The organism is Streptomyces sp. NPDC050264 (assembly GCF_040655895.1).
Lineage (GTDB): Bacteria > Actinomycetota > Actinomycetes > Streptomycetales > Streptomycetaceae > Streptomyces.
Map to the genome: position 1 here is coordinate 425,563 of NZ_JBFAKV010000003.1, position 56,684 is coordinate 482,246.

At 69.9% G+C, this 56,684-nt stretch carries 51 protein-coding genes, 1 tRNA gene, 1 pseudogene and 1 riboswitch (2 of these 54 only partly in view); of the genes and pseudogenes, 23 read left to right on the forward strand and 30 right to left on the reverse strand.

The annotated features are described in order from the left end of the window. Window positions 1–13 carry the end of a 50S ribosomal protein L9 gene (rplI, locus tag AB0J02_RS07080; protein ID WP_363192540.1) on the forward strand. The gene continues 434 nt to the left of window position 1, outside the view, so only the last 13 of its 447 coding nucleotides appear in the window; the start codon falls outside the window, past its left edge; the stop codon is at window positions 11–13. 132 nt (window positions 14–145) lie between these two features. Here rplI and AB0J02_RS07085 read toward each other — a convergent pair whose 3' ends face one another. Beyond that, window positions 146–1,483 (reverse strand): MATE family efflux transporter, encoded by a 1,338-nt coding sequence (locus AB0J02_RS07085; protein ID WP_363192541.1) that lies wholly within the window; start codon window positions 1,481–1,483, stop codon window positions 146–148. 459 nt (window positions 1,484–1,942) lie between these two features. On the opposite strand from AB0J02_RS07085, the gene dnaB reads away from it, so the two are divergent. Both dnaB and AB0J02_RS07095 read left to right on the forward strand, forming a co-directional pair. After that, the gene (gene dnaB, locus AB0J02_RS07090; protein WP_363192542.1) at window positions 1,943–3,421 is read left to right on the forward strand and encodes a replicative DNA helicase; all 1,479 of its coding nucleotides are present in this window, start codon (window positions 1,943–1,945) and stop codon (window positions 3,419–3,421) included. Between the two features lie 85 nt (window positions 3,422–3,506). Then, the gene (locus AB0J02_RS07095) at window positions 3,507–4,886 is read left to right on the forward strand and encodes a serine hydrolase domain-containing protein (RefSeq protein WP_363192543.1); all 1,380 of its coding nucleotides are present in this window, start codon (window positions 3,507–3,509) and stop codon (window positions 4,884–4,886) included. A gap of 109 nt (window positions 4,887–4,995) precedes the next feature. On the opposite strand, the gene AB0J02_RS07100 is transcribed toward AB0J02_RS07095, so the two are convergent. Further along, window positions 4,996–5,448 carry a GNAT family N-acetyltransferase gene (locus tag AB0J02_RS07100; protein ID WP_363192544.1) on the reverse strand — a complete coding sequence of 151 codons (453 nt, stop codon included), beginning with the start codon at window positions 5,446–5,448 and terminating at the stop codon, window positions 4,996–4,998. 41 nt (window positions 5,449–5,489) lie between these two features. Continuing rightward, the gene (locus AB0J02_RS07105; protein ID WP_363192545.1) at window positions 5,490–5,948 is read right to left on the reverse strand and encodes a MarR family transcriptional regulator; all 459 of its coding nucleotides are present in this window, start codon (window positions 5,946–5,948) and stop codon (window positions 5,490–5,492) included. 141 nt (window positions 5,949–6,089) lie between these two features. Between AB0J02_RS07105 and AB0J02_RS07110 the strand changes: the two genes are divergently transcribed. Both AB0J02_RS07110 and AB0J02_RS07115 read left to right on the forward strand, forming a co-directional pair. After that, window positions 6,090–7,295, forward strand: coding sequence for an MFS transporter (locus AB0J02_RS07110; protein WP_363192546.1), 1,206 nt, complete (start codon window positions 6,090–6,092; stop codon window positions 7,293–7,295). A 107-nt stretch (window positions 7,296–7,402) separates the two neighbouring features. Further along, on the forward strand, window positions 7,403–7,825 hold the full coding sequence (locus AB0J02_RS07115) for a heme-binding protein (protein WP_363192547.1): 423 nt from the start codon (window positions 7,403–7,405) through the stop codon (window positions 7,823–7,825). Window positions 7,826–7,901: 76 nt separating this feature from the next. Here the strand turns inward: AB0J02_RS07115 and AB0J02_RS07120 are convergent, their stop codons facing one another. Then, window positions 7,902–8,768, reverse strand: a complete 867-nt coding sequence (locus tag AB0J02_RS07120; protein WP_363192548.1) for a GNAT family N-acetyltransferase — start codon at window positions 8,766–8,768, stop codon at window positions 7,902–7,904. A gap of 792 nt (window positions 8,769–9,560) precedes the next feature. Here AB0J02_RS07120 and AB0J02_RS07125 point away from each other — a divergent pair. Then, window positions 9,561–10,982, forward strand: coding sequence for a globin domain-containing protein (locus AB0J02_RS07125; protein ID WP_363192549.1), 1,422 nt, complete (start codon window positions 9,561–9,563; stop codon window positions 10,980–10,982). Window positions 10,983–11,003: 21 nt separating this feature from the next. Here AB0J02_RS07125 and AB0J02_RS07130 read toward each other — a convergent pair whose 3' ends face one another. The 4 genes from AB0J02_RS07130 to AB0J02_RS07145 form a co-directional block, all read right to left on the reverse strand. Then, a complete protein-coding gene (locus tag AB0J02_RS07130) occupies window positions 11,004–11,486 on the reverse strand; it encodes an NUDIX hydrolase (RefSeq protein ID WP_363192550.1) in 483 nt (160 codons plus the stop codon). A gap of 59 nt (window positions 11,487–11,545) precedes the next feature. Continuing rightward, entirely contained in the window at window positions 11,546–12,451 is a 906-nt protein-coding gene (locus AB0J02_RS07135) for a LysR family transcriptional regulator (protein WP_363192551.1), read from the reverse strand. Window positions 12,452–12,660: 209 nt separating this feature from the next. Then, complete coding sequence (locus tag AB0J02_RS07140) at window positions 12,661–13,155, reverse strand: low molecular weight protein-tyrosine-phosphatase (RefSeq protein ID WP_363192552.1); 495 nt, start codon at window positions 13,153–13,155, stop codon at window positions 12,661–12,663. Window positions 13,156–13,163: 8 nt separating this feature from the next. After that, window positions 13,164–13,541, reverse strand: coding sequence for a phage holin family protein (locus AB0J02_RS07145; RefSeq protein WP_363192553.1), 378 nt, complete (start codon window positions 13,539–13,541; stop codon window positions 13,164–13,166). 81 nt (window positions 13,542–13,622) lie between these two features. Between AB0J02_RS07145 and AB0J02_RS07150 the strand changes: the two genes are divergently transcribed. The 4 genes from AB0J02_RS07150 (at window position 13,623) to AB0J02_RS07165 (ending at window position 15,826) form a co-directional block, all read left to right on the forward strand. Beyond that, complete coding sequence (locus tag AB0J02_RS07150) at window positions 13,623–13,940, forward strand: cupin domain-containing protein (RefSeq protein ID WP_363192554.1); 318 nt, start codon at window positions 13,623–13,625, stop codon at window positions 13,938–13,940. A gap of 144 nt (window positions 13,941–14,084) precedes the next feature. Continuing rightward, entirely contained in the window at window positions 14,085–14,297 is a 213-nt protein-coding gene (locus tag AB0J02_RS07155; RefSeq protein WP_363192629.1) for a DUF5326 family protein, read from the forward strand. Window positions 14,298–14,481: 184 nt separating this feature from the next. Then, window positions 14,482–15,258, forward strand: coding sequence for a helix-turn-helix domain-containing protein (locus tag AB0J02_RS07160; protein WP_363192555.1), 777 nt, complete (start codon window positions 14,482–14,484; stop codon window positions 15,256–15,258). A gap of 100 nt (window positions 15,259–15,358) precedes the next feature. Next, on the forward strand, window positions 15,359–15,826 hold the full coding sequence (locus AB0J02_RS07165) for an SsgA family sporulation/cell division regulator (RefSeq protein ID WP_363192556.1): 468 nt from the start codon (window positions 15,359–15,361) through the stop codon (window positions 15,824–15,826). Window positions 15,827–15,895: 69 nt separating this feature from the next. Here the strand turns inward: AB0J02_RS07165 and AB0J02_RS07170 are convergent, their stop codons facing one another. Further along, complete coding sequence (locus tag AB0J02_RS07170) at window positions 15,896–17,269, reverse strand: YibE/F family protein (RefSeq protein WP_363192557.1); 1,374 nt, start codon at window positions 17,267–17,269, stop codon at window positions 15,896–15,898. 71 nt (window positions 17,270–17,340) lie between these two features. Then, window positions 17,341–17,505: riboswitch (TPP riboswitch) on the forward strand. On the opposite strand from AB0J02_RS07170, the gene thiC reads away from it, so the two are divergent. Then, a complete protein-coding gene (gene thiC / locus AB0J02_RS07175) occupies window positions 17,498–19,276 on the forward strand; it encodes a phosphomethylpyrimidine synthase ThiC (protein WP_363192558.1) in 1,779 nt (592 codons plus the stop codon). (Overlaps the previous riboswitch by 8 nt.) An 84-nt stretch (window positions 19,277–19,360) precedes the next feature. Here the strand turns inward: thiC and AB0J02_RS07180 are convergent, their stop codons facing one another. From AB0J02_RS07180 to AB0J02_RS07190, 3 genes are all read right to left on the reverse strand, one after another. Further along, window positions 19,361–20,239 carry a hypothetical protein gene (locus AB0J02_RS07180; RefSeq protein WP_363192559.1) on the reverse strand — a complete coding sequence of 293 codons (879 nt, stop codon included), beginning with the start codon at window positions 20,237–20,239 and terminating at the stop codon, window positions 19,361–19,363. Window positions 20,240–20,422: 183 nt separating this feature from the next. Further along, entirely contained in the window at window positions 20,423–21,508 is a 1,086-nt protein-coding gene (locus tag AB0J02_RS07185; RefSeq protein WP_363192560.1) for a metallophosphoesterase, read from the reverse strand. Window positions 21,509–21,709: 201 nt separating this feature from the next. Continuing rightward, window positions 21,710–22,822, reverse strand: a complete 1,113-nt coding sequence (locus tag AB0J02_RS07190; protein WP_363192561.1) for a LacI family DNA-binding transcriptional regulator — start codon at window positions 22,820–22,822, stop codon at window positions 21,710–21,712. A 380-nt stretch (window positions 22,823–23,202) separates the two neighbouring features. On the opposite strand from AB0J02_RS07190, the gene hisC reads away from it, so the two are divergent. The 6 genes from hisC to AB0J02_RS07220 all read left to right on the forward strand — a co-directional run bounded on the left by hisC (window position 23,203) and on the right by AB0J02_RS07220 (window position 33,609). Beyond that, window positions 23,203–24,288, forward strand: a complete 1,086-nt coding sequence (gene hisC, locus AB0J02_RS07195) for a histidinol-phosphate transaminase (protein ID WP_363192562.1) — start codon at window positions 23,203–23,205, stop codon at window positions 24,286–24,288. Between the two features lie 248 nt (window positions 24,289–24,536). After that, window positions 24,537–26,042, forward strand: a complete 1,506-nt coding sequence (locus AB0J02_RS07200) for a cytochrome ubiquinol oxidase subunit I (RefSeq protein ID WP_363192563.1) — start codon at window positions 24,537–24,539, stop codon at window positions 26,040–26,042. 21 nt (window positions 26,043–26,063) lie between these two features. Further along, a complete protein-coding gene (gene cydB, locus AB0J02_RS07205; protein ID WP_363192564.1) occupies window positions 26,064–27,071 on the forward strand; it encodes a cytochrome d ubiquinol oxidase subunit II in 1,008 nt (335 codons plus the stop codon). A gap of 52 nt (window positions 27,072–27,123) precedes the next feature. Beyond that, window positions 27,124–30,627 (forward strand): thiol reductant ABC exporter subunit CydD, encoded by a 3,504-nt coding sequence (cydD, locus tag AB0J02_RS07210; protein ID WP_363192565.1) that lies wholly within the window; start codon window positions 27,124–27,126, stop codon window positions 30,625–30,627. Window positions 30,628–30,709: 82 nt separating this feature from the next. Further along, a complete protein-coding gene (locus AB0J02_RS07215; RefSeq protein WP_363192566.1) occupies window positions 30,710–32,446 on the forward strand; it encodes a GAF domain-containing protein in 1,737 nt (578 codons plus the stop codon). Window positions 32,447–32,568: 122 nt separating this feature from the next. After that, window positions 32,569–33,609: a M23 family metallopeptidase gene (locus tag AB0J02_RS07220; RefSeq protein ID WP_363192567.1), complete on the forward strand. Its 1,041-nt coding sequence runs from the start codon at window positions 32,569–32,571 to the stop codon at window positions 33,607–33,609. Window positions 33,610–33,617: 8 nt separating this feature from the next. Here the strand turns inward: AB0J02_RS07220 and AB0J02_RS07225 are convergent, their stop codons facing one another. The 9 genes and pseudogenes from AB0J02_RS07225 to AB0J02_RS07265 form a co-directional block, all read right to left on the reverse strand. Continuing rightward, window positions 33,618–34,496 (reverse strand): Cof-type HAD-IIB family hydrolase, encoded by an 879-nt coding sequence (locus AB0J02_RS07225; RefSeq protein ID WP_363192568.1) that lies wholly within the window; start codon window positions 34,494–34,496, stop codon window positions 33,618–33,620. 107 nt (window positions 34,497–34,603) lie between these two features. Next, window positions 34,604–35,545 (reverse strand): LLM class flavin-dependent oxidoreductase, encoded by a 942-nt coding sequence (locus AB0J02_RS07230; RefSeq protein ID WP_363192569.1) that lies wholly within the window; start codon window positions 35,543–35,545, stop codon window positions 34,604–34,606. Window positions 35,546–35,655: 110 nt separating this feature from the next. Then, window positions 35,656–36,498 (reverse strand): bifunctional 5,10-methylenetetrahydrofolate dehydrogenase/5,10-methenyltetrahydrofolate cyclohydrolase, encoded by an 843-nt coding sequence (locus AB0J02_RS07235; protein WP_363192570.1) that lies wholly within the window; start codon window positions 36,496–36,498, stop codon window positions 35,656–35,658. Window positions 36,499–36,615: 117 nt separating this feature from the next. After that, the gene (locus AB0J02_RS07240) at window positions 36,616–37,236 is read right to left on the reverse strand and encodes a cyclodeaminase/cyclohydrolase family protein (protein WP_363192571.1); all 621 of its coding nucleotides are present in this window, start codon (window positions 37,234–37,236) and stop codon (window positions 36,616–36,618) included. A gap of 74 nt (window positions 37,237–37,310) precedes the next feature. After that, window positions 37,311–37,762, reverse strand: a pseudogene (locus AB0J02_RS07245) (hypothetical protein). Between the two features lie 68 nt (window positions 37,763–37,830). Beyond that, on the reverse strand, window positions 37,831–38,373 hold the full coding sequence (locus AB0J02_RS07250) for an RNA 2'-phosphotransferase (RefSeq protein ID WP_363192572.1): 543 nt from the start codon (window positions 38,371–38,373) through the stop codon (window positions 37,831–37,833). A 145-nt stretch (window positions 38,374–38,518) separates the two neighbouring features. Next, a complete protein-coding gene (locus tag AB0J02_RS07255; RefSeq protein WP_363192573.1) occupies window positions 38,519–39,454 on the reverse strand; it encodes a MerR family transcriptional regulator in 936 nt (311 codons plus the stop codon). Window positions 39,455–39,664: 210 nt separating this feature from the next. Next, a complete protein-coding gene (locus tag AB0J02_RS07260; protein WP_363192574.1) occupies window positions 39,665–41,446 on the reverse strand; it encodes an SDR family oxidoreductase in 1,782 nt (593 codons plus the stop codon). Further along, window positions 41,446–42,288 carry a M24 family metallopeptidase gene (locus tag AB0J02_RS07265; protein ID WP_363192575.1) on the reverse strand — a complete coding sequence of 281 codons (843 nt, stop codon included), beginning with the start codon at window positions 42,286–42,288 and terminating at the stop codon, window positions 41,446–41,448. The genes AB0J02_RS07260 and AB0J02_RS07265 overlap by 1 nt, the downstream gene beginning before the upstream one ends. A 277-nt stretch (window positions 42,289–42,565) precedes the next feature. On the opposite strand from AB0J02_RS07265, the gene AB0J02_RS07270 reads away from it, so the two are divergent. From AB0J02_RS07270 to AB0J02_RS07295, 6 genes are all read left to right on the forward strand, one after another. Continuing rightward, window positions 42,566–43,594 carry an ABC transporter ATP-binding protein gene (locus tag AB0J02_RS07270; RefSeq protein WP_363192630.1) on the forward strand — a complete coding sequence of 343 codons (1,029 nt, stop codon included), beginning with the start codon at window positions 42,566–42,568 and terminating at the stop codon, window positions 43,592–43,594. Then, the gene (locus AB0J02_RS07275; protein ID WP_363192576.1) at window positions 43,584–44,486 is read left to right on the forward strand and encodes an ABC transporter permease subunit; all 903 of its coding nucleotides are present in this window, start codon (window positions 43,584–43,586) and stop codon (window positions 44,484–44,486) included. The genes AB0J02_RS07270 and AB0J02_RS07275 overlap by 11 nt, the downstream gene beginning before the upstream one ends. Beyond that, window positions 44,483–45,394: an ABC transporter ATP-binding protein gene (locus tag AB0J02_RS07280; RefSeq protein ID WP_363192577.1), complete on the forward strand. Its 912-nt coding sequence runs from the start codon at window positions 44,483–44,485 to the stop codon at window positions 45,392–45,394. Before AB0J02_RS07275 ends, AB0J02_RS07280 begins: the two co-directional genes overlap by 4 nt. A gap of 9 nt (window positions 45,395–45,403) precedes the next feature. Beyond that, window positions 45,404–46,123: an ABC transporter permease gene (locus AB0J02_RS07285; protein WP_363192578.1), complete on the forward strand. Its 720-nt coding sequence runs from the start codon at window positions 45,404–45,406 to the stop codon at window positions 46,121–46,123. Between the two features lie 94 nt (window positions 46,124–46,217). Then, window positions 46,218–46,457: a hypothetical protein gene (locus AB0J02_RS07290; protein ID WP_363192579.1), complete on the forward strand. Its 240-nt coding sequence runs from the start codon at window positions 46,218–46,220 to the stop codon at window positions 46,455–46,457. A gap of 268 nt (window positions 46,458–46,725) precedes the next feature. After that, window positions 46,726–46,828: transfer RNA gene (locus tag AB0J02_RS07295), tRNA-OTHER, on the forward strand. A gap of 42 nt (window positions 46,829–46,870) precedes the next feature. Here AB0J02_RS07295 and AB0J02_RS07300 read toward each other — a convergent pair. The 9 genes from AB0J02_RS07300 to AB0J02_RS07340 all read right to left on the reverse strand — a co-directional run. Continuing rightward, window positions 46,871–47,692: an HAD family hydrolase gene (locus AB0J02_RS07300; RefSeq protein ID WP_363192580.1), complete on the reverse strand. Its 822-nt coding sequence runs from the start codon at window positions 47,690–47,692 to the stop codon at window positions 46,871–46,873. 24 nt (window positions 47,693–47,716) lie between these two features. Beyond that, complete coding sequence (serS, locus tag AB0J02_RS07305) at window positions 47,717–48,988, reverse strand: serine--tRNA ligase (RefSeq protein ID WP_363192581.1); 1,272 nt, start codon at window positions 48,986–48,988, stop codon at window positions 47,717–47,719. 763 nt (window positions 48,989–49,751) lie between these two features. Next, entirely contained in the window at window positions 49,752–50,684 is a 933-nt protein-coding gene (gene pheA, locus AB0J02_RS07310; protein ID WP_363192582.1) for a prephenate dehydratase, read from the reverse strand. A gap of 86 nt (window positions 50,685–50,770) precedes the next feature. Continuing rightward, entirely contained in the window at window positions 50,771–52,039 is a 1,269-nt protein-coding gene (gene efeB / locus AB0J02_RS07315) for an iron uptake transporter deferrochelatase/peroxidase subunit (protein WP_363192583.1), read from the reverse strand. A 6-nt stretch (window positions 52,040–52,045) separates the two neighbouring features. After that, a complete protein-coding gene (locus AB0J02_RS07320) occupies window positions 52,046–53,968 on the reverse strand; it encodes a copper resistance protein CopC (RefSeq protein WP_363192584.1) in 1,923 nt (640 codons plus the stop codon). A 16-nt stretch (window positions 53,969–53,984) separates the two neighbouring features. Further along, entirely contained in the window at window positions 53,985–54,458 is a 474-nt protein-coding gene (locus AB0J02_RS07325; RefSeq protein ID WP_363192585.1) for a copper chaperone PCu(A)C, read from the reverse strand. Further along, on the reverse strand, window positions 54,455–55,111 hold the full coding sequence (locus tag AB0J02_RS07330; RefSeq protein ID WP_363192631.1) for an SCO family protein: 657 nt from the start codon (window positions 55,109–55,111) through the stop codon (window positions 54,455–54,457). Before AB0J02_RS07330 ends, AB0J02_RS07325 begins: the two co-directional genes overlap by 4 nt. Before the next feature lie 138 nt (window positions 55,112–55,249). Next, a complete protein-coding gene (locus AB0J02_RS07335; protein ID WP_363192586.1) occupies window positions 55,250–55,993 on the reverse strand; it encodes a YcnI family protein in 744 nt (247 codons plus the stop codon). Window positions 55,994–56,182: 189 nt separating this feature from the next. Next, window positions 56,183–56,684, reverse strand: the 3' portion of a protein-coding gene (locus AB0J02_RS07340) for a hypothetical protein (RefSeq protein ID WP_363192587.1). The gene runs 302 nt beyond the window's last position; the window shows 502 of its 804 coding nt (coding positions 303–804); its start codon lies beyond the right edge, outside the window; it ends in the stop codon at window positions 56,183–56,185.

Consider the following 56,684-nt stretch of genomic DNA (forward strand, 5'->3'; position numbering starts at 1 on the left):
CGTCGCTGCCTGAGCCCTGCCCTGAGCAGAGCTGAAGCACATGTGGGGCCGCACCCTTTCGGGTGCGGCCCCACACGCTTGGGACCGTGGTCCGTCAGCTCGCCGTTTCACGGTGTGCGGTTTCACGTGAAACGGTGCCCTCTGTTCACCGCGTCGCGCCGGTGACAGCCCAGCGGCCGGAGCGATAGCGCAGCCAGAGCGTCACCATGCGGACCGCCATCATCAGTGTCATCGCTCCCCACACGGCGGTGAGCCCGCCGCCGAGGGCCGGTACCAGCAGGGCCACAGGAGTGAAGACCGCCAGGGTGATCAGCATGGCCCAGGCCAGGTACGGCCCGTCACCGGCGCCCATGAGGACGCCGTCGAGCACGAATACGATGCCGCAGATGGGCTGGGACAGTGCCACCACGATCAATGCGGGCAGGGCAGCGTCCTGGACAACCTGATCGCTCGTGAACAGCGGAACGAACAGGGGGCGTGCCACGACGACCAGCACGCCGAGAACCACACCTGCGGCGATGCCCCACTGCACCATGCGGCGACAGACATCGCGTGCGCCGGCGGCGTCGTCGGCGCCGAGATGACGACCGATGATGGCTTGACCGGCGATGGCGATGGCGTCGAGCGCGAAAGCGAGCAGGCTCCACAGGGACAGGATGATCTGGTGTGCTGCCACGTCCGCGTCGCCGAGCCGGGCCGCGACCGCCGTGGCGATCATCAGGATCGCGCGCAGCGACAACGTACGGACGAGCAGAGGCGCGCCGGTCTGGGCGCAGGCCCGGATGCCCGCAGCATCGGGACGCAGCGACGCGCCATGGCGTCGGGCACCCCGGACGACCACGATCAGGTAGACCGCGGCCATGCCCAGCTGAGCGATGACGGTGCCCCAGGCGGAGCCGGCGATGCCGAGGTCGGCGCCGTAGACGAGCCCGACGTTGAGTGCGGCGTTGGCGACGAAGCCGGCGACGGCCACGTACAACGGGGTCTTCGTGTTCTGCAGGCCGCGCAGGACGCCGGTGGCGGCCAGGACCACGAGCATGGCGGGGATGCCGAGCGCTGAGATACGGAGATATGTGACCGCGTAGGGCGTGGCCGTGTCGGAGGCGCCGAAGAGGCCGATCAGGGCCGGGGCCGTGGGCAGGACGATCGCGATGACAGCGGCGCCCAGGAGCAGGGCGAGCCAGATGCCGTCCATCCCCTGTTGGATCGCTGCCCGCAGATCGCCCGAGCCGACGCGGCGGGCGACGGCGGCCGTGGTCGCGTAGGCGAGGAAGACGAAGACGCTGACCGCGGTCGTGAGGAGGGCGGAGGCGACGGCGAGTCCCGCCAGTTGGGACGTGCCGAGATGGCCGACGATCGCGCTGTCGGCCATGAGGAAGAGGGGCTCAGCGACGAGCGCGCCGAAGGCGGGGACGGCGAGGGCGACGATCTCTCGGTCGTGCCGACGGCGGGCGACCTTGGGTGTCGCGGGAGCCTGTGTCATGAGCACCAATCTAATCTTCCACAGGTAAGAGATGCAACGGCATCGAGACCCTTACTTGTGAAGGGCTTGCGCGTGTCGTGAGGCTGGGTTTCCAGAGATCTTGGGCCGACTGGGGAAGTTTTTCTTCTGCACAGCCAGTGGATGGGGTTTTCGCAGGTCAGAGGCTGTGTATGCAAATGCCTGAGGGCTTGTTCACAGCACTGTCCACCGGGTCGTACACAGCTTTTCCTCAGTTACCCACAGCTTGGGGCCCGTCATCCACACCGCCTGTGGATAACCAGATTGGCTGACGGTGCCGACAGGCCTACCGTGGGGCGGCGCCCACCGTCTCATCCGGCCTCGGAAACCTCACGAAACCGACGCGTCAGAAGCGGAAACGGGCCCCTTATTTGTCAGTGTCGTGCCGTAGGAATGAGTGGCACGGCGAGGTCCGCTCGGCGGACGGGAGGAGGTGGCCCGGTGAGTATTTCCGAGCCCTTGGACGACCCCTGGGCCGACAGCGGTCCCAGCGACCGTCTGCCCCCCTCCCGGCAGAGCCGAAACGGTGGCCGCGGCCAGGGGGACCAGCACGAGCGAGGCCGGGAAGGCGGCGCCTGGGACGACGGCCCGGCCACCTTCGAGCGTGTACCGCCCCAGGACTTGGACGCCGAACAGTCCGTCCTCGGTGGCATGCTCCTGTCGAAGGACGCGATCGCCGACGTCGTCGAGGTCCTCAAGGGTGCCGACTTCTACAAGCCGGCCCACGAAACGATCTTTCAGGCGATCCTCGACATCTACGCCAAGGGTGAGCCGGCCGACCCGATCACCATCGCCGCGGAGCTGACCAAGCGCGGCGAGATCAACAAGGTCGGCGGCGCATCGTATCTGCACACCCTCGTCCAGACCGTCCCGACCGCGGCGAACGCGGAGTACTACGCGGAGATCGTCCACGAGCGCGCTGTGCTGCGGCGTCTCGTCGAGGCGGGCACACGGATCACGCAGATGGGATACGCGGCCGACGACGACGTCGACGAGATCGTCAACAGAGCGCAGGCCGAGATCTATGCGGTAACCGAGCAGCGCACCAGCGAGGACTACCTCCCGCTCGGCGACATCATGGAGGGCGCGCTCGACGAGATCGAGGCGATCGGCTCGCGCAGCGGCGAGATGACCGGGGTGCCGACCGGCTTCACGGACTTCGACTCCCTGACCAACGGTCTGCACCCGGGCCAGATGATCGTCATCGCGGCCCGTCCCGCCATGGGCAAGTCGACGCTCGCGCTGGACTTCGCGCGCGCGGCGTCCATCAAGCACAACCTGCCCAGCGTCATCTTCTCTCTCGAAATGGGGCGCAACGAGATCGCGATGCGTCTGCTGTCGGCGGAGGCGCGGGTGGCTCTGCACCACATGCGCTCCGGAACGATGACGGACGAGGACTGGACGCGGCTCGCGCGCCGGATGCCCGAGGTCTCGGCCGCGCCGCTCTACATCGACGACTCCCCGAACCTGTCGATGATGGAGATCCGCGCGAAGTGCCGTCGGCTGAAGCAGCGCAACGACATCAAACTCGTGATCATCGACTATCTGCAGCTGATGCAGGCCGGCGGATCGAAGCGGTCCGAGAGCCGTCAGCAGGAAGTTTCGGACATGTCCCGAAACCTCAAGCTGCTGGCCAAGGAGCTGGAGGTCCCGGTGATCGCGCTCTCCCAGCTGAACCGTGGTCCCGAGCAGCGCACGGACAAGAAGCCGATGGTGTCCGACCTGCGTGAGTCCGGTTCCATCGAGCAGGACGCCGACATGGTCATCCTGCTCCACCGTGAGGACGCGTACGAGAAGGAGTCACCGCGCGCGGGCGAGGCCGACATCATCGTCGGCAAGCACCGTAACGGTCCGACGGCCACGATCACGGTCGCCTTCCAGGGTCACTACTCGCGGTTCGTGGACATGGCGCAGACCTGATCAGGCCGCGTCGTGGAACCGGGGCCTGATCAGCCTCCGGTGAAATCGGCTCGACGCGGGTCAACAGCCGGGGTGGACTGGGCACATGACGACACCCCCAGAGCTATTGCCCGCCACACGCCGCGCTCTCCAGTACCGCATCGCCGTCGCACAGAGCGAGGGGCGTGCGCCGTCTCTCGTCGCCGCGGTCGCCCGGGACGGGAAGCTCGTATGGACGGGGTCACGCACCTCGGTGGACGGGCACGGGCCGGATGAGAACGTGCAGTACCGGATCGGTTCGATCACGAAGACCTTCACCGCCGTGCTCGTGCTGCGGTTGCGCGACGAGGGGCTGCTCGGCCTGGGTGACCCGTTGGAGAAGTATCTGCCCGGAACGGGGGCGGGAGAGGTCACCATCGCCGAACTCCTCGCGCACACCGGTGGGTTGGCGGCTGAGACGCCGGGAGAGTGGTGGGAGCGTTCGCCCGCCACGCTCCGTCCGACTCTCGCTGACGTCCTCGGAGAACAGCCTTTCCGGCATCCGGTCGGACGCCGCCATCACTACTCCAACCCCGGTTATACGCTGCTGGGCTCGCTGGTCGAGACGGTGCGTGGTGTCACCTGGGAGGAGGCCCTGCGCGGCGAGATCCTCGAGCCGCTCGGCCTGAGCCGTACCAGCGTCCAGCCGCAGGCGCCGCACGCCGGGGGCTGGGCCGTGCATCCGTACGCCGATGTGCTGCTGCCGGAGCCCAGCGAGGATCTCGGTCTGATGGCGCCTGCCGGCCAACTGTGGTCCACCACCCGGGATCTGGCGGTTTTCGCGGCCTTCTTGGTCGTGGGTGACGACCGCGTGCTGAGTGCGGAATCCGTACGGGAGATGCGGACACCGGCGGCGCCGACCCTGCCGGGCGACTGGGAGGAGTCGTACGGGCTCGGGATGCAGGTGCTGCGGAGGGACGGGCGGACGCTGGCGGGGCACACCGGTTCGCTGCCCGGGTTCGTCGCGGGGCTGTGGCTGAGTGAGGAGGACGGACTCGTGGCCGTCACGCTGGTCAACTGCACCTCAGGGGTGCCCGCCGCCACGGTGGCGGCCGACCTCCTGAAGATCGTCGCCGAGACGGAGCCCAGGACCCCCGCGCCCTGGCGGCCCTTGCCCGAAGTCGACCCAGCGGTCCTGGAGTTGGCGGGGCCCTGGTATTGGGGAACGCAGATCGTGGCCCTGCGGCTGGCGGCCGATGCGGGGGTGGAGCTGGGCCCGGTGGCCGGCGGGGGGCGGCGCTCCCGGTTCCGGCCGAACGGGGACGGCACGTGGACCGGCCTCGACGGCTACTACGCGGGGGAGGTGCTCCAGGCGGTACGGCGGCAGGACGGTTCCGTGAGCCATCTGGACCTCGGGTCCTTCGTCTTCACGCGGGAGCCGTACGGCGCGGATGCTCCGGTGCCGGGCGGGGTGGACCCGGAAGGGTGGCGGGGATTGCCGCAGTAGTCGGGGCCCGGCAGTGAGGGCGTTTCACGTGAAACAGCACGCTGCGGGTGTTTCACGTGAAACGGGCCCATGGCGCGCGGGTTGCGCCCTCCGTGCGTGACCCGGCCCGTCACAGCTGCAGTTTGAACCCCACATGCGATGCCACGAAGCCGAGCCGTTCGTAGAAGCGGTGAGCGTCGGTGCGGGTCGCGTCGGATGTCAGCTGCACCAACTGGCAGCCCTGACGCCCGGATTCCAGGACGGCCCACTCGATGAGCCGTGTCCCCAGGCCGCTGCCCCGCTCGTCGGTGTGGACGCGCACGCCCTCGATGATCGCGCGGGTGGATCCCTTCCGGGAGAGGCCCGGGATGACGGTGAGCTGAAGGGTGCCGATGACGCGGTCCTCGCGTGCGGCGACGACAAGGTGCTGGTTCGGGTCGGCGGACAGCCGGGCGAGGGCAGCGAGATACGGCGTGAGGTCCTCCGGCGACTCGCGCTGAGCACCCAGTGGATCGTCGGCCAGCATCGCGACGATCGCCGGGACGTCCTCGGCCACGGCCGGTCTGATCTCAAGATCTCCCATGGCCGCAGCCTAGACGGGACGTCCTGGGCCGACGTCTCGGGTCACGCGGGAACCCGTAGCCCCTCGACGGCCCGGACGAGAGGCGCGAGCTCGGGGTTCTCGGCCGCGGCGTCCAAGGCTTCGCGCAGGGCCGTCTCGTTCGTGGGGCGGGCTGCCGCGAGGAGTTCGAGGCCCGTCTCGGAGACGTTCGTGTAGATGCCGCGCCGGTCAGTGGGGCACAGGTAGCGCAGGAGCAGGCCGCGGTCCTCGAGGCGGGTCACCAGGCGGGTGGTGGCGCTCTGGCTGAGGACGACGGCGTCGGCGACCTGCTTCATCTGCAGATGGCCTCCCTCGCCGTCGTGCTGTCGGCTGAGGACGTCCAGCAGCGAGTACTCGCGCACGCTGAGGTCGTGCTCGGCCTGCAGGGCGCGCTCGATGTGGGCCTCGATCCTCCCGTGGAGCAGGGAGAGGGCGCACCAGCCCTGAGAGAGGGCGGTGAGTGCGGGGTCTGTCGCGGTCATGGCTTGTGAATCCTCCGTCCCGGAGCGTCTGGACACCAGGATAGTCGATGAGCGAAATTGCCCGCGCTTGCAATTAGCCAGCGTCTGCAATTATTGTGAGGTCTCGTAAAGCGCACCCGCAACAGTCTGGAAGGTGACCCCATGCCTCTCGCGCTTCTCGCCCTCGCGATCGGGGCCTTCGGGATCGGAACCACCGAATTCGTGATCATGGGACTGCTCCCAGAGGTCGCGGGTGACTTCGGCGTCTCCATCCCCACGGCCGGATTCCTGGTGACCGGATACGCCCTCGGCGTCATGTTCGGCGCCCCGCTCATGACCGTCCTGGGCACCCGCATCTCCCGCAAGCGCATGCTGATGCTGCTGATGGGCCTCTTCATCGTCGGCAATCTGCTCTCCGCCGTCGCGCCCGTCTTCGCCGTGATGCTGATCGGCCGTGTGGTCGCCTCGCTCGCTCACGGCGCCTTCTTCGGCATCGGCTCGGTCGTCGCGGCCGAGCTGGTCGCCCCGCAGAAGAAGGCCGGAGCGATCGCCATGATGTTCACCGGCCTGACCGTGGCCAACGTCGTCGGCGTCCCGCTCGGCACCCTCGTCGGCCAGTCCGTCGGCTGGCGCGTCACGTTCACGATCGTGGCCGCGCTCGGTGTCATCGGACTCGTCGGCATCGCCAAGCTCGTACCGGACCTGCCCAAGCCCGAGGGCGTGCACCTGCGCCATGAGCTGGCCGCGTTCAAGAACGTGCAGGTCCTGCTCGCCATGGCGATGACCGTGCTCGGCTTCGGCGGTGTCTTCGCGGCCATCACCTACATCGCGCCGATGATGACGCACGTCGCCGGTTTCGCCGACGGCTCGGTGACCTGGCTGCTGGTCCTCTTCGGACTCGGGATGGTCGGGGGCAACCTCGTCGGCGGCAGGTTCGCCGACCGCGCCCTGATGCCCATGCTCTACGTCTCCCTGGGCGCCCTGGCCCTCGTGCTCGGCCTGTTCACGGTCACCGCACACCACAAGATCCTGGCCGCGATCACCATCGCGCTGATCGGCGCGCTCGGTTTCGCGACCGTACCGCCGCTGCAGAAGAGGGTCCTCGACCAGGCCTCCGGCGCGCCCACGCTCGCCTCGGCCGTCAACATCGGTGCCTTCAACCTCGGCAACGCCCTCTCCGCCTGGCTCGGCGGCATGGTGATCTCCGCGGGCCTCGGTTACACCGCCCCGAACTGGGTCGGCGCGGTGCTCGCCGGGAGTGCCCTCGTCCTGGCCGTCGTCTCGGCCACGCTGGAGCGCCGCGCTCCCGCGCCGAGCCCGGTCGTCGCCGGTGCCGAGCAGCGGCACGCCGAGCCGGCCCACCACTGACCTGATCCCGCGCCCCGGCGGGGACGACGCAGTCCCCGCCCGTCGTCCCCTCGGCGAGAGACCCTCACCCAGCTCGACAAGCACCACCCCGCAAGGAGCACCCCCGCATGAGCACCAGCACCGCCGTCGCCCCGCTGACCACCCAGGACGCCGAGACCCTCGTCTCCGCCGCCCGGCAGGCGGCAGAAGCGGCCCAAGTCACCGTCAGCGTCACCGTCCTCGACGCCGGCGGCCACCTCCTGGCCTTCCGGCGTGACGACCGCGCCGTCCTCATCTCCGGCGAGACCAGCACCCGCAAGGCGTACACCGCCCTGCAGCTGAACGCGCCGACCGCCGACCTCGTCGACCTGGTCAAGCCCGACGGCCCCTTCCACAGCCTGCCCACTGCCCTCGACCGGCCCCTGCTGTTCATCGCGGGCGGGCTGCCGGTCCACCGCGACGGTCGCCTCATCGGTGCCGTCGGGGTCGGCGGCGGCGCGCCCGAGCAGGACCACGGCTTCGCCTCGACGGCCGTGGAGGCGCTCGCGTAACAAGCGTCACCCCATAAGGGCCCGCCCCGAGCGACCGCGTCTCAGCGGGCACGTGGGGGCGGGCCCGCCGCGTTCCTCAGCCGGCCGCGACCGTCAGCGGGGCGAAGCGGCGGGTCCAGTCACCGGGCAGGTCCGATGCGCCGTAGTTCATCACCGCGTTCAGAGAGATGCCCTGCAGGCCGCGGTCCTTGAGCCAGGACAACAGCTCCTCGTGGCGTACGTCGATGTCGGTCCGCAGCGGCCGGTCCGTGCCCGCAGCGAGGGAGGCGACAAGGGACTTCGCTGTGTCCGTGTCGCGGGCGATCAGCGGGCCGACGACATGGGTGTCCATATTGGGCCAGGCGGCGGCGTAGCCGATGAGTCCACCGCGGTCCTCGGCGACGCGCAACTGGTCCGCGAAGGCCGGAAGCCGTGCGATGACGTGTGTGCGGTCGGGGCCGAACACATCGACGTCCAGACGCAGGATCGCCGGCAGATCCTCAGCGGTGGCCGGGCGCGTGGCCACGGCGGGCGCCGGGCCACCGGCGATGAAGCGGCCACGCACCATCTCGGCCTGTCCGGTCACCTTGAAGCCGAGCTCCTCGTAGAGCGGCCGCCCGTACGGCGTCGCGTGCAGGGTCAGTGGAGTCGTGCCCGCCCGCTCGACGGCGTACCGCATCATGCGTCGGCCCACTCCCCGGCGCGCGTGCCGTTCGGCGACCAGGACCATGCCGATCGCGCCGAGTTCGGGCTGCTCTCTGGGCCCGTACTCGGTCACCACGAAAGCGGTGACGAGTCCGCCGTCGGGGTCGTCGATGCCGTAGCCGGTTCCGGCGGCGAGCAGCAGGCCCCATTTGTGTTCCTCGCGGGGCCAGCCCCGGTTCTCGGAGAGGTCGGCGCACGCGCGTACGTCGCGCGGGGTGAGACGGCGGATGGGCAGATCGGAGAGGGAAGGTGTCGACACGCAGGTCAGGCTGTCGGACGGAGCACCGTGACGTCCACCGCTTTGCGAGCAGTGGCCCGATACTTTCGAACGCCTTCGTGGCAGAGCCCGGCGCGGTGGCCGACGGAGCGGCGTTGAAGTTTCACGTGAAACACGGCGCCGGGAGGGCGGGGCCGTCCGTCAGAGCGTCTGACGTCAGGTGTACCCCCGGATACCGGCCACTGCGTTCAAGGGCGAGACCGAGGTTGTATCTCTTCGACCTCTCTTGACCTGGATCGGTCGTTCCTGTCCGGACGGTCTGCGGTGTCGTGGCGGCGCTTCCCGGCCGAGCTTGTATCGGTCGCGATCAATGCGAGCCGATGGCACGAATTGGGACGGCGTGGCCGGTAATTGAGGAATTACCGCGAGTCCGGGGACCGCTTAATCGGCGGTTAAGGCGGGAGGTGCTTGTGCCCCTCGCGGCTGCCGGTATGGTCGACCCGGTTCGCTCTCGGTGCCTTGAGGAGGCTGAGCGGTACGGGGAGGCGCGCGCAGGCCGTCGCAGCCTAACCGGACGGAGAGATCGAAGACCCGCGCTTTCCTCTTTGTGTTCCGGGCAATGGAACCTGAGGGCACGCTGTGGTGAGCGGACTGCGGCCAATGTCACATTCTTGCCTTACTCGTCCGTAGCGGCCTGGAATGCGGGGTTGAATGTGTGCCGCATTGGATGTCGCGGCAAACGGGGAGAAAGCGCTCAGCTTCCGACCAGTGGGAGACCCTGGCAGAGCACGGAAGTACGTAGACCGACCAGAGATGTTCGAGGCGAGGCACAGTATGGACGCTCCGACCACTACGTCGGCCGATTCCGGTTCGGGCGGGGGCGGTTGGTTCACGCCGCGCACCACCCCGGCGCCGCACCTGACCCCCGCCGGCCCCGACCGGGAGTCCGGCGACGGCCGTCGGGTATCCGCGATACGTCCCGTCGGCCGCCCCACGACGGCTCCGCCCGAGTCGGACGAGGGCCGAATACCCCAGCCACGCAAGGGCCGTGAGCCGGAGGCGCCCCAGAAGCCCTCCGCACCGCCGCAGGCCCGGCCGGCGGCTGCGGGAGGACCCGAGCCGCGCCCCGCCCCTGCGAATGCCTCGCCCGACGCGATCCTCGTGCGCCGCACGATGGACGAGATCGGAACCATCGCCGACAAGGTCACCTCGTACTTCTACGCGCTGCTCTTCGTCCGTCACCCGGAACTGCGCCCGCTCTTCCCCGCCGCGATGGACACCCAGCGCGACCGGCTCCTCAAGGCGCTGCTGACCGCCGCGGAGCATGTCGACAACAAGCTCGTCCTGGTTCCGTACCTGAAGAACCTGGGCCGCGGCCACCGCAAGTACGGCACGCAGCCCGAGCACTACCCGGCCGTGGGCGAAGCCCTCATCGCGGCGCTCACCAGGTATGCCACGGCCACCTGGGACGCCGAGACCGAAGCAGCCTGGGTCCGCACGTACACGACGATCTCCCAGGTCATGATCGACGCGGCGGCCGAGGACGAAATGAAGGCCCCCGCCTGGTGGCTTGCGGAGGTCGTCGCGCATGATCTGCGCACGCCCGACGTCGCGGTCGTCACCGTCCGGCCCGACCAGCCGTATCCCTTTCTGGCCGGTCAGTACACGACGCTCGAGACGCCATGGTGGCCGCGCGTCTGGCGGCACTACTCGTTCGCGGCGGCGCCCCGCTCCGACGGGCTGCTGTCGTTCCACGTGAAGGCGGTCCCGGCCGGCTGGGTCTCCAACGCCCTGGTGCACCGCGCCCGGCCCGGCGACGTGCTGCGGCTCGGCCCGCCCGCCGGCTCCATGACGGTCGACCACAGCACCGACAGCGGTCTGCTCTGCCTGGGCGGCGGCACCGGCATCGCGCCCATCAAGGCGCTCGTCGAGGACGTCGCGGAACACGGGCAGCGGCGGCCGGTCGAGGTGTTCTACGGCGCCCGCACCGACCACGACCTGTACGACATCGACACGATGCTGCGGCTCCAGCAGAGCCACCCCTGGCTCTCGGTCCGCCCGATCGTCGACCAGCAGGCCCACCTGCAACTTCCGGACGCCGTGCGGGAGTACGGCCCATGGAACGAGTACGACGCCTATCTGTCCGGGCCGCCCGGCATGATCCGCAACGGTGTCGACGCCCTGCGTGACATCGGTATCCCGGTGAGCCGCATCCGCCACGACTCGGTGGAGGAACTGGTCACCGCCGCGGACTGAACCCCGTACCAGGGTTGAGGTTCAGCCCAGATCGGGCGCGTGCATCGCCCGTACCCCCTCGATGTTGCCGTCGAGATAGTGGCGCAGGGACAGCGGCACCAAGTGGACCGAGGCGATGCCCACGCGCGTGAACGGCACGCGGACGACCTCGTACTCGCCGCACGGCTCCTCGATCTCGGGGCCGTGCCGCAGGTCAAGATCCATCGACTCCAGTCTGCAGACGAAGAAGTGCTGGACCTTCACGCCGGTCGCGCCGCCGTCCTCGCCGATGTGCTCGACGGTGTCCACGAAGCAGGGCACCACATCGGTGATCTTGGCGCCGAGTTCCTCGTGCACCTCGCGGTGCAGGGCGTCCACGACAGTCGTGTCCTCCGGCTCGACGCCGCCACCGGGGGTCAGCCAGTACGGATCGATGCCGGGCTTGGTCCTTTTGATCAGGATCAGGTCGTCGCCGTCGAGCAGGACGGCGCGTGCGGTGCGCTTGACCACGGGTCGGACGGTCATGGGAGGAATGTGGCCCGGCCGGTTCCACGTGAAACATTCCGCACCGGGTAAGTCCCCGCTCACGACCAGTCGACAGCAGCGCGCAGCAGCCACTCATGCGCCCGCGCGATGTGCGGCAGGACGAGTGTGCCGGTGCGAACGACGAGGAAGTACGTGCGCAGCGGCGGCACCGGCGGGTCGAGCAGGGCCACGACCTCGCCGCGCTCCAGAGCGGACGCGCACAGATACCGCGGCAGGACGGCGAGGCCCGCCCCCGTGACCACGCAGGCCAGCACCGCGCGTAGATCCGGAACGATGACCGTGCCGGAGACGGCGGGGCGGGAGTCGAAGACGGAGGACCAGTAGCGCGAGACGAGCGGCAGCGATTCATGGACTTCGACCACCGGAAACTTCTCGAGGGCGGGCGCCGCGTCCCGGTGCAGCTTGCCGGAGCCGATCCGGGCGGCCCAGCGAGGGGCGGCGACCAGCACGTGCTCCTCGTCGCAGAGCGGAGTCGCGGTGAGCAGGGCACCGCGCGGACGGGCCGTCGCGATGGCCAGATCATGATGTCCGGCGGCGAGCCCCTCCAAGGACTCCTCGGCCGTGCCGAAGGAGGCGCGTAAGGCGATGCTCTGATCGTCGTTCCTGGTCAGTGCCGTGAGGGCCGGCAGGGCTCGCTCCGCGGTGAACTCCGGGGGCCCTGCCAGATGCAGGGTGCGGACGGCCGACTCCTCGTCGAGCCCGGCCTCGGTGATCTCCACCAGGGCGTCGAGATGCGGGGCTGCCTTGTGCGCCAGTTCGTCGCCGATGGTCGTGGGCGTCACGCCGCGCGCCTGGCGCAGGAAGAGCGGGCGGCCCAACTGACGCTCCAGGGCACGGATCTGGGAGGTCACCGCCGGCTGTGAGAGTCCGAGCAGTGCGGCGGCGCGGGTGAACGACCCGGCGCGATGAACCGTCACAAAGGTGCGCAGTAAGGCGAGGTCCATGCGACGCCCCTCCCTTCCTGCCTCGGGTCGCGGGCAACTATAAATATGTCGATAGGCCTCTGTCGCTACGGTGATTGGACACTGACACAGAGTCAACTAGCCTTGTTTGCGCGGTTCTTCGCGCGCAGAACCGGGACGGTCCGAGCCACGAGGGGGGAGGCTCGGGCCGTTCGTTGTGCGTAGCCCGGTACTAGTCAGGGCGGTACCGGTCAGGCCGCCCGCCCCTCCACCGCGTCGCGCACGGCGTCGAGCAGGCCGTCGCTCGCCGCCTCGACCATCCGCAGACACTCCTCGAAGCCGTCCATGCCGCCGTAGTACGGGTCGGGGACGTCCTGGTCGGCTCCGTCGGCCGCGGGGTCGTAGGAACGCAGCAGGCGCACCTTCTCCGCGTCCTGCGGCGTCGGGGCCAGCCGGCGCAGGGTGCGCAGATGACCCGCGTCGAGCGCGAGGACCAGATCGAGGCGGTCGAACCAGCCGGGGTCGAACTGGCGGGCCGTGTGAGCGAAGGCGTAACCACCCTGCCGGAGGACGTCGGCGGTGCGCGGATCGGCGCCGTCGCCCACGTGCCAGCCGTCGGTTCCGGCGCTGTCGGTCTCGACGGCGCCGGACAGGCCGGCCTCCTCGACGCGGGCGCGGAACACCTGCTCGGCCATGGGTGAGCGGCAGATGTTGCCGGTGCAGACGAAGCAGACGCGGAAGGTCATGACGGGGCTCAGTCCTTGTCGGGAAGGACGACGTTCAGCGCCCAGGAGACGATCGAGATGATCAGGCCGCCGAGGACGGCGGTCCAGAACCCGTCGACGTGGAAGCTCAGGTCCAGCTTGTCGGCCAGCCAGGAGGTGAGCAGCAGCATCAGGGCGTTCACGATCAGCGTGATCAGGCCGAGGGTGAGGATGAAGAGCGGGAAGGTGAGGACCTTCACGACCGGCTTCACAAGGAAGTTGACCAGGCCGAAGATGAGCGCCACCAGGATCAGCGTGCCGACCTTCTTGCCGGTGCTGTCCCCGGTCAGCGTGATCTTGTCGATCAGCCAGACCGCGACGGCCAGGGCCCCTGCGTTGGCGATCGTCTTGACTAGGAAATTCATCATGTGTCTGATCGTGGCAGACGACACCGGTGACAATGTCGATGTCAGGTGTGGACAGCGTGGACAGCGAGGGTTTCGAGGGCGATGAAGGCATTCCGGCTGGACGAACTGGAGGCGGAGCGCGCCGCCAACGACGGCGCGTATCTGCAGTTCCTGCGTGAGCGGAACATGTCGGTCGGGCTGTACGCGCTGAACGCGGGGGAGCACGACCCGCAGCAGCCGCACCACCAGGACGAGGTCTATCTCGTGGTCAGCGGTCGCGCCTCGATCACCGTCGGCATGGAGACCACGCAGGTCGGCCGCGGCAGCGTGGTCTACGTACCGGCCGGTGTCGCCCACAAGTTCCACCACATCAGCGAGGACCTGCGGGTCATGGTCGTCTTCTCTCCCCCCGAGAGCTGACCCCGGACCCCGGGATTCCCTAAGGGTCGGGTCAGGGGAGGACAAGGGGCCGCGCGGCCCCGTCCGGGTCCCCGGCGTGTCAGCATCGAGTGCAGGAAGTCAGAAGAGTCCCGACGCGGGCCTCGGAGCGAAGGAGCGATGGCAGTGCGAGAAATATTCGCGGGCATGCCGTGGTGGGTGAAGTGGGTCGCGGTGCCGGTCATCGCCCTGGTCGTGTTCGGCGGGCTGATCGCCAGCGTCGTCGGATTCGTGATCGGTCTGCTCTTCAAGGTGCTGGTGTTCGCCGCGCTGGTGGGTGGACTCATCTACATCGTGCGGAAGTTCATGGCGGGCTCGTCCTCGCGCAGCGACTGGTGAGCCGCGGTGGGGTCGCCGGCGGGGGCTCCGGTGGTTGTGCGCCGCGACCGTTCGCACGACCGGGGGAAGTTTCCGGTCAGGGCCCGCGCCGAGCGGTGGCCAAGGGTTAAAGTCCGGATTCCGACGGCTTCACCCCCGTAAGCCCCGGGGACGCGGGGGGAACCACGCGTACCGGGAGTGAACCTTGGCCACGGCTGACCCCGCACCCGCAGCCCCGCAGACGCTCATCGGCTCCGTCCAGCGAGCCATGCGGCTGCTCGAGGCGGTCGCCACGCACGACGAGGGGGCTCCCGCCAAGCAACTCGCCCGGGAGGCCGGAGTCGCCCTCCCCACGGCGTATCACCTGCTGCGCACGCTCGCCCACGAGGGCTATCTCCGCAAGGAGAAGGGCGTCTTCATGTTCGGGGACGCGGCCGAGCGGTTGAGCAGCAGCGGAGCGCAGCAGAATCGTCGCGGCATGATCACCGACGCGCTGCGACACTGGCGGGACACCATCGGTGTTCCCGTCTACTTCGCGATCTACCGTGACGGCGAGATCGAGATCGTCGCCATCGCCGACACTCCGGCCAGTCCGGCCGTCGAGGAATGGGCGGATTTCCGCGAGACCGGCCACGCCCACGCGATCGGCCAGTGCCTCCTCTCCCAGCTGGGCGAAGAGGCGCGCAGGGATCATCTCGACCGCTATCCGGCCCGGTCCATCACCCCGTACTCGGTGCGTGACGACCGGACCCTGCTGCGCAAGCTGCGAACGGTCGGGCGGATGGAGCCCGTCATCGAGCGTCAGGAGTACGCGCTCGGCACGGTCTGCGCCGCGTTCCCGCTCACCATCGGTTCGGCCGCGGCGGCTCTGGCCATTTCTCTCCCTTCCCACCAGGCCGGGAAACTGCTGCCCGCGGTACGTCAACTTCAGGACGAGATCGGAAGCCTGGTAGGGACACTCGCCTTCTCTATCAGCATCTGAAAACTCACTCCTTGTGATCCTCCGTGTACGTTGAGCAAGATGCCAGCAGTGTCGGGAAGGTCGTTCCTGGCCAATCGACGGCAAGTTGACGGGGTAGGCGATGCGCGAGTCGGTACAAGCAGTTCAGGCAGAAATCATGATGAGCTTCCTCGTCTCCGAGGAGCTCTCGTTCCGCATCCCGGTGGAGCTCCGGTACGAGTCCGCGGATCCGTACGCGGTGCGGCTCACCTTCCATCTCCCCGGGGACGCGCCGGTGACCTGGGCGTTCGGCCGGGAGCTCCTCGTCGACGGGGTCAACGGCGCCACGGGTGACGGTGATGTGCGGATCTCCCCCGTCGAGCTCGCGGACGGTGGCGGGGCCGGTGAAATGCCGGGCGAGGTGCACATCCGGCTCCAGGTGGGCAGCGATCAGGCGCTGTTCCGGGCCGGGGTGGCGCCCCTCATCGCGTTCCTCGACCGCACGGACAAGCTCGTACCGCTCGGCCAGGAGCAGGCACTGGCCGACTACGAGGCCGAACTCGACGAGGCACTCGACCGGATCCTCGGCGAGGAGCAGAACGCCGGCTGACCGCCGGGCGGGCAGGGCAGTTGACGTAACGCTTCAGCAGCGCGGTGCACCCGAGCCGTTCCGCGCCGCTCAGCGTTTGCGTCGCCGCCCCCTGCCGCCACGCCCAGGCGCGGCCTGCGCGGGCTCGTGGGAGCCCGTCCGGTCCGCGGAGACCACCAGCGCGGCGAGAGCGGTGGTCACCGGCACCGAGGCCACCAGGCCGATCGAGCCGACCAGTGTGCGCACGATCTCCTCGGCCACCAACTCGCTGTTGGCCACGTCGGTCACGCTGCTCTGCGCGATCGAGAAGAGCAGCAGCAGGGGCAGCGCCGCGCCCGCGTACGCGAGCACCAGGGTGTTGACGACGGACGCGATGTGGTCGCGGCCGATCCGGATGCCCGCCCGGTACAGACCGCGCCAGCCCATCGTCGGATTGGCCGCGTGCAGCTCCCACACGGCCGACGTCTGCGTCACCGTCACGTCGTCCAGGACGCCGAGCGAGCCGATGATGACACCGGCGAGCAGCAGGCCGCTCATGTCGATGTGCGGGTACAGGCCGTGGATCAGCCCGGTGTTGTCGTCCGTGTTGCCGGTCAGTGCCGCCCAGCCGATGAACAGTGAGCCCAACAGGCCGATCAGCAGCAGCGATACGAGGGTGCCGAGCACGGCGACCGAGGTCCGGGCCGACAGGCCGTGACACATGTAGAGCGCGATCAGCATGATCGCGCTGGCTCCGACGACCGCCACCACCAAAGGGTTGGAGCCTTGCAGGATCGCCGGGAGGATGAAGAACGTCAGCACCATGAAGCTGACCGCGAGCGCGACCAGCGCCATGACGCCCCGCAGACGGCCGACCACGACCACGGCCACGGCGAAGATCCCGGCGAGCAGCGCCATGGGGAACTTCCGGTTCGCATCGGTGACCGAGTACTGCAGGTTCTCCGGGGCGTCGGGCGCGTAGGCGACGATCACCTGCTGGCCCTCGCGCAACTGCCGTGGCGAGTCCGGCTGGACGACCTCCTTGAACGTACGGCCCTTGTCCTTGCCGGTGTCGACCCGGATCGTCGCGTTCTCGCAGGTGCCGGTGGCCTGTTGCTGGGCGGAGGAGCCCTCGGCCGTGGAGGTGTCGCCGGTCGGGGTGTCACCCGAGGCGTTCACGGACTTGCAGTCGACCTTCTCGACCCGGGTGACCGTGGCCTGCTGGGTCTGACGGTCGAAGCCGACACCGGTGCGTTCGTGCGCGGGTGCGCCTCCGGGCCACAGCACCGCGAGACCGACGACGACCGCGACGGAGAACGGCACCAGGATCGCCGCGATGACCTTGCGCAGATGCTGGGAGACGGGCGCGGCGGGGCCGTGGTTGTGGGAATGGCCGTGTCCGTGGTCGCCGCTCCCTGCGCCCGACCGGCCCGGTCCGTGCGGTGGCTGGGGCGGCGGAGGCGGAGGCTGCTGCGTCGTGGTCACCGCCCGATCATCGCAAGAACGGCAGGGGCCCTCTGTTCAACGCGTCCGAAGGGACGCTAGCGTGGAGGCACCTTTGCAAACGCGGGAGCTCGGAGCACCGGGCTGAGAGGGCGCTGACCTTCGTCCCAGCGTGTTTCACGTGAAACAGCGTGGAGCACCGACGACGAATATCGCTGCGTCGACCGCCGAACCTGTTACCGGGTAATGCCGGCGTAGGGAGTAGGTCTCATGACCACAACGGACGCACGCACGCCTGCCTCCAGCAGCTCTGAGCCGGAGGCCGGGAAGTCCACCGGCTGGCACAAGGGGTATGTCCAGGGCTCGCGCCCCGACCTCCAGGTGCCGGTCCGCCAGGTGCACCTCACCAACGGCCAGGCCGTCACGCTGTACGACACCTCCGGCCCGTACACCGATCCGACCGTCGACACCGATGTCCGCAGGGGACTCGCGCCCCTCCGGGAGAACTGGATCATCGCCCGCGGCGACACCGAGGAGTACGCGGGCCGGCCCGCCCGCCCCGAGGACGACGGGATCAAGCACACCTCACCGCGCGGCGGACTGCGCAACCTCGACGCGGTCTTCCCGGGCCGCCCGCGCCAGCCGCGGCGCGGCAGGACCGGCGAGCCCGTGACCCAACTCGCGTACGCCAGGCGGGGGGAGATCACCCCGGAGATGGAGTACGTGGCCATCCGGGAGAACGTGGCCCCCGAGGTGGTACGCGAGGAGATCGCGGCGGGCCGCGCGGTCCTGCCCGCCAACGTGAACCACCCGGAGATCGAGCCGATGATCATCGGCAAGCGGTTCCTGGTGAAGGTGAACGCCAACATCGGCAACTCCGCGGTCACCTCGTCCATCGAGGAAGAGGTGGACAAGATGACATGGGCGACCCGCTGGGGCGCCGACACCGTCATGGACCTCTCCACCGGCCGCAACATCCACACCACGCGTGAATGGGTGCTGCGCAACTCCCCCGTGCCTATCGGTACCGTGCCGCTCTACCAGGCCCTCGAAAAGGTCGACGGCAAGGCCGAGGAGCTGACCTGGGAGATCTACAAGGACACGGTCATCGAGCAGGCCGAGCAGGGCGTCGACTACATGACGGTCCACGCCGGCGTCCGCCTCCCGTACGTCCCGCTGACCGCCGACCGCAAGACCGGCATTGTTTCGCGCGGCGGTTCGATCATGGCCGCGTGGTGTCTCGCGCACCACAAGGAGAGCTTCCTCTACGAGAACTTCGAGGAGCTGTGCTCCATCCTCGCGGCGTACGACGTCACGTACTCGCTCGGCGACGGCCTGCGCCCCGGCTCCATCGCGGACGCCAACGACGAGGCGCAGTTCGCGGAGCTCAGGACGCTCGGCGAACTCAACTCCATCGCCAAGCGGCACGGTGTGCAGACGATGATCGAGGGACCGGGCCATGTCCCGATGCACAAGATCAAGGAGAACATCGACCTTCAGCAGGAGATCTGCGAGGAGGCGCCGTTCTACACGCTCGGCCCGCTGACCACGGACATCGCCCCCGCGTACGACCACATCACGTCCGGGATCGGCGCCGCGATGATCGCCTGGTGGGGCACGGCGATGCTCTGCTACGTCACGCCCAAGGAGCACCTGGGCCTGCCCGACCGTGACGACGTGAAGACCGGTGTCATCACGTACAAGATCGCGGCCCATGCGGCGGACCTCGCCAAGGGGCATCCGGGCGCGCAGGACTGGGACGACGCGCTCTCCGACGCCCGCTTCGAGTTCCGCTGGGAGGACCAGTTCAACCTGGCTCTCGACCCGGACACGGCACGGGAGTTCCATGACGAGACGCTCCCCGCCGAACCGGCGAAGACCGCGCACTTCTGCTCGATGTGCGGCCCGAAGTTCTGCTCCATGAAGATCTCGCACGACATCCGGCGTGAGCACGGCTCGACGAAGGACGAGGTCGAGGCGGGCATGGAGCAGAAGTCGAAGGAGTTCGCCGAGGCGGGCAACCGCGTCTATCTGCCGCTCGCCGACTGACCGGCGTGCGCGCCTGACCGAGGGCTCGGGGCCCACGCGGTGCGCCCCGAGCCCTCGGTCACGGCCCCCTGCCCCGCCCGGGTGTCAGTCGGGCTGGTGCTCGGGGCCACCGAAGTCCGGGCTCGTGAAGTCCGGGCTGGAGAAGCCGGCGCGCTGTCCCGTGGCGGTACCTCCGCCGTCGGGACTGCTGAACCCCGGCCTGTTGTAGCCGAGGTGGGGCATGCGGCCGGTCGAGCCGCCGCCCCGGCCGCCGAGCGGCGCTCCGCCTCCCGGGGGGCCCGCCAGGGCGTCCCGCAGGAACGGCATGATGCCGCGCTCGAGGAGTACTTTGCCCCACGCGTCTCTGGCGCGCGCGACCTCCTCGTTGGCTTCGCCGTGGGCGCTTGCCTGGAGTGAGGTCGACCCGTTGCGCAGGGCCGTCAGGAGCAGGCACACCGCCGCGACGAGGATGCACGCCGCGGCGAGCGCGCCGAAGACCCATCCGACCGACAGCAGGGTGTCGGCGAAGTCCGGCGGTGGGTTGAGCATCTTCAGGATGAAGCCGACCAGCAGGAAGATCGCTGCCGCGGTCCCGGCGAGGACCGGGGCGAGCACGACGGCGACCGCGGCGACACCGGGCCCGGTGGTCTCCGCGACCTCGCCCACGGTGGCGGCGAAGCCCATCGAGCTGCCGCCGGAATCGGCCTGGCCGGCGCTGCCTCCTTCACGTGGCGGACGGACGGGCCGCGGGGCGTCACGCAGTTCCTCACGGACCTTGACGTAATGCTGGTACTCCGTGGCGGCCGCCGTGCTGATCAACGCGGCGGCGTTGAGCGCCATGGTGCGCAGTTGTTCGGGGTTGAGCCGCTGGCCCACTGTGGCGGGATCAGGTTGGTTCGGTGCGGTACGCAGAGCCTCATCAAGGATCCGCTCGAACTCGGGGCGGTCCTCGTTCAGCAAATGCGGAGCGCTGTTCATGTGCATCCCCCGATGCTCCGTAGGGCTTGGTGGCTCGCATGGTTACGAGCCGTCGGGCAGAAACGGAGGGGAGCCTGCTACGGATAAGCCGATGGTAGAGCGGTCACGGCAGGCGGTGACAGGGGGTTTCCGGAAATTGCCCCCGCTGCCTGTCGGATCCTCCACTTACCGCGCCTGCCCGATGAACTGTCAGATATCCATGGGGAGTTGCTGGACCAGCAGCTTTCCGGCCATGGTCACGCCGCCGTCCATCGCGAGGGCCAGTCCGCCCGCGTACACATGAGGTCCTTCGACCACGGGCCCGCTGTCCTCGCCGTCGGCGTCCTCGGTGCCGACCTCGCCCAGCAGGTACGGGATCGGGCTGTGGCCGTGCACGACGCGCGAGCCCCCGTAGGCGCCGAGGAGTTCGCGGACGGCTCCGGGGCCCGATTCCTCGTCCCGGAACGCGAAGCGCTTGGTCAGCTTGCGGAACAGGTCCCAGCACTCGTCCGCGTCGTTGCGCGTGAGGGTCTCGCGGATCGTGTCGTTGACCGCCTCGATGGAGTCGCCGTAGTCGAGGTAGGCCGTCGTGTCGGAGTGCATGAGCAGGTGGTCGTCCTCGATCTCGATCGCGTCGAGCCGGGACATCCACTGCAGATGCACGTCCTGGAGGCGGTCCATGTCGGACTTCTGGCCGCCGTTGAGCAACCAGGCCGCCTGGAAGGTGGCGGTGCCCGCCCCGGAGTTGACGGGGGTGTCGCCGAACCGCTTCGCGCCGAGCAGCAGCAGTTCGTGGTTGCCCATGAGCGCCTTGCAGTAGCCGCCCGCCGCGGCCGCCTCGGCGCTCAGCCGCATCACGAGGTCGATGACACCGATCCCGTCGGGCCCGCGGTCGGTGAAGTCGCCGAGGAACCACAGGCGCGCGTTACCCGCCGCCCAGGTGCCCTCGGTGTCGACCAGGCCCTTCGCGTGGAGCGCCGCGAGCAGCTCGCCGAGGTAGCCGTGCACGTCGCCGACGACGAACAGCGGGCCCATCTCGTCGCCGCCCGGCCGCGGCACGGCCTGAGCGGTCTCCATCTGCACCGTGTCCCCCCGGTTGATGACCGGCAGATCGCGCTCCGTCGGCGTGTAGCCGTCCGGGAAACCCGCTGGCTCGGGGGAGCCGGGAACCGGGTCGGTGGGCAGCACGTTCGCCGGTACGTCATGGACGTACGCGGGAACGCGGAAGTCACGCAGCGTCTCCGTGCGCGCTGCGGGTCCCTGACCGGCCCCCTGAGTCATCGACCCCTCCACCATTGCGCCGCCTGTGCACCGGATCGGACTGCCTGGTCGCAGCGGCCCGCGGTGTCGTGCGCCCATCATAGGAATGCGGCTCGCGCTGTGTGATGCACCAGGGGTGGTGAATCGGTGACGGGCGGCTGTTCACCACACTTTTCTCCCGAATTGGTGTGGACTTTTCCTCTCGTCCGCGACGGCGGCGGCGGGGGGTGGGGCCGGTCAGCCCTGTCCCGGGGAGCGGGGCGGGCTGACCGTGGTGCGCGGCGGGCGGCGCTGCGAGGAGGTCCGCACGATCAGTTCCGTCGGTATCACCTGCTCGACCGGCAGATCCGAATCGACCCCCTCGATGGCGTCGATGAGCAGCTGGACGACGGCTGTGCCGATGCGTCGCGGTTTGAGCGAGAGGGTGGTGACGGGCGGTTCGGTGGTGGCGTACACCGTGGACTCGCTGCAGCACACGAGCAGCAGGTCGTCCGGGACGCGCATGCCGTAGCGGCGGGCCGCGGCGAGCAGGTCCGTGCCATTGGGGTCGAACAGGCCGTAGACCGCGTCGGGGCGGTCGGGCCGGGCGAGCAGCCGGTCGGCGGCGACGGCGCCCGCGCACGGGTCGTGCGCGGGATAGGACTCGTAGACCGGTTCCTGCCCGATCCGCTCGCACCAGCGCAGGTACGCGGAGGTGGAGAGGTGGGTGTAGGTGTCCGTGGTGGTGCCGGTGAGCAGGCCGATGCGGCGCGCGCCGGCCTCGGCGAGGTGGTCGAGGATGCCGAGGACGGCGGCCTCGTGGTCGTTGTCGACCCAGGCGGTCACGGGCAGGGTGCCCGCGGGACGTCCGTCGGAGACGACGGGCAGGCCCTGGCGGACCAGCTCGCTGACGACCGGGTCGTGGTCGGAGGGGTCGATGACGACGGTGCCGTCGAGAGCGACGTTCGACCACACGTCGTGACGTGAGGTGGCGGGCAGGATGACAAGGGCGTACCCGCGGGCCAGCGCGGCGGAGGTCGCGGCTCTCGCCATCTCCGCGAAGTACGCGAACTCGGTGAAGGTGAAAGGTTCATCCCCGTATGTCGTCACTGTCAGGCCGATCAGGCCCGACTTGCCGGTACGGAGCGTGCGGGCGGCCGCGGAGGGGCGATAGCCCAACCGATCGGCGACCTCGCGGACATGGCGTCGGGTGGCGTCCGGGAGCCGGCCCTTGCCGTTGAGCGCATCGGAGACAGTTGTGATCGAGACCCCGGCGGCGGCGGCAACATCTCTGATGCCTGCCCGGCCCGGCCGGGTGCCCCTGCGGGTCGTCTCCGCCCGGCTCACCTGGTGCTTCCCTGCTGCTGTCATGGCGAGCCGATAGTAGGGCTCATGCGGCTGCATGGCGGGGGTGCATATGCACGCGTTGACAGGCACGTTTCTGCAAGGTGAAACTCCGTCAGAAGCCTTGGAAAGCAAGGGAGTTTAGGGGTGTGACGGTACTAGGTCACGCATCGGTACGCATGGGCCTGCCAAGTCGGCGATGTTGCGGATAGGTCTCAACTCACCTTCACGGGTGATGCGCGCCACGGCGCGAGCCACCGGCGCGCGCCAGGGTCTGGAGCGCTCCCCCCTCCCCGTACGCCTTCACACGCCTTCGGGAACGGCGGAGGGGACCGGGCCATTGGGGCGGGCGGCCAATCCTCTTAAGGTGAGCAGTATTGGAACGGCGGCCACATAGGAGGACTGCGGTGAGCGAGACGAACCCCAAGCTGCGTGCGGAGCTGGCGGGGATCCCCACCTACAAGCCGGGCAGGCCGGCGGCTGCGGCTGCCGGGGGCCCGGTGGCGTACAAGCTGTCCTCCAACGAGAACCCCTATCCCCCGCTGCCCGGCGTCATGGAGCGGGCGATGGCCGCGGCGGGGACCTTCAACCGCTACCCGGACATGGCCTGCACGGAGCTGATGAACGAGCTGGCGGAACGCTTCGGGGTGCCTGCCACGCATCTGGCCACGGGCACGGGCTCGGTCGGCGTCGCCCAGCAGCTGCTCCAGGCGACCAGCGGGCCGGGCGACGAGGTCATCTACGCGTGGCGGTCCTTCGAGGCGTACCCGATCATCACGCAGATCAGCGGCGCGACGTCGGTGCAGGTGCCGCTGACGCCCGACGAGGACCACGACCTCGACGCCATGGCCGACGCGATCACCGATCGCACGCGCCTCATCTTCGTGTGCAACCCCAACAACCCCACGGGCAACGCCATCCACCGGGCCGAGCTGGAGCGCTTCCTCGACCGCGTGCCCTCCGACGTGCTGGTCGTGCTCGACGAGGCGTACCGGGAGTTCATCCGCGACGCCGAGGTGCCGGACGGCGTGGAGATCTACCGGGACCGCCCGAACGTGGCGGTGCTGCGGACCTTCTCGAAGGCGTACGGGCTCGCGGGGCTGCGGGTCGGGTTCGCCATCGCGCACGAGCCGGTGGCGGCGGCGCTGCGCAAGACGGCGGTCCCCTTCGGAGTCAGCCAGCTCGCGCAGGACGCGGCGGTGGCCTCGCTGCGCGCGGAGGACGAGCTGCTCGGCCGTGTCGGCTCGTTGGTGTCCGAGCGCACCCGGGTCCTCGACGCGCTGCGGGCGCAGGGCTGGACCGTGCCCGGGACGCAGGCCAACTTCGTGTGGCTGCGCCTGGGCGAGCGGACCATGGATTTCGCGGCCGCGTGTGAGCAGGCCGGGGTCGTCGTACGGCCGTTCGCCGGTGAGGGGATGCGGGCCACGATCGGTGAGACCGAGGCCAACGACATCTTCCTGCAGGCGGCGGAGGCGTTCCGCAAGGAGCTCTGAGCTCCCCGGTTCACCGAGCAGACTGCACAGGCTCGCGAGGCGGCGTTCGTTCGTCGCTTCGCGAGCCTCACGCGTTTCTGTGGCGTTGCTCGCAGTAGGGGGACCCCCCTTCGGATCCCGACTGTCAGTACGACATAATGCTTGTGAATGTGAACGCGTTCACAAGCGCGTCCCAGTTCCTCCCATGATCGGTGGGATTAACGGGGCAAACTGCCGCTGTGACCACGGCGACGTAAGGAGATGACGCAGTGGACCTGGCTCTGGCGCCGGAGACTCTGGCGCGATGGCAGTTCGGCATCACCACCGTCTACCACTTCCTCTTCATCCCCCTGACGATCTCCCTCGCGGCGCTGACCGCCGGGCTGCAGACCGCCTGGGTGCGCACGGGGAAGGAGAAGTACCTCAGGGCCACCAAGTTCTGGGGGAAGCTCTTCCTGATCAACATCGCGATGGGTGTCGTCACCGGCATCGTGCAGGAGTTCCAGTTCGGCATGAACTGGTCCGACTACTCCCGATTCGTCGGTGACATCTTCGGGGCGCCGCTGGCCTTCGAGGCGCTGATCGCGTTCTTCTTCGAGTCCACCTTCATCGGCCTGTGGATCTTCGGCTGGGACAAGCTGCCGAAGAAGATCCACCTGGCCTGCATCTGGATGGTGTCGATCGGCACGATCCTCTCCGCGTACTTCATCCTCGCGGCCAACTCCTGGATGCAGCACCCGGTCGGCTTCAAGTACAACAAGGCCACCGGCAGGGCCGAGCTCACCGACTTCTGGCAGGTGCTGACGCAGAACACGGCGCTCACCCAGGCGTTCCACACGCTGTCCGCCTCGTTCCTCACCGGCGGCGCGTTCATGGTCGGCATCGCGGGCTTCCACCTGGCGCGCAAGAAGCACATCACGACGATGAAGACCTCGCTGCGGCTCGGGCTGATCACCGTCGTCATCGCCGGCCTGCTCACCGCGATCAGCGGCGACCAGCTCGGCAAGGTGATGTTCAAGCAGCAGCCGATGAAGATGGCCGCCGCCGAGGCACTGTGGGACGGCCAGGACTCGGCGCCGTTCTCGATCTTCGCCTACGGAGACGTGAGCAAGGGGCACAACTCCGTCGAGCTCTCCATCCCCGGGATACTGTCCTTCCTCGCCGACGACAACTTCACCTCGCACATCCCCGGCATCAACGACACCAACAAGGCCGAGCAGGAGAAGTACGGACCCGGCGACTACCGGCCGATCATTCCCGTCACGTTCTGGGCCTTCCGCTGGATGATCGGCTTCGGGATGGCGTCCTTCGCCATCGGCCTGGTCGGACTCTGGCTCACCCGCAAGAAGTTCATGCTGCCGCAACACCTGCGGACGGGTGAGGACGAAGCACCGAACCTGGTGCTCTTCAAGAAGAAGGCACTCAGCCCCAAGTTCACGAAGCTCTACTGGATCGTCGCCCTGTGGACCATCGGGTTCCCGCTGATCGCCAACTCCTGGGGCTGGATCTTCACCGAGATGGGCCGGCAGCCGTGGGTCGTCTACGGCGTCCTGCAGACCCGGGACGCGGTCTCCCCCAGCGTCTCGCAGGGCGAGGTCCTCGCCTCGCTGATCGTCTTCACCCTGCTGTACGCGGTGCTCGCCGTCATCGAGGTCAAACTCCTGGTCAAGTACATCAAAGCCGGCCCGCCCGAGCTCACCGACGACGATCTCAACCCGCCCACCAAGATCGGCGGCGACCGTGACGCCGACAAGCCGATGGCCTTCTCCTACTAGGACCGAGGGAGCGCTTCAGTCATGGAACTGCACGACGTCTGGTTCGTACTCATCGCGGTCCTGTGGATCGGCTACTTCTTCCTGGAGGGCTTCGACTTCGGGATCGGCATCCTCACCAAGCTGCTGGCCCGGGACCGCACCGAGCGGCGCGTTCTGATCAACACGATCGGTCCCGTCTGGGACGGCAACGAGGTGTGGCTGCTCACGGCCGGCGGAGCGACCTTCGCGGCCTTCCCCGAGTGGTACGCGACGCTCTTCTCCGGTTTCTATCTGCCGTTGCTGATCATCCTGGTCTGCCTCATCGTGCGCGGTGTCGCCTTCGAGTACCGCTCGAAGCGGCCTGAGCAGAAATGGCAGACCAACTGGGAGCACGCGATCTTCTGGACCTCGCTGATCCCGGCGGTGCTGTGGGGCGTGGCCTTCGGCAACATCGTGCGCGGCGTGAAGATCGACAAGAACTTCGAGTACGTCGGCACCTTCTGGGACCTGTTCAACCCGTACGCGATCCTGGGCGGACTGGTCACCCTGACGCTGTTCACCTTCCACGGCGCGGTGTTCGCGTCGCTGAAGACGCTCGGCGACATCCGGGTGCGGGCGCGGAAGACGGCACTGGGACTCGGTCTGGTGACCGCGGTGCTGGCCCTCGTGTTCCTGGCCTGGACCCAGGCCTCCAAGGGCGACAGCGGCTCGCTCGTCGCGATGATCGTGGCCGTGGTCGCGCTCGTCGGAGCGATCGTCGCCATCAAGGTGGGGCGTGAGGGCTGGTCGTTCGCACTGTCCGGCATCACCATCGCGGCGGCCGTCGCGATGCTCTTCCTGACGCTGTTCCCGAACGTCATGCCGTCGTCGCTCAACCCGGACTGGAACCTCACGGTCTCCAACGCCTCGTCGAGCCCGTACACCCTGAAGATCATGACGTGGCTCGCGGCGATCGCGACACCGCTCGTGCTGCTCTACCAGTCGTGGACCTACTGGGTGTTCCGCAAGCGGATCGGCACGAAGCACATCGCCGCCGACGCCACGCACTGAACCTGACCTTCATGCCTACGTACCTACGCGCCTACGTGAGGGTGTGTTTCACGTGAAACCGATCGACCAGCGCCTGCTCCGGTACGCCCGGGCCACCCGCCTCTTCCTGCTCGCGGTGGTCGTCCTCGGCGCCGCCGGGGCGGGACTGGTCGTGGCCCAGGCCATGCTCATCGCCGAGGTCGTGGTGGGCGCCTTCCAGCACGGCTTCGACGTGGGGCGGCTTACCAGCCCGCTGCTGCTGTTGGTGATGGTCGCGGCCGGGCGCGCCCTGGTGTCCTGGCTCACCGAACTGGCCGCGCACCGGGCGAGCGCGGCGGTCAAGTCGGAGCTGCGCGGGCGGCTGCTGGAGCGGGCGTCGCAGCTCGGTCCTGGGTGGCTGAGCGGGCAGCGCACCGGTTCGCTGGTCGCGCTCGCGACGCGCGGGGTGGACGCGCTCGACGACTACTTCTCGCGTTATCTGCCGCAGTTGGGGCTCGCGGTGGTGGTTCCGGTGGCGGTGCTCGCCCGCGTCGTCACCGAGGACTGGGTGTCGGCGGCGATCATCGTCGGCACGCTGCCCCTCATCCCGGTCTTCATGATGCTCATCGGCTGGGCCACCCAGTCCCGGATGGACCGTCAGTGGCGGTTGCTGTCCCGGCTGTCGGGTCACTTCCTGGACGTGGTCGCCGGTCTGCCCACCCTGAAGGTGTTCGGCCGCGCCAAGGCGCAGGCCGAGTCCATCCGCACCATCACCGGCGACTACCGCAGGGCGACGATGCGGACCCTGCGGATCGCCTTCCTGTCGTCCTTCGCGCTGGAGCTGCTCGCGACCCTGTCGGTCGCTCTGGTCGCCGTCACCATCGGCATGCGGCTCGTGCACGGCTCCATGGACCTCTACGTGGGCCTGGTGATCCTGGTGCTCGCGCCCGAGGCGTATCTGCCGCTGCGGCAGGTCGGGGCGCAGTTCCACGCGGCGGCCGAGGGGCTCGCCGCCGCGGAGGAGATCTTCGACGTCCTGGAGACACCGCTGCCCGAGTCCGGTACGCGAGCTGTCCCTTCGGTCGGTGCCATCGGGTTTGAATCTGTTTCTGTCCGCTATGAAGGGCGGGTCGAGGAGGCCGTCTGCGATGTCTCCTTCGAAGTCGCCGACGGCGAGACGGTCGCTCTTGTAGGGCCGAGCGGTGCGGGCAAGTCGACGTTGCTGAGCGCCCTGTTGGGGTTCGTACGTCCCTGTAGTGGCCGGGTTCTCGTCGGTGGCGCCGACCTCGCCGAGATCTCGCGGGAGGCGTGGCACGCGCGCGTGGCGTGGGTTCCGCAGCGGCCGCAGCTGTATGCAGGGTCGATCGCGGACAACGTGCGGCTCGCCCGGCCCGACGCCGACGACGCGGCGGTGCTGACGGCGCTGCGGGAGGCCGGGGCACTGGAGTTCGTCGAGGCGCTGCCCGGCGGTGTGCGTACCGAGCTGGGCGAGGACGGGGCGGGGCTCTCGGCCGGGCAGCGGCAGCGTCTCGCGCTGGCCCGGGCGTTCCTCGCGGACCGGCCCGTCGTCCTGCTCGACGAGCCGACGGCCGCGCTGGACGGCGAGACCGAGGCGGGCATCGTCGAGGCGGTGCGCAGGCTGGCGGTGGGGCGGACCGTGGTGCTGGTCGTGCACCGTCCGGCGCTGCTGGCCGTGGCCGACCGGGTGGTCCGGCTGGAGGCACCCGGTGCGGACCGGCTGCCGCGGCAGCGTGCCGCCACGTCGCCGGGCCTGCCCGGACCGGAGCCGGCCGGCACCGCCGTCGCGGCCGCGGAGGCGCAGGACGCGCCCGCGGACCGGCGTCACGTCCTCACCCGCCTCCGTGCAGCGGCGCGCCCGCGCCGCTCGCGGCTCGCTCTCGCGCTGCTGCTGGGGGCGCTCGCGCTCGGCAGCTCGGTGGGTCTGATGGGGACCAGCGGGTGGCTGATCTCGCGGGCCGCCCAGCAGCCGCCGGTGCTGTACCTGATGGTCGCGGTGACGGCCACGCGCGCGTTCGGCATCGGCCGGGCCTGCTTCCGGTACGCGGAGCGGCTCGTGTCGCACGATGCCGTGCTGCGGATGCTGGCCGACACCCGGGTCGCCGTCTACCGGCGCCTGGAGCGGCTCGCGCCCGCCGGGCTGCGCACGACGCGCCGCGGCGACCTGCTCTCCCGGCTCGTCGCCGACGTGGACGCCCTCCAGGACTACTGGCTGCGCTGGCTGCTGCCCGCGTCGGTGGCGGCACTGGTAGGCGTGGGGTCCGTGGCGTTCACCGCGTGGCTGCTGCCCGCGGCCGGTGCCGTGCTCGCCGCGGGGCTGCTCCTCGCCGGGGTCGGTGTGCCCCTGCTGTCCGGGGCGGTGGCCCGCAGGGCGGAAGGGAAACTGGCTCCCGCGCGCGGGGTGCTCGCGACCCGCGTGGCCGAACTGCTCACCGGGACCGCCGAACTGACCGTCGCCGGCGCGCTTCCCCGGCGAACGAAGGAGGCGAAGGACGCCGACTCCGCGCTGACCCGGATCGCGTCGCGCGCGGCCACCGCGACCGCGCTCGGCGACGGACTCACCGCGCTGATCACCGGCCTGACCGTGGCGGGTGCCGCGCTCGTCGGCGTGCAGGGCGTCCGCGCCGGACAGCTCGACGGGGTGGCGATGGCGGTCGTCGTCCTGACACCGCTCGCCGCGTTCGAGGCGGTGCTCGGGCTGCCGCTCGCCGTGCAGTACCGCCAGCGCGTCCACAAGAGCGCCGAGCGCGTCTACGAGGTCCTGGACGCCCCCGAACCCGTACGCGAGCCCGAGCGGCCCGCACCGGCGCCGCAGGACCCCTTCCCGCTCGTCGTGAGGGGCCTCACCGCCCGGTACGAGGGCCAGGCGCGGGACGCGCTCGCCGGGGTCGACCTGACGCTGGAACGCGGCCGCAGGATCGCCGTCGTCGGGCCCTCCGGGTCGGGCAAGACCACGCTCGCCCAAGTGCTGCTGCGCTTCCTCGACGCGGACGCCGGGACGTACACGCTCGGCGGAACCGACGCGGACGCCCTCGACGGCGACGACGTTCGGCGTCTGGTCGGGCTGTGCGCCCAGGACGCGCACCTCTTCGACAGCAGCGTCCGCGAGAACCTGCTGCTCGCCAAGAAGGACGCCACCGAGGACGAACTGCGGGCCGCACTCGGTCGCGTACGCCTCCTGGAGTGGGCGGACGCGCTGCCCGACGGGCTCGACACCCTGGTGGGCGAGCACGCCGCGCGGCTGTCCGGCGGGCAGCGGCAGCGGCTCGCGCTGGCCCGCGCCCTCCTCGCCGACTTCCCCGTCCTGGTCCTGGACGAGCCCGCCGAGCACCTCGACCTGGAGACGGCGGACGCGCTCACCGCGGACCTGCTGGACGCGACCCAGGGCCGCACGACGGTGCTCATCACGCACCGGATCGCCGGTCTGGACGCCGTCGACGAGGTCCTCGTGCTGGACGGCGGGCGGGTCGCCCAGCGCGGCTCCTACGCGGAGCTGGCCGCTGTCGACGGGCCGCTGCGGGAGCTGCGGGAACGGGAGAGCGCGGCGGAGCTGCTGGCAGGCGCGGGCGGGCGCCGGTGACCGCGGATGGCGGCGCCCGCGGCCGCGCGGCACCGGCAACCCCGACTTTCCTCACTAAATGGGACTAACTAGTCTCTGGGGCATGGCAGCACCCATCGAGCCGGCGGCTCCGACCCCGGGCGAGCCCACCGCGAACTCCACGGAGGCGGCGACCCAGGCCACCCACAGCCTCCACGGGCTGTCGACGGAGCTGACCGCGCGGGTGCCGCAGCTCCTGGAAGCGATGCGCTCCGTGGGCACAGGACCGGAGCTGCACTCCACGCTCGACCGCATCTGCGAGACCGCCGCCGAGCTGGCGGACGCCACGTACGCGGCGATCGGAGTCATCGCCGAGGACGGCGCCGGGCTCTCGGACTTCGTCTACTACGGCATCGACGACGAGACGGCGCAGCGCATCGGACGGCTGCCCGACGGGCACAAGGGGCTGCTCGGCGCGCTCATCCACGACCCCGAACCGATGCGCCTGGCGAACCTCGCGGACGATCCGCGCTCGTGCGGATTCCCCGCGCACCACCCGCCGATGCGGACGTTTCTCGGTGTCCCCATCCGCGTACAGGGGGAGATCTTCGGAAACCTCTACCTCACGGAGAAGCGCGGGGGCGGCGAGTTCAACGACTACGACCTGAACATGGTCCGGGTGCTTGCCACGGAGGCGGGCATCGCGATCGGCAACGCGCGCCTCTACGAAGCGGCCAAACAGCGTGAGCGATGGATCGACGGGTCTGTTGCCGTGACCACCGCGCTGCTGTCGGGCGGCGACGCCGACGACGCGCTGCAGGTGGTCGCCGAACAGGCCCGCCACCTCTCGGAGTCGGCGGCCGGCATAGTGCTGCTGCCGGACGAGGAGGGCGGTATGGAGATCGTCGCCGTCGCCTCGGACGGACCTTCCAGCGCACTCGGCGTGATCGTTCCGCCGGAGAGCGAGATCATCTCCGAACTCCTCGCAGGGGAAGCCGTGTTCATCGACGACACGGCAACCGACCCGCGTGTGATGACCGACCTCGCTCGGGACTACGGCCCGGCCATGCTGTTGCCCCTGCAGAGCGACGGACGCGTACTGGGGACGTTGGTGACGCCCCGCGCGCGTGGGGGGCGGCCTTTCACGGAAGGGGAGCGCACCCTCGCCACGCAGTTCGCCTCGCAGGCGGCGCTCGCGCTGATGATGGCCGAGGCGCAGCGCGACCGGGAGCGGCTCGCCGTCTTCGAGGACCGCGACCGCATCGCACGCGACCTGCACGACCTCGTGATCCAGCGGCTGTTCGCCACCGGGATGATGCTGGAGACTGCCCAGCGCCGGTCCGTGGTGCCCGAGGTGCAGACCGGTATCGGCAAGTCCGTCGACGAGCTGGACGTCACGATCCAGGAGATCCGAACGGCCATCTTCGCGCTTCAACAGGCGCCGACGGAGGCGCCGTCGGGGCTGCGCACGCGCGTGCTGCGCGAGATCAACATGGCCGCTGTGCCGCTCGGCTTCAAGCCCTCTTACCGCTTCCTCGGGCCGGTCGACACCGTGGTCGGCGAACTCACCGGCAAGAACCTCATCGCGGCCCTGCGGGAAGCCCTGTCGAACGCGTTCCGGCACGCGGGGGCCTCGCGGATCGACGTCGTCGTGGACACGACCGTATCTCTGCCGGACGGACCGCAGGGCGTGCGCCTGACGGTCGCCGACGACGGCGTGGGCATCCCCGAGGGCGGGCGGCGCAGCGGCCTGCGGAACCTCAAGAGGCGGGCCGAGTCGCTCGGCGGCGACAGCTGGTACGGGCCAGGCCTGGGGGACGACGGGGGTGGCACGACGGTGATCTGGCAGGCGCCCTACTGAGCGGGCGGCGCCGGGGCCGTACCTGATTCGGCGGTACGTTTCTGCGCCGTACGGGGCAAGCGTTCCCCCGGCCGTACGAGTCCCGCGAGAGGCCTGCCGCGCGGCGGGCAACGATCCGAGGCATGCGCCCACGACCTCGCCGCTCCCTAGTCGTCCCGGCGCTGCTGTGCGCACTCGTCGCTCTCGGCGGCCCGCCCACGCTCTCCCGGGGCGCCGATGGTCCCGAGGCGAGCGCCGAAGTGGCGCGCCTCTTTGAGGAGGCGTCGGCGGCGACCCAGCGCTACGAAGCGGGGCGCAAGGCCGTCGGGGTACAGAAGGCGAAGGCACGCAAGATGGAGCGGCTGCTCGCCCGGGAGCGGCGTGCGATCGCCGTGCTGCACAACGACCTCGGCCGCATCGCCCGCGCGCAGTACCGCAGCGGCGGCGACATTCCGCTCACGGCGCAGATGCTCCTCTCCGACAAGCCCGAAGAGCTGATGCACGGTCAACGTGCCGTCTGGCAGGCCGACCTGGCGCTCAACAACGCCGTGGGCAAGAGCCGCCGTGCCGAGAAGAAGCTCGCGGACGGGCAGCGCGAAGCGACCGCCCAATGGCACTCCCTGCAAGAGCGCAACGTTCAACTCGCGCATCTGAAGAAGAGCATCGCGAGCAAGCTCGAACAGGCGCAGTGGGAGCTGCAGGGCGAGGCCGACCGGTCGGTGACGGCCGGGCAGTGCCGTGGTGCCGTACGCCTCGAACAGCCGAAGTTCCGTGCCACGCGCGCGTGGGTGCCTCCTGTGGGGAAGTACGCGCTGTCCGCGGGCTTCGACAGTGCGGGCGAGCGCTGGGCGCACCGGCACACCGGGCAGGACTTCGCGGTCGACATCGGCACGCCCGTGCGGGCGGCCGGCGCGGGACGTGTGGTGAGCGTGTCCTGCGGCGGCGCCTTCGGCATCGAGGTCGTCGTGCGGCACCCGGGCGGCTATTACACGCAGTACGCGCACCTCGCGGCCGTCACCGTCGACCAGGGCGACAAGGTGCGGACGGGGCAGTGGCTCGGGCAGTCGGGGACCACGGGCAACTCGACGGGGCCGCATCTGCATTTCGAGGTGCGGCTCACGCCGTATCTGGGGTCCGGGGTGGACCCGGTGAAATGGTTCGCCGAGCGGGGCGTGCGGCTGTAGTTCTCAGCTCAGCGGGCGGCCAGGATGTCCTCGATGACGCGAGCCACGCCGTCCTCGTTGTTGGTCGCCGTGACACCGGTCGCCGCGGCCAGCAGGCCGGGGTGCGCGTTTCCCATCGCATAGGAAGTGCCCGCCCAGGTGAGCATCTCCATGTCGTTGGGCATGTCTCCGAAGGCGACCACTTCGGCGGGGGAGATGCCGCGCTCCGCACAGCACAGTTCGAGCGTGCTCGCCTTGGAGACGTTCCGGCCGCTGATCTCCAGGAGGGCGCTCGGGCTGGAGCGCGTGATGGCGGCCAGGTCACCGACCGCGGTGCGGGCGAGAGCCAGGAACTCGTCGGGGCCGAGCGCCGGGTGGAACGCGAGCACCTTCAGGACCGGCTGGTCCGCCACGGCGGGTCCCTGCCAGTCGGCGGTGAGCAGCTTCTCGGCGGACGCGACACTCTCGCCGGGGTCGAGGTGCAGCGGCGGGTACGTCGGCTCGTGGTGCAGGCCGCCGGTGCGCTCGACCGCGAACGACGTGCCGGGGGCCGCTTCGCGCAGGACCCGGACGACGTCGAGCGCGTCCGGGACCGGCAGTTCGCGGATCTTGACGAAGCGGTGGTTGCCGGGGCCGCCGTGCAGGTCCACGACGGCGGCGCCGTTGCCGCAGATCGCCAGGCCGTGCCCGTGCACATGGTCGCTGACGACGTCCATCCAGCGGGCCGGGCGGCCCGTCACGAAGAAGACCTCGATGCCGGCCTCCTCGGCGGCGGCCAGTGCGGCGACCGTCCGGGGGGAAACGGTCTTGTCGTCGTGCAGCAGCGTGCCGTCGAGGTCCGTGGCGATCAGCCGGGGCGCGGGGGCGGAGGGGGCCGGGGTCCGGGGCCCAGGAGTCGGTGGGGTCACCGCACCATGGTCGCGCACCGGGGCGCACGGGCGTGCGGCGGGGCGCGCAGATGAGTGCGCTACTGGCGCATGCGCCCCGCCCGGCCCGTGCCGTTGCACTCGGTGATTCAGCCAAGCTGGGCGAGGGCCTCGGTCGCGATCGTCTCGAAGACCTTCTGGTCGGCCGCGAAGGCGGTGTCGGGGATCGGCCAGTGCACGACGAGCTCGGTGAAGCCCAGCTCCCGGTGGGCGCCCGCGAAGTCCACGAACGCGTCGACGGACTCCAGAGGACGACCGCGTTCCGGGGTGAATCCCGTGAGCAGGACCTTGTCGAGCTCGGCCACGTCGCGGCCGATGGCATCGCATGCGGCGGCCAGTTTCCCGACCTGACCGCGAATGGCTTGAATCGATTCCTCCGGGGTCCCCTCCTCGTACAGCTTCGGGTCGCCGGTGGTCACCCAGGCCTGCCCGTGGCGGGCGGCCAGCTTGAGGCCGCGGGGCCCGGTCGCGGCCACCGCGAAGGGCAACCGGGGCCGCTGCACACAGCCCGGGATGTTCTGGGCGCCGCCCGCCGAGTAGAAGGTGCCGTCGTACGAGACCGTGTCCTCGGTGAGCAACCGGTCGAGCAGAGGGACGAACTCGGCGAAACGGTCGGCCCGTTCGCGCGGCGTCCACGCTTCCTCGTCGCTACGCGCGAGGGCGCTCGCGTCGAAGCCGGTGCCGCCCGCGCCGATGCCGAGAGTGATCCGGCCGCCCGAGATGTCGTCGAGCGAGATCAGTTCCTTGGCGAGGGTCACCGGGTGCCGGAAGTTCGGCGAGGTTACGAGGGTCCCCAGGCGCAGTCGCTCCGTGACGCCCGCGGCGGCGGTCAGCGTCGGGACCGCGCCGAACCACGGGCCGTCGCGGAACGGCACGCGCCAGGACAGGTGGTCGTACGTGTACGCGGTGTGGAAGCCCAGTTCCTCGGCGCGCAGCCAGGTGTCCCGAGCGCCCTCGTGCCAGCGGCGGTGGGGCAGGATCACGGTGCTCAGGCGGAGCGGGGTCTGGGACGCGGGAGCCTTGTCGGTCATGCCTGTGAGCGTATGTGGACGCCTCAGCCTCTGCTCGGGGTGGTGCGGAGGCGGGCCGTGGCGGGACAGGGGGACGGGCCGGGGAGGCCGACGGGCGGGCGGTCACGGGGTCAGGAGGCGTCCGCCGCCAGGGTCGTGTGCCGCAGCAGCAACGCCGTCGTGACCGGACCGACTCCGCCGGGAACCGGCGTGAGGGCCCCGGCCGTTGACATGACGGACGGATCGACATCGCCGACCAGGCCGCCGTCGTCCGTCGGGTTGGTACCCACGTCGATGACGGTCGCACCGGGGCGGACGTGCGCGGGGGTGATCAGCCCGGGGCGGCCCACCGCTGCGACGAGCACGTCGGCGGTGGAGGTGATCGCGGCCAGGTCCGCGGTGCGCGAGTGGCAGACGGTGACCGTGGCATGGCGGTCGAGGAGGAGGTGGGCGGCGGGTTTCCCGACGACGGTGGAGCGGCCGACGACCGCGACGTGCCGACCGTGCAGGGCGACCCCGTGATGGTCGAGCAGGGCGACCACGGCCTCGGCCGTGGCCGGGGCGAAGGCCGGCAGTCCGGACGCCAGGCGGCCCAGCGAGAGCGGGTTGGCGCCGTCCACGTCCTTGGCCGGGGCGATGGCGGAGGCCAGATCCTCCAGGTGCGTGCCCTTAGGCAGCGGGGTCTGCAGGATGATCCCGTGCACATCCGGATCGGCGCTCAGTTCGGTGAGGCGGGCGCGGATGTCCTCGGCAGGGGCGTCGTCGCCCAGGTCGGTGATGGTGCAGCGCAGCCCTGCCTTCTCCGCCGCGCGGGCGATGGAGCGGACGTACCAGGCACTGGATCCGTCGGAGGTGGCGGTGACGACGGTGAGGTGGGGGTGGGTACCGCGGGCGGTCAGGTCGGCGGCGTGGGCCGCGGTCGCCTGGCGGAGCGCACCGGCGAGTTCCTTGCCGTGGAGGAGAGTGGCGGTCACTTGAGGGCTCCTGGAAGGACGTGGGTTCGGAGGGGAGTCTCAACGGGCGGAGGAGTCACCCGGTGCCGGGTGCCGGGTGCGGGTGGGGAGGGTCTCAGCCGGTACCGACTGAGGGTCTCAACCGGCGATCTGCCGCCGGACGTCCGACGTCACCCGCTCGGCGCGGGACGCGACCGCGTCCACGTCCGCGATCGCCGCGCGCAGGGCGTCCCGCTTCGACTCGTCCTTGATCCCGGCCAGGTTGACCTCGACATTTACGCGCGCCGTGGCGATGGCGGCCCGAGCGGCCTCGGCTGCCGCGGCGATGTCCGTGATGACGTTGCGGTTGCTCATCGGCAGGATTTCCTCGGCCAGTTCGACCAGGCGCGTGGTGAGTGCGGCGACGCGGGCGGGCACGTCGGCGGCGCCTTCCAGCGCGGTGGCGATGGCGGCGGACCGCTTCTCCTTCTCCGCGTCCGAGGAGCGCGGCAGCTTGTACGCGTCGGTGACGGCGGTGAACGCCTCCGCGTCGTCCTGCGCCGACCGCAGGGCGGCGGCCCGCAGCCGGTCCGTCTCGGCGGTGATGCGGGCGATCGGCTCGGCGTGCGCGGCGTACTTCTCGCCGGTGCTGTAGCGCGCCACCATGCCGAGGAGCGCGGCGGCCTGGGCGGCGTGCAGTGCGGCGCTCGCGCCCCCGCCGGGCGCTGGTTCTCGGGCGGCCAGGCTGGTCAGGAAAGCGTCGATGGTCACGTCGCGCATGGGCGCGGGCCTTTCGATCGGCGTCGGCGAGTGCCGCCATCCTTGCACCGCGGCACGGGAGTTGACGCCCCGAATCAGCGGACGCGGCCGCTCAACCACGGCGTGAGGCCGATCATCGACAGGCGTTCCTTGTACGTGCGGTCGCCCGGCAGCGGTACGACGAGGCGGTAGCCGGGCGGGAACCGCTTGCCCTGCACATGGGCGAGACCGCTGTAGCAGGAGCGCAGGAACGCGGGCACCTCGTCGCGCGGTACGTCGTGGAACGCGATGCCCTCGACCGTGATGAGCGCGTCGTCCTCGGGGAAGAGCCGCACGTCGATCCGCGGGGAGCCGCCCAGTTCCACATGGCCTCGTGGGGCAGCGAGCCGTCGGGGTCGGTGGTCGTGCCGATACCGGCGGTGGTGCGGCGAGAGGTCCGGTCGGCGCCGATGTCGTGCGTGACCTCGATGTCCACGTTGAACTCGCGGGCTATGCCATGCAGCGCGGCGACGGCTGCCTCGGTCGTGGGCAGGTGCAGAGGATCCATACCGGCCGATCATGCCGCAGGGCGCCTCGCCCCGGTCGGTCTCGGCGTCTCAGCGTCGGTGTCGCGTCTCAGCCGGGAAAGCGCAGGTAGCGCGGGGGAACGGCGGCGGTGAGCCAGACGCCGTTGGCGCTCACATGGAACGTATGGCCGTCGCGGTGCATCGCTCCCGCGTCGACCGACAGTACGAGAGGCCGGCCGCGTCGGGCGCCGACCCGGGTGGCGGTCTCGCGGTCCGCCGACAGGTGCACGTCGTGCCGGGCCATGGGCCGAAGGCCCTCGGCCCGGATCGCGTCGAGGAAGCGGGCGACCGTGCCGTGGTAGAGGTACGCCGGCGGCCGCACCGGTTCCAGGCCCAGATCGACCCCGACCGTGTGGCCCTGGTTGGCGCGGATACGGGTGCCCTCGACGGTGAAGCGCCGCTTGTCGTTCTCCGCGACCGCTTGGTCCAGCTCGGCCCGGCTGACACGGAAGCCGTGCGCGGCGGCCGCGGCGAGCAGCTCGTCGATCTCGGCCCAGCCCGCCTCGTCGAGCATCAGGCCGATGCGGTCCGGTTGATGTCGCAGATGCTTCGAGAGGTACTTCGACACCTTGACGGCGCGTTGCTCATTCATGGCGACAGGGTGCCCGGGGCGGTGTCCGTCGTGCACGCAGATTTCTTCTGCGAGAACGCTCTCGAAGGTTTGATCCACAGCCAAGTGGTGTTATCCACAGGCTACTTGGGGATTCTGTGGACAACTCCCGGGCGATACAACCCTTTTAGTCAACAGACGGTTGTTTGTTGCGGTTTGAGCTTAGTGTGTCCAATGTCCGGGCTTGCACCTCACGTTCGGCGGCAGCGGCGACGAACGCCGAGACGTTGTCCGGGCCAACCAGGCTGCGAACAGAGCGCATTGTGTCCGCCGGTATGGCGACGGATTGCGGCTCGTTCAACGGAGCTGCCGCCGGACCGTCCGCCAGGTGACGGTGGAGGTGCTTGGTGGCGAACAGGCGCATGGCGCGGGCCAGTTCCGCATCAACCGACTGCTGCGCGAGAGGACGCAGGCGACGTACGAGCGAGGCTGCCTCGGCGGCTTCCGTGTCGGTTGGCGGGTACGGGCCGAGATAGCGCGCGAACACGTGCTCGGTCGTGAACTCCAGGAAACGAGCGGCTATATGTTCGATCTGGCCCCTCAACTCCCTTAGGTGACCCGAGATCGCGGACAGCGGTACGCCCGCCGCGTGCAACTCCACTGCCACCGCGAGCTCTTGAGGGCTCGGGACGAGGAACTCGTCGTCCTTCCCGGGGACCCGCTCGAGTACGCCGAGCTCGATCGCGTCCTGGACGGCGTTCTCGTCGGGATGGCCGCCGAACCGTTCGTCCAGCTCCTCCCGCGTGATGCGGCCGGCCCGCTCGTCCGTCCAGGGCCCGTCCACCTCGGCGACCAGGCCGAGGACACCGCCGAGGCCCCGGCCCGCGTCCCAGGCCTCCAGCAGCTCCTTGATGGACGCCAGGGTGTAGCCGCGGTCGAGCAGGTCGGCGATCTGGCGCAACCGGGACAGATGCGTGACCGTGTACACGTTGGCCCGGCCGCGGCGCTCGGGCCGCGGCAACAGCCCGCGGTCCTGATAGGCACGGATCGTGCGGACCGTGGCACCGCTGTGGTGGGCCAGGTCCTCGATCCGGTACTCGGCGACCGACTGCTGCTCCGTCACACCCCACACCCCTTGGCCGTACCTGGTCGTCCCTGCGGAGTACTCGGCCCGCCCGCCGCGGCCCCGGCCGTGTGCCGGGTCGCCGTAACTCGGCGGCCTTGCACGGCGAGCCCTCCTGCGAGGGATGGTACGACCGTCGCAGTCAGCGGGGTATGGCCGTGCCCGGCTCCCATCAGGTGGGGCCTCCGCTCCCCCGCGGACACGGTATGCTCACAACGGCGGCTCCATCCGGGCGATCGCGCGCAGGGCCTTGGGCGTGAAGCGGGACATCAGGCGGGCGCCGCGGGCCTCGGGGGTGACCGGGACGACCGCCTTGTTGTGCGCGACGGCGCCCAGGATCGCGTCGGCCACCTTCTCCGGCGGATAGTTGCGCAGGCCGTACAGGCGCGAGGACTTCTTCTGGCGGCGCTTCTCCTCGTCGGCATCGACCCCGGCGAACCGGGCCGTCGCCGTGATGTTCGTGTTGACCAGGCCGGGGCAGATCGCGGAGACCCCGATGCCCTGACCGGCCAGCTCGGCGCGCAGGCACTCGCTGAGCATGAGAACCGCGGCCTTGGAAGTGGAGTAGGCGGGGAGCACCTTCGAGGGCTGGTACGCGGCCGCGGACGCGGTGTTGACGATGTGGCCGCCCTGCCCGCGCTCGGCCATCTGCTTGCCGAACAGGCGGCATCCGTGGATGACACCCCACAGGTTCACGTCGAGGACCTTCTTCCAGTCCTCCGGAGTCGTGTCGAAGAAGGAGCCCGACAGGCCTATCCCCGCGTTGTTCACCAGGACGTCGACGATGCCGTACTCGGCGGCGACCTTCTCGGCGAGCTTCTCCATGGCCTGCTCGTCGGTGACGTCGACGGTCTCCGCCCACGCCTCGGGCGCCCCGACGAGCTGCGCCATCTCGGCCGTGCGGGCCGCGCTCTCGGCGTCCCTGTCGACGGCGACCACGCGCGCGCCGGCCTCGGCGAACGCGAACGCGGTGGCGCGTCCGATGCCGCTGCCCGCGCCGGTGACCAGGACGAGCTGACCGCCGAACCGGTCCGCGTACTTGCCGTCGGCCGTCGTGCGCGGTGCGGGCACGCCCGCCTCCTGTTCCTCGTGCGCCGTGACGAACTCGCCGATCCAGGCGGCTAGTTGATCGGGCCGGGTGCGGGGCACCCAGTGCTTGGCGGGCAGTGTCCGGCGGGTCGACTGCGGCGCCCACTGCTCGAGCTGGTCGTAGAGCCGGGGGGAGAGGAAGGCGTCCCCGAGAGGCGTGATGAGCTGCACGGGCGCGTGCGCGTACGCGTCGTCGCGCGGTCGGCGCAGCCTCGCCCGCACGTTGTCCCGGTACAGCCAGGCTCCGTGCGCCGCGTCCGAGGGGAGCGACGCGGTCGGGTAGTCGCCCGACGGGACCTTCTCCACGCGCTCCAGGATCTTGGGCCAGCGTTTGCCGAGGGGCCCGCGCCAGGCCAGCTCCGGAAGGACCGGCGTGTGCAGCATGTAGACGTACCAGGACTTGGCGCCCTGCCCGAGAAGCTGCCCCACCTTGCGCGGCGTGGGCCGCTTCATACGGTGCTTGATCCAGTGCCCGAAGTGGTCGAGCGAGGGGCCCGACATCGAGGTGAACGACGCGATGCGGCCCTCGGTGCGCCGGACCGTGACGAACTCCCACGACTGCACCGAACCCCAGTCGTGGCCCACCAGGTGGACGGGCCTGTCCGGGCTCACGGCGTCGATGACCGCCACGAAGTCGTCGGTCAGCTTCTCCAGGGTGAAGCCGCCGCGCAGCGGGGCCGGCGCCGTGGAGCGGCCGTGCCCGCGGACGTCGTAGAGCACGACGTGGAAGCGGTCCGCGAGGCGCGTCGCCACCTCCGACCAGACCTCCTTGGAGTCCGGATAACCGTGTACGAGTACGACGGTCGGCCGCGCCGCGTCGCCCAGTTCGACGACGCACAGCTCGATCCCGCCTGTGCGCACCCGGCGCTCGCGCGCGCCATGGAGCTTCGTGAGGTCCGTCATCAGATGCCTTCCGCCCAGCGCCGCACGTGCGGCAGATCGTCGTCCAGCCAGAACGCGCTCTCTTCGGGGTCCTCGGAGTCGGTGACGACGAGGATCTCCTCGAATTTGGCGCCCGTACCGCGGAATCCGAGGTGCGGCTCCACCGCCCACAGACCGGGCTGCGGGGGATGGTCGGAGAACCGGTACGGCGACCACAGGGGCGACCAGCCGTCCCGGTGCCCGTGCAGCGCGTCGCTCGCGAGGCCCTTCAGCGACTGCGTGCCGAAGCCGAAGAGGGTGGGGTTGCGCCGCCGCTCCTTGACCCGGTCGACCTTGTGCGCGATGACGCCGAAGGGATAGGCGCGATGCCGGTTCGCGTAGCCCTGGCGGACCATCAGCCGGTCGACGTCCTCGTAGATCTCCCGCAGCGATCGGCGCTCGCGCACCTCGCGCAGGAGCAGCTCGCGGTGTGCCTCCAGGTCCGAAAGCAGCTTGTTGTGCAGGGGGTTGAGGCCCAGGCAGCCGGAGTACCCGATGTCCGCCGTGCAGCCCTTGTGAACGGGCGCCATGTCGAGGATGAACGGCATCCCCGCTTCGAGCTCGCGGTTCGTGGGGAAGAACTGCAGCGGTACACGGAAGTTCGCGAACGCCGTGCGGTCCCCGAACCAGGCGAACGGCAGATGGAACCAGTCCCGCACGCCGCGCTCGCGCAGCCACTCCCGCTGCATCCGCGCCGCTTCCCGCTCCGTCACCCCGGGCTTCAGCTGCGCCGCCACCGCTTCCGCGCACTCGTACGCGAGTTTCTGGACTTCTCTGAACCCCCGCAGCTCCGCGGAGAGTTCCCGTACCACTGCTAGGGCCATGCCACCGTCCGTCCGGGTCGCGGCCGCCCGTGACCGGGCCGTCGCCGTACGCGCTCGTAACTTGACACTGATGAATGTGACAATGCCTGGCGGCGGCGTCAAGGGGCCTGCGGCAGACTGTGGAAAACGTCCGCGATGTGCACAGAGCCGCAACCCGGTCGTGCGGGGATACTCAGGTAGGACCCCTAGGGACCCGTAATACTCAGGTCTCATATGAGGTCGAGCCTCTGGTCTGACGAAATGGTGTGGCCTGCGCCACTACGGTCGAACCGTGACTGTGATCGCGACCGAAAGCCTGAGCAAGCGGTTCCCCCGGGTGACCGCGCTTGACCGGCTGACCATGGATATCGGGCCCGGGGTGACCGGACTCGTCGGAGCCAATGGAGCCGGCAAGTCCACCATGATCAAGATCCTGCTTGGTCTCTCCCCCGCCACGGAGGGCCGAGCCGAAGTGCTCGGCCTCGACGTCGCGACCAAGGGCGGTGAGATCCGCGAGCGTGTGGGGTACATGCCCGAGCACGATTGTCTGCCGCCCGACGTCTCGGCCACCGAGTTCGTCGTCCACATGGCGCGGATGTCGGGGCTGCCGCCCACCGCCGCCCGCGAGCGGACCGCCGACACACTGCGCCACGTCGGTCTGTACGAGGAGCGCTACCGCCCCATCGGCGGTTACTCGACGGGCATGAAGCAGCGGGTGAAGCTGGCCCAGGCCCTGGTCCACGATCCGCAGTTGGTGTTCCTGGACGAGCCGACGAACGGCCTGGACCCGGTCGGCCGCGACGACATGCTCGACCTCATCCGCCGCGTCCACACGGACTTCGGCATCTCGGTCCTGGTCACCTCGCACCTGCTCGGCGAGCTGGAGCGCACCTGCGACCACGTCGTCGTCATCGACGGCGGCAAGCTGCTGCGCTCCAGCTCCACCACCGACTTCACCCAGAGCACGGCGATCCTCGCCATCGAGGTCACCGACAGCGACGAACACCCCGACGGGACCAGCGCGTTGCGCGAGGCGTTCGCGCGGCGCGGCATCGAGACGACCACCGGCGGCGAGCTGCCCGGCGCGGGTCACACGGTTCTGATCACCGCGCAGGGCGAGGAGACCTACGACATCGTGCGCGACGTCGTCGCGGACCTGGGCCTCGGCCTGGTCCGCATGGAGCAGCGCAGGCACCACATCGCGGAGGTCTTCCGTCCCACCGAGGAGCGGGACGAGCCGCAGCAGGAGCCGATCTCCGAGCGCGCCGCCGCCTGGGCGGCCACCGCCGCACCACAGCAGACGGGAGGCTCGCGCGATGACCACTGAGCCCATGGCCACGGACCGTGCGTCCACCCAGATCCACAACATCGGCTACCGCCACTACGACGGCCCGCGCCTGGGCCGCGCGTACGCGCGCCGCTCGCTGTTCTCGCAGAGCCTGCGCGGCGCGTACGGGCTCGGCCGCTCGGCCAAGTCCAAAGTGCTGCCGATGCTGCTCTTCGTCGTGATGTGCGTCCCCGCGCTGATCATGGTCGCGGTCGCCGTCGCCACCAAGGCGAAGGACCTCCCCCTCGACTACACGCGCTACGCGATCGTCCTCCAAGCGGTGATCGGCCTCTACGTGGCGTCGCAGGCACCGCAGGCCGTCTCCCGCGATCTGCGCTTCAAGACCGTGCCGCTGTACTTCTCGCGCCCCATCGAGCGCGTCGACTACGTAGCCGCGAAATACGCCGCCATGGCGTCGGCCCTGTTCATCCTCACGGCCGCCCCCCTGCTCGTCCTCTACGTAGGCTCTCTGCTCGCCAAGCTGGACTTCACCGAGCAGACCAAGGGATTCGCCCAAGGACTGGTTTCCGTGGTGCTGCTGTCGCTGCTCTTCGCCGGTATCGGACTCGTCGTCTCCGCCGTCACGCCGCGCCGCGGTTTCGGGATCGCCGCCGTCATCGCCGTTCTGACCATCTCCTACGGAGCGGTCTCCACGGTCCAGGCAATCGCCGACACCCAGGACAACGGACTCGCGGTGTCCTGGCTCGGCCTGTTCTCGCCGATCACGCTCATCGACGGCGTACAGACCGCCTTCCTGGGTGCCACGTCCGCCTTCCCCGGCGCCGACGGCCCCTCCGCGGGCCAGGGCGTGGTCTACCTGCTCGTCGTTCTCGGGCTCATCGCCGGCTCCTACGGGCTGCTGATGCGCCGCTACCGGAAGGTCGGACTGTGACCACGATCAACATCGACCACGTCTCCCGCTGGTTCGGCAACGTCGTGGCGGTCAACGACGTCACGATGAACATCGGCCCCGGCGTGACCGGCCTGCTCGGCCCGAACGGAGCGGGAAAGTCCACGCTCATCAACATGATGGGCGGCTTCCTGGCCCCCTCGAACGGTTCGGTGACGCTCGACGGGCAGCCGATCTGGCGCAACGAACAGATCTACCGCCACATCGGCATCGTCCCCGAGCGCGAGGCGATGTACGACTTCCTCACAGGACAGGAATTCGTCGTCGCCAACGCCGAGTTGCAGGGCCTCGGCAAGAAGGAGGCCCAAAAGGCGCTCGCCACGGTCGAGATGGAGTACGCGCAGGACCGCAAGATCTCGACGTACTCCAAGGGCATGCGGCAGCGCGTGAAGATGGCGTCCGCGCTGGTCCATGAGCCGTCCGTGCTGCTCCTGGACGAGCCGTTCAACGGCATGGACCCGCGTCAGCGCATGCAGCTCATGGACCTCCTGCGACGCATGGGAGGCGAGGGGTGCACCGTGCTCTTCTCCTCGCACATCCTCGAAGAGGTCGAGCAGCTCGCCTCGCACATCGAGGTGATCGTCGCCGGACGGCACGCGGCCAGCGGCGACTTCCGCAAGATCCGCCGCCTGATGACCGACCGTCCGCACCGCTACCTGATCCGCTCCAGCGACGACCGGGCCCTGGCCGCCGCGCTGATCGCGGACCCCTCGACCGCCGGCATCGAAGTCGACATGAAGGAGGGCGCGTTGCGCATCCAGGCCGTCGACTTCGGCCGGTTCACGACGCTGCTGCCCAAGCTCGCGCAAGAGCACGGCATCCGCCTGCTCACGGTCTCGCCGTCCGACGAATCACTCGAGTCCGTCTTCTCGTATCTGGTCGCGGCGTAGGAGGCCCTGATGTACGACCCCACTGTCGCCCGGCTCACGTACCGAGCCCTGCTCGGCCGCCGCCGGGCCCTCATCCTTTTCGCACTGCCCGTACTGCTCGTCGTGATCTCCGCGCTGGTGCGCGGTCTCACTGGAGCCGACGACCAGACCGCGTCCGACGTCCTGGGCGGCTTCGCGCTCGCCACGATGGTGCCGCTCATCGGCGTCATCGCGGGCACGGGCGCCATCGGCCCCGAGATCGACGACGGGTCCGTGGTCTATCTCCTGTCCAAGCCGGTCAGGCGCCCCACGATCATCTTCACGAAGCTCATCGTGGCGATCGCCGTGACCATGGTCTTCTCGGCCGTCCCGACACTGATCGCCGGCCTGATCCTGAACGGGAACGGGCAACAGATCGCCGTCGCCTACACGATCGCCGCCCTGGTGGCCTCCATCGCGTACGCCGCGATCTTCCTGCTGCTCGGCACGGTGACCCGGCACGCCGTCGTCTTCGGCCTCGTCTACGCCTTGGTCTGGGAGGCACTCTTCGGCTCCCTGGTCTCCGGGGCCCGCACGCTCAGCGTGCAGCAGTGGTCTCTCGCGGTCGCCCACAAGGTGTCCGGCGGCGACCTCATCACCTCGGACGTGGGGCTGCCGCTCGCGACCGTGCTGCTGGTGGCCGTGACCGTCCTGGCGACCTGGTACGCGGGTCAGCGGCTGCGGTCCCTGAAGCTGGCGGGGGAGGAGTAGGGGCCCGCGCCGCCCTTCATGCCGCCTTCACCCTCCCATCCGGACACTGGTGGGAGGGTGCGCTGTCCGACAGGCCACCCGAGGAGGACGCACGATGGCAGCCGAGCCGATCCGCGAGGGGGACAGGCCCGATCAGGGCGACTGGGACGACGTGGTCCTGGACGCCGACTTCATACGTTCCGCCGACACGGCCGAGCCGTCGGCACGGGCCCGCATGCTCACCGCTCGGTGGCGGCGCGACGGGGGCCCCGGCCCGCAGCCCTGGCGGTCGGACGAGCCGCCCGCCGGGTGGTTCTTCAGCAAGGCGCGCCGCCGAAAGTGGCGCCGCCGGTGACCGCGTAAGCACCCGAAATTAATTCGGTGGCGGCGAAATCGGCAGCGCGGCACAGTAGTTGGCGTATCACCGCGCCGGTCCACCACCGGCGCCCGTCCACCGGGAGAGGAGCGCGGCGATGTCTGTCAGCAGTCCGTCGAGCTCCCTGCAGGGCAGCCCGAGGCAGGCTCCGGAGTAGTCATTGCACTCCGTCGAGCCCCGCCCCAGGGGCGCTGCCGGGGCGGCCGCTTCGAGCGCGTGCCCTCTGCGGCACGCGGGCCGCCCACCCGGAGGATTGGCCGAGTGGTAAGGCAGCGGCTTGCACGGTGTTCCTGCAGAGCGAGTCGTCGTCGGGGTCACGCCCCGCGCGCGTTCGATCCGCGCATCCTCCGCACGTTCCCGCGCCCACGCGCGCGGCCGTCGTGCCGGGCGGCTCAGCCCAGCAGTCGCTCGAGGACGACCGCGATACCGTCGTCCTCGTTCGACGCCGTCACCTCGTTCGCCACGGCCTTCAGCTCCACATGGGCGTTGGCCATCGCCACGCCGTGAGCGGCCCAGCCGAACATCGGGATGTCGTTGGGCATGTCGCCGAAAGCGATCGTGTCGGCCGCCTTCGCGCCCAGGCGGCGGGCCGCGAGGGAGAGGCCCGTGGCCTTGGAGAGGCCGAGCGGGAGCAGCTCCACGATGCCCTCGCCCGCCATCGTGACGCCCACCAGGTCGCCGGCCACGGCGCGCGCGACCTCCGCGAGCTGGTCGTCGTTCAGGCCGGGATGCTGGACGTACACCTTGTTGAGCGGGGCCGCCCACAGCTCCGCGACGTCCGTGAACGGGATCGCGGGCAGGCCGCCCCCCTCTCGGTAGCCGGGGCCGACGATGACCTCGCCGTCGAGCCCGTCACGGCTCGCGGCCAGCGCCAGCGGGCCGATCTCCGCCTCGATCTTGGAGAGCGCGAGCCCGGCGAGCTGTCGGTCGAGCGTCACCGACGTGAGGAGACGGTGCTCCCCCGCGTGGTAGACCTGCGCGCCCTGGCCGCACACCGCGAGACCGTCGTAGCCGAGGTCGTCGAGGATGTGGCGGGTCCAGGGCACGGCCCTGCCGGTCACGATGATGTGCGCGGCGCCCGCCGCGGTGACCGCGGTGAGCGCCTCACGCGTCCGCTCGGAGACCGTGTCGTCGGAGCGCAGCAGCGTTCCGTCGAGGTCGGTCGCGACGAGCTTGTACGGGAAGGCGGGGGCGAGGGGAGCGGGGTGGCTCACTTGGTGATCGGCTCCAGGCTGCGGTTACTTGGGGTCAAGAGTGGTGCGTCCCCCGAGGTACGGCCGCAGCACCTCGGGCACGTGCACGGAGCCGTCGGCCTGCTGGTGGTTCTCCAGGATGGCGACGATCGTGCGGGGCACCGCGCACAGGGTGCCGTTCAGGGTGGCGAGCGGCTGGACCTTCTTGCCGTCGCGCATCCGGATCGACAGGCGGCGCGCCTGGAAGCCGTCGCAGTTCGACGCCGACGTCAGCTCGCGGTACTTGCCCTGTGTCGGGATCCACGCCTCGCAGTCGAACTTGCGCGAGGCCGAGGAGCCGAGGTCACCCGTCGCCACGTCGATCACCTGGAAGGGCAGCTCGAGGCCGGTCAGCCACTGCTTCTCCCACTCCAGGAGGCGCTGGTGCTCGTTCTCCGCGTCCGCCGGGTCGACGTACGAGAACATCTCGACCTTGTCGAACTGGTGCACGCGGAAGATGCCGCGGGTGTCCTTGCCGTACGTGCCGGCCTCGCGGCGGAAGCACGGCGAGAAGCCGGCGTAGCGCAGCGGCAGCTGGCCCGCGTCGAGGATCTCGTCCATGTGATAGCCGGCGAGGGCGACCTCGGAGGTGCCGACCAGGTAATAGTCGTCCTTCTCCAGGTGGTACACGTTCTCCGCGGCCTGCCCGAGGAAGCCCGTGCCCTCCATGGCGCGCGGGCGCACCAGGGCCGGGGTCAGCATCGGTGTGAAGCCCGCCTCGGTGGCCTGCGCGATCGCGGCGTTCACGAGCGCGAGTTCGAGGAGCGCGCCGACGCCCGTGAGGTAGTAGAAGCGCGAGCCGGAGACCTTGGCCCCGCGCTCGACGTCGATGGCGCCGAGCGCCTCGCCGAGCTCCAAGTGGTCCTTGGGCGCGAAGCCCTCGGCGCCGAAGTCGCGGATCGTGCCGTGCGTCTCCAGGACGACGAAGTCCTCCTCGCCGCCGTTCGGGACGTCGGGGTGCACGACGTTCCCCAGCTGGAGGGCGAGACGCTGGGTCTCCTCCTCGGCCTCACGCTGCTCGGCCTCGGCGGCCTTCACGGCGGCGGAGAGTTCGCCGGTCTTCTTCAGAAGCTCCTGGCGCTCCTCGGGAGAGGCCTTGGGGATCAGCTTGCCGAGCGTCTTCTGCTCGGAGCGGAGTTCGTCGAAGCGGAGCCCGGACGACCTGCGCCGCTCATCGGCGGACAGGACGGAGTCGACGAGCGCGACGTCCTCTCCACGGGCGCGCTGGGAGGCGCGAACACGGTCGGGGTCCTCACGGAGCAGGCGAAGGTCAATCACCCCTCCAGGCTACCGGTGCGGGGTTCCGGCTCTCGACCCGATATCCGTTGCGTGGCTTTATGCCCTATTTGCCGGAATGTGAATTAAGGGCGGAACGCGACAGAAAAAGATCGACTCAAGACTCTCTGGGTGTACGTCAATAAGAACGTCCCCTTTCCCCGAAAGGGGACGGTGTGACACGAAGCCTTGACTCGATTCCCTTGCGGCGGACGGGACTTGGAGCCCCGTTGTCCACAGGATCGCACCTTCTCAGTCAGTTATCCACAGGCTGTGAGAAAGATCTGTGGATGCCGGAAGGGATCGTTCCGAAAGCCGCATGTATCGCGAAGGATTCCCGATCCAAACCCGCTCCATGCTCACTTTCGGGTGGAAATGCTTCACCCCAAAGGGTTGAACAGGGGAAAAGGATGGACGAGGGGTGACCTGCCGGACTGTGGATGGGGTTGTGGCGTGTAGAGCGATTTGTCGACCATGTAACGCCTTCCTGTCGACTTGTCCCCAGGTCGAGAAGAGGGCCTGTGGATAACTCTGTGGACAGAGAAAATCCGCTGGTCGGACCGGGTGCAGCGGCAAGAGGAAGCCGGACCCGGCAGCGGAGAACCCGGATCCGGCAGGGGCGGACGCGGCGAGCGGAAGGCGACAGCCGCAAGGCGGCAGGCAGAGGGCTTCAGACGGCAGGCCGGCATGCGTCGGACGGACGCCGTCAGCCGACGGCCGGCATGCGTCGGACGGAAGCCGGCAGGCCGTCAGCCGGCAGGCCGGACTAGAACCTGCCGTCCTGGCAGCGCGCCAGCCAGTCGGATGCCGTCACGAACTCGTCGTCCGACGTCCCGGTCCGCGGCGGGCGTACGTCCTCGACGGCGACGCCGGCCCGCGGGTACGAGCCGAGAAAGCGCACCTGCGGGCACGCCCGCTTGAGGCCCATCAGCGCCTCCGCCACCCTGCGGTCCGAGATGTGGCCCTCCGCGTCGATCGCGAAGCAGTAGTCACCGATGCCCTTGCCCGTGGGCCGGGACTGCAGCAGCATCAGGTTGACCCCGCGGATCGCGAACTGCTGGAGCAGTTCCATGAGGGCTCCGGGGTGGTCCTCGCGCTGCCAGATGACCACCGAGGTCTTGTCCGCGCCGGTCGGGGCGGCGGGGCGGGCGGGCTTGCCCACCAGGACGAACCGGGTCTGTGCGTTCTCCGCGTCGTGGATCTGGGTGACCAGCGGTTCGAGCCCGTAGCGCGCGGCCGCGAACTCCCCGGCGAAGGCGGCGTCGTAGCGGCCTTCCTGGACGAGTCGTGCCCCGTCCGCGTTCGACGCCGAGGACTCCCAGATCACGTCGGGCAGATGGGCCTTCATCCAGTTGCGGACCTGCGGCTGGGCGGCCGGGTGCGCGGTGACCGTCTTGATCTCGTCGAGCTTGGTGCCGGGGCGCACGAGCAGTGCGAAGGTGATGCTGAGCAGCACTTCGCGGTAGATCATCAGTGGCCGGCCCGCGACCAGCTCGTCGAGGGTCGTGGTGATGCCGCCCTCGACGGAGTTCTCGATCGGTACGAACGCGGCCTCGGCCTCGCCGCTGCGGACGGCGTCGAGCGCCGCTGGGACGGACACCATCGGAACGAGTTCCCGGGTGGCCGCCTCCGGGAGCGTGCGCAGGGCGACTTCGGTGAAGGTGCCCTCGGGGCCGAGATACGCGTAGCTGGCTGGCATGGGGTCACCCTAATGGGCCCTGTGCGGCCGCACTCACGGATGCGCCGCAGGCCACCCCGTTCAGCGACAGCAGGGCCCGGGGTGACTCACCCCTCCAGCAGCTCCTGCCCCACATAGCCGCCCTTCTCCGCGCCGCCCGGCACCGCGAAGAGGCCGCTCGCCTCGTGCCGGATGAAGTGCGACAGGGCGTCGCCGCGGTCGAGCTTGCGCTGGACGGGCACGAAGCCGCGCAGCGGGTCCGCCTGCCAGCACACGAACAGCAGGCCGGCGTCGGGGGTGCCGTCCGCGTCGAACCCGTCGTGGAAGGAGAACGGGCGGCGCAGCATCGCGGCGCCGCCGTTCTGGTCGGGGCGGCTGATGCGCGCGTGCGCGTTGATCGGGACGACGAGGTCACCGTTCGCGTCCGTCTTCTCCAGGTCCGGCTCGGTCGTCTCGGTGCCGCCGCTGAGCGGGGCCCCGGTCGTCTTCTTGCGCCCGATGACAGCCTCCTGCGCCGCCGACGACTGCTTCTCCCAGTCGTCGAGGAGCATCCGGATCCGGCGTACGACGACGTACGAGCCGTTCGCCATCCAGGCCGGGGAGCCCGAATCCGGCACGTAGATCCGCTTGTCGAAGTCGGACTCGGCGGGCTTGGGGTTGTTGGTGCCGTCGATCTGGCCCATCAGGTTGCGGGCCGTGAGGGGCTGCGCGGTCGCACCCGGCGAACGGTTGAAGCCGTTCATCTGCCAGCGCACCTTCGCCGCCGCGCCCGCGTCCTTCTGCAGCGCGCGCAGGGCGTGGAAGGCGACGAGGGAGTCGTTGGCGCCGATCTGCACCCACAGGTCGCCGTTGCTGCGCGCCTTGTCGAGGTGGTCGGAGAAGAAGTCGGGCAGCGGGTCCAGCGCGGTGGGGCGCTGCTTCTCCAGGCCCGTACGGGAGAAGAAGCTGTGGCCGAAGCCGAAGGTGACCGTGAGGGCGGACGGGCCCGCGTCCCGCGCGACGTCGGTGTCGTCGGTCGCCGAGGCCTCGCCCGCCATCAGCCGCTCGGCCGTCGCCGACCAGCGGCGCAGCAGAGCGGTGGCCTCCTTGCGGCCGGCCCCCGCGGTCAGGTCGAAGGCGACGAGATGGCCGCGAGCCTGCATCGGGGTGGTGATGCCGGGCTGATGTTTCCCGTGAAACATCACCTCGTCCGCGCCCAGTGAAGTCAAGGCGGCTGCCTGTTCGGGCGAGTTCGAGGAGGCCGCGGCGTATCCCGCGCCCGCGCCGACGGCGCCGAGGGCGACGCCCGTGGCGCCCGCCGTCCCGATCAGCCGGCGCCGGGAGATGCCTGAAGGGACAGCCTCCGGGGGTGCCGTACGGCGTTGGGTGTCAGCCATGGTGGTTCAGCCGATCTTCGCGTTCTTGGTGACCGTCACTTGGTCGATGTCGGAGGTGCGCACGGTCACCGCGATCTTCCAGTCGCCCGCCCCGGGGATCTGCAGGCCACTCTTGGTCCAGTGTCCCGTGGCGATGTGGTCGGGCGCGACGGGCAGCGGACCGATCTTCTTCGACTCCAGGGTGAAGGCGACCTTCACCTCGGGGACGTCGAAGGCCTTGCCGCTCGGCCGTTCTACGTAAACGTGCATTTCGTTGGTGCCGGTGCGGCCGGGGTCCAGGTCGAGCAGGACCGTGCCCTTGCCGTCCGTGCCGCCGGTGTCGAACGGAATCTTCAGCGACAGCGGCCCGGACTGGGTCTGCGCGGCGGAGGTGGCGGACTTGGCCTCTTCTTCGGTGCGGCCCGGTTCGGTGGTCGTCAGCATGGTGGTGACAGCGAGCAGGACGACCGCGACACCGGCCTCGGCGAGCACCGAGCGGCGCAGGCCGAAGCGGTGCGGGTCGGCGTCGCGGACGCGCTTCTCGCGGGCGGTGGCGACCGCGGCGCGCTGGCGGGCGAGTTGGGCGGAGCGCTCGGGGCCGTCCCCCTTGGAACCGTCCGTCTTGGCGTCGTCGCTCTTGGCGCCGCTGCCGACCGTGACCGGCTTCTTCTTCTCGGACGTGCGCTGCGCCACCGTGGTCGCGGCTGCCTCGGGGGACAGCTGCTCGGAGAGCCGGCCCGTCCACCTGCGGGAGATCCAGGCCATGCCGAGGAGTACGGCGATGAGCCCGACCTTGAGCAGCAGCAGCTGTCCGTAGCGTGTCCCGGTCAGCGCGGACCAGGAGCCGACCTGGCGCCACGACTGGTAGAGCCCGGTCGCGGCGAGTGTCACGACGCTGCAGAACGCCACCCGCGAGAAGCGGCGCACCGCGGAACCCTCGATGGAGGGCGCCCGGTACAGCGCGACGAGCAGGGTCGTCAGGCCGCCGAGCCATGCGGCCACGGCCAGCAGGTGCAGGACGTCGACGGGCATGGCGAGCCCGGCCTGGATGCCGGTCGAGGCGTGTTCGGCCATGGCCCAGGTCGCGCCGAGTCCGGCCGCGACGACGGCCCCGCCGATGGCGAGCCCGAAGGTGAGGTCTTTGACCTCCTTCTTGTCGCCGTCTTCGGCCCTCTTTACGTAGGCGCCGAAAAGCACCGCAATGAAGAGGGCGGCCGCGGCGAGCAGCAGAAGACGGGACGTAAGCGCCGCGCCGGTTTTCGTCTGCAGTACCTGGCCGAGCAGTGACATGTCGAAGATGTCGCCGACCTTGCCCGACCCGGTGTACGAGCCGCGCAGCAGCAGGAGGGCGAGAGTGGCCGCGGTGAGGGCGGTCCAGCCGCCGACGACGACCCGCTGTACCGGCTTGATCCCGGCGCCGCGCGGCCAGCAGCCGAGGACGAAGGCGGCGCCGCCCACGAGCAGGATGAAGCCCGCGTACGAGATGTAGCGCGCGACGCCGTAGAGGGCGCCGACGACGCCGCCGCCGGCGTTCTGGTCGGTCAGTACCGCGGTGGTCTTGGAGGGGGCGCCGATGGAGAAGGTGAAGGCGCCGGAGACGGGGTGGCTGTCGGCCGAGACGACTTGGTAGGCGACGGTGAACGTGCCGTCCGGCAGGCCCGCGTGGAGCTTCACCGTGTATGTCGTACCGCCGGGGTGGCCGACCTTGCCGCTGTCGACGCGCTTGCCGGCGGGGTCGAGCACGCGCACGGAGTCGCTGGACATGGCGACGTCTTCGGAGAAGGTCAGCGACACCTGCCGCGGCGCCGTCTCGACCACCGCTCCCTGCTTGGGGTCGCTCCCGGTCAGCGCGGCATGCGCGGACGCGGGTGCGGCACCGGCCAGGAGCGTGCCGGTCACGGCGAGGAACAGCAGCACCAGGTGCCCGAAACGGGGAGCGATGGTCTTCACGTACGGGTCAGCCCCTTCAGTGAGAAGCGTGCGACGCGTGCGACGTCGGGTTGTAGGTGGCGGCCTTCACCGGGAAGGAGACGGTGACGGTGCCTGTTTTGGCGAAGTGCAACTTCACCGACACCTTGTCGCCCTCGCGCGGCTTCCGCTTGAGGTTCTCGAACATGAGGTGATTGCCGCCTCGTTCGAAGTCCAGCTCACCGTCGGCGGGTACGGCGAAGGACTTCTGTTCCTTCATCACGCCGTCTTCGGTGCTGTGCAGAGTGACCTGCCCGGCGATGTCACTGCTGACGGAGGAGAGGGTGTCGGCGCCGCCGCTGTTGTGCACGAGGAAGAACCCGGCCGCCATGTCCCCGGAGGCGGGTTCGGGGATGAAGGCGCCGTGCACCTTCACTTCCGGTGCGTCACCGGAACTGTCAGAGCCGCAGGCGGTGAGCGCGAGCCCCGAGGCCAGCACTATGGCGCCCAGAGCAAGGGTGCCGCGCCTCACGGCTTCGCCCCCTTGATGATCTTGGGGAGGTCCTTGGTGTAGTCGTCGACGGTTGCATCCTCGCCGTAGAGGACGTAGCCGCCGTTCGTCTTCGGCGAGAACGCGAGGACCTGCGTGCCGTGCATCGACACGAGCTTGCCGTTCTTGTCCTTCTGCGTCGGCTCGATGGAGATGCCGAGCGTGCGGGCGCCGCCCTGGATGGTGGCGAAGTCGCCGGTCAGTCCGATGAAGTCGGGGTCCTGGGCCTTGAGCCACTTGCCGAGCACGGCCGGGGTGTCACGGTCGGGGTCGGTGGTGACGAACACGACCTGGAGCTTGTCCTGCTCGGACTTGGGCAGGGCCTTCTTGGCGACGGCGATGTTGCTCATCGTCAGCGGGCAGACGTCCGGGCAGTGCGTGTAGCCGAAGTAGATCAGCGTCGGCTTGTCCTTGGTCTGCTCGCGCAGGTCGAACTTCTTGCCGTGGGTGTCGGTGAGGACCAGGTCCGGCTTCTCGAAGGGCTTGTCGAGGACTGTCGCGGCCTTCTGCGAACCGGCCTCGGTGGACACGTCGGCGACTGCCTTGCCGCTGTCGTCGCCGCTGCCGCAGGCCGTCAGGGCGAAGGTGGCCGCCGTGACCAGACCGGCGGCGGCGAGTAGGGTCTTCCTGCTCATCTTCTTGCTCGTCTGCTTCTTGCTCGTCTGCTTCTTGCTCGTCTTCATGGTCTTGCGCATAGAAAAATGTCCCAGATGTGAGGGGGCCGGCAGGTGCCGGGGTCGCCCACCGCGACCCCGGCACCTGCCACGGGTGGTTCAGCTGTTGGTACGCCGACGGCCCGCCAGCACGCCGAAGGCCACACCGGCGGCGCCGACGACGATGCCGACGATGCCGAGGACGCGGGCGGTGGTGTCGCTGTCGGAGCTGTCGGACGACGTGCTGGAGGCCGCGGTGGCCTCCTTCTTGTCGCCGTCGTCGGAGGCGCCGGACGCACCGTGCTCGTCGTCGGCCGCGGCCGTCAGCTCAAGGACGGGCGCCGGGTTCTCCGGCTCCTCCTGGCCCTTCTGCTGCGGCTCGATCCAGCGCACGACCTCCTTGTTGTCGTACGTCTGGATCGCCTTGAAGACGAGCTCGTCGGCGTCGGTCGGCAGGGCGCCGATGGAGAGCGGGAACTTCTGGAAGAAGCCCGGCTGGACGCCCTTGCCGTCGCCGGAACCGGTCGCGGTCCAGGTGACCTTGGAGACGGCCTCGGTGATCTTCTCGCCGTGCATCTCCAGCGGCTTGTCGAGCTTGGACTTGGTGACCTCGGCCTTCCAGCCCGGGATCGGCTCGGGCATCACCGAGGCGAGCGGGTGGTCGGTGGGGAAGGTGACCTCGAGCTTGGTGGTCGCGGCGTCGTCCCGCTCGTTCGGCACCTTGAAGTCGACCACGGCGTAACCGCCCTTGGCGGCGGCGCCCTCCGGCTGCACGCTCACATGCGCGAAGGCGGGGGCGGACACGAGGACGACGGAGGAGACAGCGGCGGCACCGACGAGGGCGGCGCGGGACATCTTCTTCATGGCAGAGAACTCCACGTTCAGTGAATTCAGCGAAGGGTGAGGGGCGCGTCCGCGCGACGCCGTACTACGTAGCCGCACTACATGGCTGCACTACATAGCGGCGAAAAAGCGGGTACGCGCGCGTGCCGCACAGCACACGCCTCACCCCGGGCGAGCTCACACGAGTCGCGGAGGAGTCCGGATGCTGTGTCAGGCAGCGAGAAGGAACACGTCGGCCGCGGCGGGCGGCCCGCGCCGGATCACGAAGTGCTGAAGTGCCGTCGTCCGCAGGGCGGGCACGGCGGGGAACCCGGCGCGGGCCGCGCGCGGGAACGCCTCGGGCGCGCCGGGAAGGCCCGCCCTCAGAGTGCGTACGAGAGCGAGGGCCGCCCGCAGGGAACGGACCAGCGCCCCTTCCGCGACCTCCTGCGCCGACAGCTTCGAGAGCCGCACGATCCGGCCCAGGGCGAGATCGCCGCGTCGCAGCAGCCACCCGGCGCCGGCCGCGGCCAGCAGGTGTCCGATGAGCATCGGCAGGGACGGCAGCAGGGGCATCGAGGAGCCGGTCATGGCCGCCATGTCGTGGTGCATCCCACCGGCGGCGTCCGACGGGACGCGCGCCCGGTCGAGGATCCGCTGCGCCTGCACCGGGCTGAGCACCGAGGCACTCGCCCCGCACATCAGTCGCGCGGCCCGCTCCGTGACGGAGGGT

Coding starts and splice junctions, on each gene's coding strand:
- AB0J02_RS07215 (WP_363192566.1), top strand. CDS start 30,710: ATGGCAGCACCCATCGAGCCGGCGGCTCCGACCCCGGGCGAGCCCACC.
- AB0J02_RS07290 (WP_363192579.1), top strand. CDS start 46,218: ATGGCAGCCGAGCCGATCCGCGAGGGGGACAGGCCCGATCAGGGCGAC.
- AB0J02_RS07285 (WP_363192578.1), top strand. CDS start 45,404: ATGTACGACCCCACTGTCGCCCGGCTCACGTACCGAGCCCTGCTCGGC.
- AB0J02_RS07260 (WP_363192574.1), bottom strand. CDS start 41,446: ATGACGGACCTCACGAAGCTCCATGGCGCGCGCGAGCGCCGGGTGCGC.
- AB0J02_RS07105 (WP_363192545.1), bottom strand. CDS start 5,948: ATGACCGCGACAGACCCCGCACTCACCGCCCTCTCTCAGGGCTGGTGC.
- pheA (WP_363192582.1), bottom strand. CDS start 50,684: ATGCCAGCCAGCTACGCGTATCTCGGCCCCGAGGGCACCTTCACCGAA.
- AB0J02_RS07145 (WP_363192553.1), bottom strand. CDS start 13,541: ATGATGAATTTCCTAGTCAAGACGATCGCCAACGCAGGGGCCCTGGCC.
- efeB (WP_363192583.1), bottom strand. CDS start 52,039: ATGGCTGACACCCAACGCCGTACGGCACCCCCGGAGGCTGTCCCTTCA.
- AB0J02_RS07125 (WP_363192549.1), top strand. CDS start 9,561: ATGGACGCTCCGACCACTACGTCGGCCGATTCCGGTTCGGGCGGGGGC.
- AB0J02_RS07095 (WP_363192543.1), top strand. CDS start 3,507: ATGACGACACCCCCAGAGCTATTGCCCGCCACACGCCGCGCTCTCCAG.
- AB0J02_RS07165 (WP_363192556.1), top strand. CDS start 15,359: ATGCGCGAGTCGGTACAAGCAGTTCAGGCAGAAATCATGATGAGCTTC.
- AB0J02_RS07115 (WP_363192547.1), top strand. CDS start 7,403: ATGAGCACCAGCACCGCCGTCGCCCCGCTGACCACCCAGGACGCCGAG.
- AB0J02_RS07330 (WP_363192631.1), bottom strand. CDS start 55,111: ATGAGCAGGAAGACCCTACTCGCCGCCGCCGGTCTGGTCACGGCGGCC.
- AB0J02_RS07265 (WP_363192575.1), bottom strand. CDS start 42,288: ATGGCCCTAGCAGTGGTACGGGAACTCTCCGCGGAGCTGCGGGGGTTC.
- AB0J02_RS07250 (WP_363192572.1), bottom strand. CDS start 38,373: ATGAATGAGCAACGCGCCGTCAAGGTGTCGAAGTACCTCTCGAAGCAT.
- AB0J02_RS07085 (WP_363192541.1), bottom strand. CDS start 1,483: ATGACACAGGCTCCCGCGACACCCAAGGTCGCCCGCCGTCGGCACGAC.
- AB0J02_RS07230 (WP_363192569.1), bottom strand. CDS start 35,545: ATGACCGACAAGGCTCCCGCGTCCCAGACCCCGCTCCGCCTGAGCACC.
- AB0J02_RS07140 (WP_363192552.1), bottom strand. CDS start 13,155: ATGACCTTCCGCGTCTGCTTCGTCTGCACCGGCAACATCTGCCGCTCA.
- AB0J02_RS07335 (WP_363192586.1), bottom strand. CDS start 55,993: ATGAAGAAGATGTCCCGCGCCGCCCTCGTCGGTGCCGCCGCTGTCTCC.
- AB0J02_RS07275 (WP_363192576.1), top strand. CDS start 43,584: ATGACCACTGAGCCCATGGCCACGGACCGTGCGTCCACCCAGATCCAC.
- AB0J02_RS07220 (WP_363192567.1), top strand. CDS start 32,569: ATGCGCCCACGACCTCGCCGCTCCCTAGTCGTCCCGGCGCTGCTGTGC.
- AB0J02_RS07135 (WP_363192551.1), bottom strand. CDS start 12,451: ATGGACCTCGCCTTACTGCGCACCTTTGTGACGGTTCATCGCGCCGGG.
- AB0J02_RS07110 (WP_363192546.1), top strand. CDS start 6,090: ATGCCTCTCGCGCTTCTCGCCCTCGCGATCGGGGCCTTCGGGATCGGA.
- AB0J02_RS07100 (WP_363192544.1), bottom strand. CDS start 5,448: ATGGGAGATCTTGAGATCAGACCGGCCGTGGCCGAGGACGTCCCGGCG.
- AB0J02_RS07185 (WP_363192560.1), bottom strand. CDS start 21,508: ATGGTGGAGGGGTCGATGACTCAGGGGGCCGGTCAGGGACCCGCAGCG.
- thiC (WP_363192558.1), top strand. CDS start 17,498: ATGACCACAACGGACGCACGCACGCCTGCCTCCAGCAGCTCTGAGCCG.
- AB0J02_RS07150 (WP_363192554.1), top strand. CDS start 13,623: ATGAAGGCATTCCGGCTGGACGAACTGGAGGCGGAGCGCGCCGCCAAC.
- AB0J02_RS07130 (WP_363192550.1), bottom strand. CDS start 11,486: ATGACCGTCCGACCCGTGGTCAAGCGCACCGCACGCGCCGTCCTGCTC.
- AB0J02_RS07180 (WP_363192559.1), bottom strand. CDS start 20,239: ATGCACATGAACAGCGCTCCGCATTTGCTGAACGAGGACCGCCCCGAG.
- cydB (WP_363192564.1), top strand. CDS start 26,064: ATGGAACTGCACGACGTCTGGTTCGTACTCATCGCGGTCCTGTGGATC.
- AB0J02_RS07240 (WP_363192571.1), bottom strand. CDS start 37,236: ATGCGCGACGTGACCATCGACGCTTTCCTGACCAGCCTGGCCGCCCGA.
- AB0J02_RS07190 (WP_363192561.1), bottom strand. CDS start 22,822: ATGACAGCAGCAGGGAAGCACCAGGTGAGCCGGGCGGAGACGACCCGC.